Source organism: Nitratireductor sp. StC3 (genome assembly GCF_003015025.1).
Classification (GTDB): Bacteria; Pseudomonadota; Alphaproteobacteria; order Rhizobiales; family Rhizobiaceae; genus Mangrovimarina; species Mangrovimarina alexandrii.
Genome location: NZ_PYBP01000002.1, coordinates 1 through 57,671 on the forward strand (window position 1 = coordinate 1; position 57,671 = coordinate 57,671).

At 65.4% G+C, this 57,671-nt stretch carries 46 protein-coding genes, 1 tRNA gene and 3 pseudogenes; 28 read left to right on the top strand and 22 right to left on the bottom strand.

The genetic code is table 11. From position 1 onward, the window contains the following. Positions 1 to 190: 190 nt before the first annotated feature. The 6 genes and pseudogenes from C7T96_RS04430 to C7T96_RS04455 all read left to right on the top strand — a co-directional run. Positions 191 to 301: pseudogene (locus C7T96_RS04430) on the top strand (IS5/IS1182 family transposase); the annotation flags it as partial. Between the two features lie 226 nt (positions 302 to 527). After that, entirely contained in the window at positions 528 to 1,496 is a 969-nt protein-coding gene (locus C7T96_RS04435) for a LysR family transcriptional regulator (protein ID WP_106570007.1), read from the top strand. A gap of 144 nt (positions 1,497 to 1,640) precedes the next feature. Next, positions 1,641 to 3,158: an amidase gene (locus C7T96_RS04440; protein WP_106570008.1), complete on the top strand. Its 1,518-nt coding sequence runs from the start codon at positions 1,641 to 1,643 to the stop codon at positions 3,156 to 3,158. Between the two features lie 8 nt (positions 3,159 to 3,166). Continuing rightward, complete coding sequence (locus tag C7T96_RS04445; RefSeq protein WP_106570009.1) at positions 3,167 to 4,450, top strand: TRAP transporter large permease; 1,284 nt, start codon at positions 3,167 to 3,169, stop codon at positions 4,448 to 4,450. A 21-nt stretch (positions 4,451 to 4,471) separates the two neighbouring features. Further along, the gene (locus C7T96_RS04450) at positions 4,472 to 5,467 is read left to right on the top strand and encodes a TRAP transporter substrate-binding protein (RefSeq protein WP_245414062.1); all 996 of its coding nucleotides are present in this window, start codon (positions 4,472 to 4,474) and stop codon (positions 5,465 to 5,467) included. Between the two features lie 22 nt (positions 5,468 to 5,489). Next, the gene (locus tag C7T96_RS04455) at positions 5,490 to 6,008 is read left to right on the top strand and encodes a TRAP transporter small permease subunit (protein WP_106570010.1); all 519 of its coding nucleotides are present in this window, start codon (positions 5,490 to 5,492) and stop codon (positions 6,006 to 6,008) included. 188 nt (positions 6,009 to 6,196) lie between these two features. Here the strand turns inward: C7T96_RS04455 and C7T96_RS04460 are convergent. Beyond that, a pseudogene (locus tag C7T96_RS04460) lies at positions 6,197 to 6,649 on the bottom strand (ATP-binding protein); the annotation flags it as partial. Positions 6,650 to 6,837: 188 nt separating this feature from the next. Here C7T96_RS04460 and C7T96_RS04465 point away from each other — a divergent pair. Then, positions 6,838 to 7,411, top strand: a pseudogene (locus C7T96_RS04465) (integrase core domain-containing protein); the annotation flags it as partial. 43 nt (positions 7,412 to 7,454) lie between these two features. Here C7T96_RS04465 and C7T96_RS04470 read toward each other — a convergent pair. Continuing rightward, positions 7,455 to 7,544, bottom strand: a tRNA-Ser gene (locus tag C7T96_RS04470). 249 nt (positions 7,545 to 7,793) lie between these two features. On the opposite strand from C7T96_RS04470, the gene C7T96_RS04475 reads away from it, so the two are divergent. From C7T96_RS04475 to C7T96_RS04485, 3 genes are all read left to right on the top strand, one after another. Next, on the top strand, positions 7,794 to 8,456 hold the full coding sequence (locus tag C7T96_RS04475) for a 50S ribosomal protein L21 (protein WP_106570011.1): 663 nt from the start codon (positions 7,794 to 7,796) through the stop codon (positions 8,454 to 8,456). A gap of 74 nt (positions 8,457 to 8,530) precedes the next feature. Next, entirely contained in the window at positions 8,531 to 8,800 is a 270-nt protein-coding gene (gene rpmA, locus C7T96_RS04480; protein ID WP_106570012.1) for a 50S ribosomal protein L27, read from the top strand. A gap of 117 nt (positions 8,801 to 8,917) precedes the next feature. Then, the gene (locus C7T96_RS04485) at positions 8,918 to 9,505 is read left to right on the top strand and encodes a GNAT family N-acetyltransferase (RefSeq protein WP_106570476.1); all 588 of its coding nucleotides are present in this window, start codon (positions 8,918 to 8,920) and stop codon (positions 9,503 to 9,505) included. A gap of 57 nt (positions 9,506 to 9,562) precedes the next feature. Here the strand turns inward: C7T96_RS04485 and C7T96_RS04490 are convergent, their stop codons facing one another. Next, positions 9,563 to 10,432 (bottom strand): endonuclease/exonuclease/phosphatase family protein, encoded by an 870-nt coding sequence (locus C7T96_RS04490; protein WP_106570013.1) that lies wholly within the window; start codon positions 10,430 to 10,432, stop codon positions 9,563 to 9,565. Positions 10,433 to 10,566: 134 nt separating this feature from the next. On the opposite strand from C7T96_RS04490, the gene obgE reads away from it, so the two are divergent. From obgE to C7T96_RS04545, 11 genes are all read left to right on the top strand, one after another. Next, positions 10,567 to 11,616, top strand: coding sequence for a GTPase ObgE (gene obgE / locus C7T96_RS04495; protein ID WP_106570014.1), 1,050 nt, complete (start codon positions 10,567 to 10,569; stop codon positions 11,614 to 11,616). Continuing rightward, complete coding sequence (proB, locus tag C7T96_RS04500; RefSeq protein WP_106570015.1) at positions 11,616 to 12,764, top strand: glutamate 5-kinase; 1,149 nt, start codon at positions 11,616 to 11,618, stop codon at positions 12,762 to 12,764. The genes obgE and proB overlap by 1 nt, the downstream gene beginning before the upstream one ends. A gap of 16 nt (positions 12,765 to 12,780) precedes the next feature. Next, positions 12,781 to 14,067, top strand: coding sequence for a glutamate-5-semialdehyde dehydrogenase (locus tag C7T96_RS04505; protein WP_106570016.1), 1,287 nt, complete (start codon positions 12,781 to 12,783; stop codon positions 14,065 to 14,067). A 47-nt stretch (positions 14,068 to 14,114) separates the two neighbouring features. After that, a complete protein-coding gene (locus C7T96_RS04510) occupies positions 14,115 to 14,696 on the top strand; it encodes a nicotinate-nucleotide adenylyltransferase (protein ID WP_106570477.1) in 582 nt (193 codons plus the stop codon). Positions 14,697 to 14,823: 127 nt separating this feature from the next. After that, positions 14,824 to 16,143: an MFS transporter gene (locus tag C7T96_RS04515; RefSeq protein WP_106570478.1), complete on the top strand. Its 1,320-nt coding sequence runs from the start codon at positions 14,824 to 14,826 to the stop codon at positions 16,141 to 16,143. A gap of 116 nt (positions 16,144 to 16,259) precedes the next feature. After that, positions 16,260 to 16,634, top strand: coding sequence for a ribosome silencing factor (rsfS, locus tag C7T96_RS04520; protein WP_106570017.1), 375 nt, complete (start codon positions 16,260 to 16,262; stop codon positions 16,632 to 16,634). Between the two features lie 10 nt (positions 16,635 to 16,644). Then, entirely contained in the window at positions 16,645 to 17,127 is a 483-nt protein-coding gene (gene rlmH, locus C7T96_RS04525) for a 23S rRNA (pseudouridine(1915)-N(3))-methyltransferase RlmH (protein WP_106570018.1), read from the top strand. A 161-nt stretch (positions 17,128 to 17,288) separates the two neighbouring features. Next, entirely contained in the window at positions 17,289 to 18,623 is a 1,335-nt protein-coding gene (locus C7T96_RS04530; RefSeq protein WP_106570019.1) for a murein hydrolase activator EnvC, read from the top strand. Further along, positions 18,613 to 19,938, top strand: coding sequence for a S41 family peptidase (locus tag C7T96_RS04535; protein WP_106570020.1), 1,326 nt, complete (start codon positions 18,613 to 18,615; stop codon positions 19,936 to 19,938). The genes C7T96_RS04530 and C7T96_RS04535 overlap by 11 nt, the downstream gene beginning before the upstream one ends. Before the next feature lie 169 nt (positions 19,939 to 20,107). After that, the gene (locus tag C7T96_RS04540; RefSeq protein ID WP_245414063.1) at positions 20,108 to 21,190 is read left to right on the top strand and encodes a divergent polysaccharide deacetylase family protein; all 1,083 of its coding nucleotides are present in this window, start codon (positions 20,108 to 20,110) and stop codon (positions 21,188 to 21,190) included. A gap of 9 nt (positions 21,191 to 21,199) precedes the next feature. Further along, positions 21,200 to 21,724 carry an RNA pyrophosphohydrolase gene (locus C7T96_RS04545; protein WP_106570021.1) on the top strand — a complete coding sequence of 175 codons (525 nt, stop codon included), beginning with the start codon at positions 21,200 to 21,202 and terminating at the stop codon, positions 21,722 to 21,724. Positions 21,725 to 21,754: 30 nt separating this feature from the next. On the opposite strand, the gene C7T96_RS04550 is transcribed toward C7T96_RS04545, so the two are convergent. The 11 genes from C7T96_RS04550 to C7T96_RS04600 form a co-directional block, all read right to left on the bottom strand. Continuing rightward, the gene (locus C7T96_RS04550; protein WP_106570022.1) at positions 21,755 to 22,558 is read right to left on the bottom strand and encodes a formyl transferase; all 804 of its coding nucleotides are present in this window, start codon (positions 22,556 to 22,558) and stop codon (positions 21,755 to 21,757) included. A gap of 75 nt (positions 22,559 to 22,633) precedes the next feature. Beyond that, entirely contained in the window at positions 22,634 to 23,032 is a 399-nt protein-coding gene (gene cueR, locus C7T96_RS04555; protein WP_106570023.1) for a Cu(I)-responsive transcriptional regulator, read from the bottom strand. A 73-nt stretch (positions 23,033 to 23,105) separates the two neighbouring features. Next, on the bottom strand, positions 23,106 to 25,622 hold the full coding sequence (locus C7T96_RS04560) for a heavy metal translocating P-type ATPase (RefSeq protein WP_106570024.1): 2,517 nt from the start codon (positions 25,620 to 25,622) through the stop codon (positions 23,106 to 23,108). Positions 25,623 to 25,954: 332 nt separating this feature from the next. After that, a complete protein-coding gene (locus tag C7T96_RS04565; RefSeq protein ID WP_106570025.1) occupies positions 25,955 to 26,362 on the bottom strand; it encodes a F0F1 ATP synthase subunit epsilon in 408 nt (135 codons plus the stop codon). 75 nt (positions 26,363 to 26,437) lie between these two features. Beyond that, positions 26,438 to 28,003 carry a F0F1 ATP synthase subunit beta gene (gene atpD / locus C7T96_RS04570; RefSeq protein WP_106570026.1) on the bottom strand — a complete coding sequence of 522 codons (1,566 nt, stop codon included), beginning with the start codon at positions 28,001 to 28,003 and terminating at the stop codon, positions 26,438 to 26,440. A gap of 67 nt (positions 28,004 to 28,070) precedes the next feature. Further along, positions 28,071 to 28,955, bottom strand: coding sequence for a F0F1 ATP synthase subunit gamma (locus C7T96_RS04575; RefSeq protein ID WP_106570027.1), 885 nt, complete (start codon positions 28,953 to 28,955; stop codon positions 28,071 to 28,073). 19 nt (positions 28,956 to 28,974) lie between these two features. Beyond that, a complete protein-coding gene (atpA, locus tag C7T96_RS04580) occupies positions 28,975 to 30,504 on the bottom strand; it encodes a F0F1 ATP synthase subunit alpha (protein ID WP_106570028.1) in 1,530 nt (509 codons plus the stop codon). Next, on the bottom strand, positions 30,504 to 31,064 hold the full coding sequence (locus C7T96_RS04585; protein WP_106570029.1) for a F0F1 ATP synthase subunit delta: 561 nt from the start codon (positions 31,062 to 31,064) through the stop codon (positions 30,504 to 30,506). Before C7T96_RS04585 ends, atpA begins: the two co-directional genes overlap by 1 nt. A 232-nt stretch (positions 31,065 to 31,296) precedes the next feature. After that, positions 31,297 to 31,692, bottom strand: coding sequence for a DUF4345 family protein (locus tag C7T96_RS04590; protein ID WP_106570030.1), 396 nt, complete (start codon positions 31,690 to 31,692; stop codon positions 31,297 to 31,299). A gap of 64 nt (positions 31,693 to 31,756) precedes the next feature. After that, positions 31,757 to 32,209, bottom strand: coding sequence for a hypothetical protein (locus C7T96_RS04595; RefSeq protein ID WP_106570031.1), 453 nt, complete (start codon positions 32,207 to 32,209; stop codon positions 31,757 to 31,759). Between the two features lie 210 nt (positions 32,210 to 32,419). Beyond that, the gene (locus C7T96_RS04600; protein WP_106570032.1) at positions 32,420 to 34,603 is read right to left on the bottom strand and encodes a primosomal protein N'; all 2,184 of its coding nucleotides are present in this window, start codon (positions 34,601 to 34,603) and stop codon (positions 32,420 to 32,422) included. 93 nt (positions 34,604 to 34,696) lie between these two features. Between C7T96_RS04600 and fsa the strand changes: the two genes are divergently transcribed. Next, on the top strand, positions 34,697 to 35,350 hold the full coding sequence (gene fsa / locus C7T96_RS04605) for a fructose-6-phosphate aldolase (protein ID WP_106570033.1): 654 nt from the start codon (positions 34,697 to 34,699) through the stop codon (positions 35,348 to 35,350). 112 nt (positions 35,351 to 35,462) lie between these two features. Here fsa and C7T96_RS04610 read toward each other — a convergent pair whose 3' ends face one another. The 3 genes from C7T96_RS04610 to leuS form a co-directional block, all read right to left on the bottom strand. After that, a complete protein-coding gene (locus C7T96_RS04610) occupies positions 35,463 to 36,380 on the bottom strand; it encodes a 1-acyl-sn-glycerol-3-phosphate acyltransferase (RefSeq protein ID WP_106570480.1) in 918 nt (305 codons plus the stop codon). Between the two features lie 90 nt (positions 36,381 to 36,470). Then, positions 36,471 to 37,034 carry an LPS assembly lipoprotein LptE gene (gene lptE, locus C7T96_RS04615; RefSeq protein WP_106570034.1) on the bottom strand — a complete coding sequence of 188 codons (564 nt, stop codon included), beginning with the start codon at positions 37,032 to 37,034 and terminating at the stop codon, positions 36,471 to 36,473. Then, the gene (gene leuS, locus C7T96_RS04620) at positions 37,021 to 39,660 is read right to left on the bottom strand and encodes a leucine--tRNA ligase (protein WP_106570035.1); all 2,640 of its coding nucleotides are present in this window, start codon (positions 39,658 to 39,660) and stop codon (positions 37,021 to 37,023) included. Before leuS ends, lptE begins: the two co-directional genes overlap by 14 nt. Before the next feature lie 138 nt (positions 39,661 to 39,798). On the opposite strand from leuS, the gene C7T96_RS04625 reads away from it, so the two are divergent. Then, the gene (locus C7T96_RS04625; RefSeq protein ID WP_106570036.1) at positions 39,799 to 40,464 is read left to right on the top strand and encodes a YggS family pyridoxal phosphate-dependent enzyme; all 666 of its coding nucleotides are present in this window, start codon (positions 39,799 to 39,801) and stop codon (positions 40,462 to 40,464) included. 51 nt (positions 40,465 to 40,515) lie between these two features. Here the strand turns inward: C7T96_RS04625 and C7T96_RS04630 are convergent, their stop codons facing one another. Further along, complete coding sequence (locus tag C7T96_RS04630; RefSeq protein ID WP_106570037.1) at positions 40,516 to 40,788, bottom strand: usg protein; 273 nt, start codon at positions 40,786 to 40,788, stop codon at positions 40,516 to 40,518. A gap of 309 nt (positions 40,789 to 41,097) precedes the next feature. Between C7T96_RS04630 and acs the strand changes: the two genes are divergently transcribed. Next, entirely contained in the window at positions 41,098 to 43,050 is a 1,953-nt protein-coding gene (gene acs, locus C7T96_RS04635; protein WP_106570038.1) for an acetate--CoA ligase, read from the top strand. A 286-nt stretch (positions 43,051 to 43,336) separates the two neighbouring features. Here acs and C7T96_RS04640 read toward each other — a convergent pair whose 3' ends face one another. Together C7T96_RS04640 and C7T96_RS04645 are read right to left on the bottom strand one after the other, a co-directional pair. Continuing rightward, the gene (locus tag C7T96_RS04640) at positions 43,337 to 44,695 is read right to left on the bottom strand and encodes a pilus assembly protein (protein WP_106570039.1); all 1,359 of its coding nucleotides are present in this window, start codon (positions 44,693 to 44,695) and stop codon (positions 43,337 to 43,339) included. 348 nt (positions 44,696 to 45,043) lie between these two features. Further along, positions 45,044 to 45,274 (bottom strand): DUF1674 domain-containing protein, encoded by a 231-nt coding sequence (locus C7T96_RS04645; RefSeq protein ID WP_106570040.1) that lies wholly within the window; start codon positions 45,272 to 45,274, stop codon positions 45,044 to 45,046. A gap of 109 nt (positions 45,275 to 45,383) precedes the next feature. Here C7T96_RS04645 and htpX point away from each other — a divergent pair, with 109 nt between their 5' ends. From htpX to purH, 4 genes are all read left to right on the top strand, one after another. Then, on the top strand, positions 45,384 to 46,421 hold the full coding sequence (gene htpX / locus C7T96_RS04650; RefSeq protein WP_106570041.1) for a zinc metalloprotease HtpX: 1,038 nt from the start codon (positions 45,384 to 45,386) through the stop codon (positions 46,419 to 46,421). After that, positions 46,412 to 47,818: an RsmB/NOP family class I SAM-dependent RNA methyltransferase gene (locus C7T96_RS04655; protein ID WP_245414064.1), complete on the top strand. Its 1,407-nt coding sequence runs from the start codon at positions 46,412 to 46,414 to the stop codon at positions 47,816 to 47,818. Before htpX ends, C7T96_RS04655 begins: the two co-directional genes overlap by 10 nt. A gap of 81 nt (positions 47,819 to 47,899) precedes the next feature. Next, a complete protein-coding gene (locus tag C7T96_RS04660) occupies positions 47,900 to 49,606 on the top strand; it encodes a heparinase II/III family protein (RefSeq protein ID WP_106570042.1) in 1,707 nt (568 codons plus the stop codon). Positions 49,607 to 49,709: 103 nt separating this feature from the next. Continuing rightward, positions 49,710 to 51,326 carry a bifunctional phosphoribosylaminoimidazolecarboxamide formyltransferase/IMP cyclohydrolase gene (purH, locus tag C7T96_RS04665; RefSeq protein ID WP_106570043.1) on the top strand — a complete coding sequence of 539 codons (1,617 nt, stop codon included), beginning with the start codon at positions 49,710 to 49,712 and terminating at the stop codon, positions 51,324 to 51,326. 24 nt (positions 51,327 to 51,350) lie between these two features. On the opposite strand, the gene C7T96_RS04670 is transcribed toward purH, so the two are convergent. Further along, entirely contained in the window at positions 51,351 to 52,748 is a 1,398-nt protein-coding gene (locus C7T96_RS04670; protein ID WP_106570044.1) for an MFS transporter, read from the bottom strand. Between the two features lie 34 nt (positions 52,749 to 52,782). Next, the gene (locus C7T96_RS04675; RefSeq protein ID WP_106570045.1) at positions 52,783 to 57,567 is read right to left on the bottom strand and encodes an NAD-glutamate dehydrogenase; all 4,785 of its coding nucleotides are present in this window, start codon (positions 57,565 to 57,567) and stop codon (positions 52,783 to 52,785) included. Positions 57,568 to 57,671 lie beyond the last annotated feature (104 nt).

A 57,671-nucleotide genomic window follows, 5' to 3' on the forward strand; every position in this document is an offset into this window, starting at 1 on the left:
GGTGTGCCCACACCTTCTTCTCCGCCATCTGCATCGCAGCCACCGTCATCTTCTGGCTTTGATCAATGAGTCCTGAGCCTAGGTCCAATCGACATTCAGGATTCAGTTTGCCGTTGATGTGTGCTTCATGGGGTTCCAGATACGCCGATCTGGAGCCTGATGATGTCGAGACCGAAGCGCTGCGAACTGCCGCAACCGCAGGCTATGGAAGGATGCAGAGGCCACCATCGAATCCGCCACCGCATTCCTCTACGCTGCAGCAATCATGATCCTCGTCAGGCGCATCGCACGAAACTTATGAGCGGTTTGGGTACGGACTCTAAGAACCGTTCAGGACGACGAAATACCCAAGTATACGCAAGGCACGAGACCGGGGAACAGCCGGCTTCCGCTGGTTCCGCAAGCGCTTTATTTGAAGAATTTCACTACCAAGAAAATCCTCCGGAACCGGGAGTATTCGTAAAAAAAGGGGGAAAATATTGGAAATCGAAGATAACTTAATTTGAGAAAGATGAGATCGCCTGCTGATGAGCGAAAATTATAATCTCTATTCTTCTGCCGCCCGGGAGGAGGGCTTCTTCGGGCAGAGGTTGAAGGTACAGCATCTGAGAATCCTGGCGGCTTTGGCGCGGCTAAAGTTGGTAACCAAAGTAGCAGACGCGCTGGCGATCACGCAGCCCGCGGTTTCCAAACAGCTCGCAGAGATGGAGCATTCTCTTGGAATTGCCATTATCGTGCGTGAGCGCAACCGTCTGTTTCTAACCCCCGCGGGAAAACGACTGGCCCAACACGCACAAGCGGTTCTGGATCAGTTGAAGCGCGCCGAATTGGAATTAGACGCGGTCCGCTTCGGCGTTTCTGGCGATCTTCGGATCGGAACCGTCGCTTCTCTCGCGGCTGTGATGCTTCCGCAGGCCATCGCCACGTTGAAACAGAATGCCCCGGACGTTTCGGTAAGCGTCACCGAGGGACATTTTCGCGAACTATTACCCAAGCTTCTCAACGGGGCCATCGACATCGCGATCGCGCGGACCTGGCACGAGCAGGAGATCGCCGGCGTCGCGCAGCGCCCGCTGGCGAGCGAGCCGCTTTGCGTGGTGGCGGACCCGGGGCATCCCCTGGCCCGGCGGGACCATCTGGAATGGGATGAAGTCACGCAATGGCCCTGGATACTGCCGGATCAAGATTCGATCGCGCGCCAGGAACTCGATGCCTTCTTCACACGCAACGGAACGCGCAGCCCTCGCAACGTGATCACGTCGCTTTCCCTGCAACTGAACCTCGCGCTGTTGCGCGAGATGCCGGTCATCACCCTGTTTCCCCGCTCGATGACTCGTCCCCATATTGCACGCGGTGAAATGGTCGAGCTTCCCATCCGCGTCGATGCACTCCTGTTCGAAACGCGCTGCTTCTGGCGCATCGGGCAGGACAAGAGCAATGCCACGCTCAACCTGCTCTTGCGTAACCTTGATGAACTCGGGGCGAATGGCGGCTAGGGCGAAGCGAGAGGGCGGGTAGCGACCAAACTATAACCCCCGGCAATGGTCTGGTCTTTCCTATTCATTATTCATCGGCATTTCCAACCTGTAAGGCTTGCGCGGGAACCGTGACGATTACGCGCCCGGTGGAGGGGCGAAGCAATGGTCGATCTGACGTCCCGCATGGCGACCGAGTTGATCCGCATGTTCAAGGCGCGCGAAACCACGCCCTCCGAGGTGCTGGAGGCATGTATTGCCCGGATTTCCGCCCTGAACCCGCTGGTCAACGCCATCACCGCCACGGATTTCGCACGTGCGCGCATCGCGGCCGAAGCAGCCACGGCGCGCTACGCCGCCGGTGCGCTGGTCGGCCCGCTTGACGGGATCCCGATCGGAGTGAAGGATCTGCAGGACACGGCCGGGTTGCTCACGACCTACGGCGCGCGCCACCTTCGGGGAAACGTGCCCGGCGCCGATAGCCCGTGGATCGCCCGGCTTCGGCGCGCGGGCGCCATCGTGGTGGCAAAGACGAACGTGCCGGAAATGGGCGCGGGCGGGAACACCCGCAATCCCGTCTGGGGCGCGACCGGCAACCCTTTCGATCCCAATCTGACCGCAGGCGGGTCTTCGGGCGGGTCCGCGGCCGCGCTGGCGCTAGACCTGCTGCCGCTCTGTACCGGCTCGGACACCGGCGGGTCGCTTCGCCTGCCTGCCGCCTTCTGCGGGGTAATCGGCTTTCGCCCCACGGCAAACCTGGTGGCCAATGGCGCCCGCACACTAGGCTGGTCGAACCTGTCGGTGCTCGGCCCCATGGCCCGGAGCATGGACGACCTTGCGCTTTTCCTTCGCGCCTCGCTTGGCCCGGACCCGGATGACCCGCTTTCCCTTGCGGTTGACGCGTCAAGTTTCGATGCCGGCCCCTTGCCCCCGCTGGGCGCGTTGCGAGTGGGCCATAGCGAGGATTTCGGCGGGCTTGCCATCGCCCCCGAGGTGCGCGCGGCATTTCGGGATCGCATCGCCTCGCTTGCCCCGCTGGTCGCCAGTTGCGAGGCGGTCGACCTGGCCCTGGGCGAGATGGACAGCTGCTTCGACACCGGCCGCGCTGAGGCCTTCGTTGCCGTTTTCGAAGGCGAGATGGAGGTGGACGAGGATCAGCTTTCTCCCGCGGTGGCCGCCAATCTCGAGATGGCGCGCGGGATGACCCTGCAGATGCGCGCCCGTGCGCATCTGGAACAGACACGGCTCTTGCGGCGCTACAATGCCCTGATGCGCGATTTCGACATCATTCTGACTCCGACGGCGCCCGTGGCGCCCTTTGCCTGGTCCGAGCCGGCTGTCATGGAAATCGACGGGGTCGCGCAGGACAACTACTATCGCTGGCTGGCCTTGACCTACCGGGCGACGCTGCTGAACTGCCCGGCGCTGACGCTGCCCACAGGCAAGGCGCGCGGGGGCATGCCCTTCGGGTTGCAGATGCTGGGCAAGCCTGCACGCGATGCCGACCTTATCGCCGCCGGCCGCGCGATCGAGCATCACTGGAGCGATGATCCCTTGCGTTGTCGCCCCCTGCCCGATCCCGACGCGCTGCGTCCCGGCACGCCCGCGCTGACCTCGATCGTGACTCATCCGCCGATCTTCTCGGACGCGCCCGTTGCGGGGCCGACCCTGAACGTGGTCTGAGCCCGGCTATGTGGAGCCTCATCCCGATATTCGCGTTGCTGCTGATCAGCGGAACCGCCTTCGCCTATATCATCGGCGCGGTTTCCGTGGTCTCGTTCGTCGCGATGGGGTACGCGCCCTACCTGTCGATCCTGCCGCAGCGGGTATTTTCGCAGCTCGACGTCTTTGCCTACATGTCGCTTCCACTTTTCATCCTCACGGCGGAATTGATGTCCCGCACCGGGGTGACGCGCGCGCTCATCGATTTCGCGATGGCCATCGTCGGGCGTCTGCGTGGCGGCCTGGGACATGTCAACATCCTGACCAGCCTTTTCTTCGCGGGCATCTCGGGGTCGGCCGTGGCCGATTCGGCGGCGCTGTCGCGCGCTTTCGTCCCCGAGATGGTGGCGCGCGGCTACCCGCCCGCCTATGCCGGGGCGATCACGGTCGCCTCGTCCATGATCGGCCCCATCGTGCCGCCCTCGATCATCATGATCATCTATGGTGGGCTGGTGGAAACATCCGTGGCCGCACTGTTCGTCGCCGGGGTGCTGCCGGGGCTTCTGCTGACCTTCGCTCTGCTTGGCTACAACGCCTACGCGGCAAGGCGCGCCGGCCATCCGGGAGGGCAGAATAATGAGATACCCGCCTTCTGGCCCAGCCTGCGCGCGGCGGCGCCGGCGCTGCTGTTGCCCGCGGTGATCATCGGAAGCCTGGTTTTCGGCCTTGCCACGCCCACCGAAGGCGCTGCGATCGCGGTTCTGATGGCGCTTCTGATGGGGTTTTACTATCGCGAGCTGACCCTCGCGGTGCTGACTGAGGCGATGGAGGCGAGCGCGAAGCTCACGGGGATGATCTTCATCATCTTCTGCGCAATCTCCGTTCTGGGGTACCTGTCGGGCCTTGCCGGCTGGCCCACGCTTCTCGGGGCCTGGGTGGAGCGGCTTGGCTTGACGGGAACCGGGTACCTGCTGTTCCTGGTCGTGCTGTTCCTCATCTCGGGTATGTTCATGGACACGCCCGTTGCGCTCACGCTTCTGGTTCCTCTGATGGTGCCCGTGGCGCTGGCCCAGGGCGTCAGCTCGGTCCATCTCGGCGTCGTGCTGTGCTTCAACCTTTGTATCGGCCTCGTTACGCCACCCCTGGGCAAAGGGCTGGTGGTCGTGTCGGCCATCACCGGGATCGGGTACTGGAAGCTGGCCCGAGCCGTTCTGCCATTCATCGTAGTGCAGATTGTCGTTCTGCTGCTGCTCGTCATCCAGCCCGAAATAAGCCTGTTTCTGCCACGGCTTGTCGGTCTGAGCGTCAACTGACCCATGAACAGGAGGATTCAAATGTCGGTTCTGAAGAATATCGCATATATGGGCGCCGCCGCCGTGACGGCGCTGTCGCTTGCCACGGGGGCACAGGCCGCCGACGTGCAGATCGCGCTCGACGGGCCCGCGGACCTGGAGCGCTCGGGCTCCTACGTCTGGGCGCATGCCTTCGCCGAACGCCTCAAGCAGGATGGCATGGACGTGCGCGAACTGCCGCGCGGTGCCGTCGGCGGAGAGGCGGAAGTGCTCGACCAGGTGTCGACCGGTTTGATCCAGGTCTCCCTTTCTAACGTGAAATCCGTTGGCAGCATCGACCCCCTGATCTACGGGGTCCGGCTACCCTTCATCTTCGATGACCTCGGCCACATGGACCGCACCCTCGAAGCCGGGGACGTTCTGAGCAAAGTCAACGAACGCGTTGCCAAGGCTGACATCATGCTTGCCGCGCTGGTGCCCCTCGGGCGCGCGATGGGAATTTTCAACACGCGCCATGTCGTGGAAAAGCCCGCCGACCTGTCCGACCTGCGCATGCGCGCCCTCGATGAAAGCCATGTCAAGATTTTCGAAGCTTGGGGAACCTCTGCGACCGTCGTTTCCTGGGGCGAGGTGCCGACCGCCCTGCAAACCGGGATCGTGGATGGCTACCTGCAGACACCGCTGGTGCCGATCGTCTTCGGACATACCGATTTCGTGAAATACTTCAGTGATGTGCGCGTCACCCTGCCGCTGCGGGCGGTGATCATCTCGCGCAGCTGGTATCAAGGCCTGAGCGATGCCGAACAGGCCACGGTGGACGCCGCGATCAAGGCCGGAACCGTCGCCACGCGCGCGTGGCAGGTCACCGCGCGCGACGCGTCGATGAAGGCGCTCGAGAAGGCGGGCGTGACGATAACGGCGATCTCGGACGAGAATCGCGACCTGTTCCGCGAAATGTCGCGCCCGGTCTGGTCCTCTGGTCTGTTGGACCAGGAAGCCGCCGATTTCTGGGTTGAAACCTCGAAAGCGGCACGCTGAGGCGGCCGTCGAGGAGTAAACAATGGCGCGCGTCCTTCTTCTGCTCAGTGACGGCCTGCACAGGGTTGTCCGCATGGCTGTCATCCTCTGCCTTTCCGTGATGTTCCTGGTCGTGATGTTCCAGGTTGTCAGCCGCTATGCCCTGAACTCGCCGCCCGCCTGGGCGGAAGAAGTCGCGCGCTACACGATGATCTGGTTGGGCCTTCTCGGAGCCACCATGTCATTCAAGACCCGGATGGACGCGGTCCTGATGAAAAGCGTGTTTCCGGAGCGCCCGCATCCGCTCGGCTGGCTTGGCGAGGCGCTCCGCGCCATTGCGGTCGTAACCTTCCTGGGGCCGGTGATCTACTATTCCTTTATCGGCGTAAGCGGGTCGGCCGCGCGCGGTTTTTTAGCAAGACAATACCTCGTTCAGACCGACACATTGGGTATTCCCATCGTTTGGGTTGCGGTATCGGTTCCGCTTTGCGCCATCATCATCCTGATTCATCTGGCAGCGCGCGCGTTCGGAACGCCCTACTGCCATTTGAATGAGACATGACAGATTTTTAACCGCGCTGGCCATGACGAGTTTCAGCAGAATCGTCTGACCACCCGGTATTCTTCTGTCAACGGCGGAGTAAAAGTCGGCCATTGGGCGGCGAAAAAGTAGGCCACCTGGCGCTGCGAGTGGGGAACGTCGGGAGGGCATAGCCCGACCAGAGTTTCCCGGTTGCAGCTTCGGCGATCTTATTGGTGAGGGGTGGTGCTTTTTCGCGCTTGGTTTTGCGCCAGTCGGTAGCTGTCGCCATTCATCTCAAGGATGCTGACCTGATGGGTCAGCCGGTCGAGGAGCGCGCGGGTGAGACGCTCGGAACCGAAGGTTTCGGTCCATTCGTCGAAGGGCAGATTGCTGGTGATCAGGGTGGAACCACGCTCGTAACGCTGCGAGATCAGCTCGAACAACAGCTCCGCTCCGGTCTTGGAGAGCGGCACGAAGCCCAGTTCGTCGATGATGAGCAGCTTGTAGCCCGCCATCTGCTTCTGGAAGCGCAGAAGGCGGCGGTCGTCTCGCGCCTCCATCATCTCGCTGACGAGCGCGGCAGCCGTGGTGAAGCCGACGGACAATCCCTTCTGGCAGGCTGCCAGGCCGAGGCCGATCGCAACATGGGTCTTGTCTGTGCCGCTGGGTCCGAGCGCGATGACAGATCTCCGCGACGGGGATCCCGTCGGCTCCTTGCTTCAAAATGAACGCCTTTTGTGCGTCCGAGAACTTCGATGCCTTCATCGTCTTCCGCTCCTCCCAGCCAAGGAACATTACAGCGGAAAACTCCAGTTTCGAACGATCCAGTTTTCAGGGGTCAGAGCAGGTCAGAGCAGTCAGAGCAGCCGCCATCCGCAGCGACAACGGCCTGCCGTTTGCGTCGCCCAACGGGCTCTACAATCTGTCGAAACTGTCGGTGTGGTGGCTGAGGCTCGGCATCGCGATCGAGCGCATCAGGCCCGGCCACCCGCAACAGAATGGCCGTCACGAGCGCATGCACCGGACCCTCAAGGCCGAGACGGCGCGCCCGCCGGGCATGAACGTGCTCCAGCAGCAGGACCGCTTCGATCGATTCGTCAGCGAGTTCAACGAAGAGCGCCCCCACGAGGCGCTCGCCATGAAGACGCCGGCCGAACGCTACACGCCCGCTTCAAGAGCCTATTGTGGCCTGCCGGACGTGGACTACCCCTTCCACGATAGGGACATCCTCGTCACCGCCTGCGGCCGCATCTGCATGGCAAGAAAGAAGATCAACGTCTCGACCGTGCTCGCCGGCCAGAGGCTCGGCATCAAAGAAGTCGACGACGGCATTTGGCTCGTCAGCTTCATGCACTATGATGTGGGATATATCGACCTGGAACAGAGGACCCTGCAGACCCATCGACAACCCGTTCGGCACGAGGTTGTCACCCATGTCTTAGGGACATTCTGTTACCTATGTCTCCGGGTCGTACAGTCAGATAATGGCGGAGAGGGGGGGATTCGAACCCCCGATACCCTTGCGAGTATGCCGCATTTCGAGTGCGGTGCATTCGACCACTCTGCCACCTCTCCGCGGATCATGGTCAGCCGTTGCCGGCGCGGCGCACAGATAGCGAAGGTCGCGCGCCGAAACAAGGCCCGTCGCGCCGAAAAACGCCGCCCTTGCTTGACTTGACGCACCCGTTCGGCTAACGACGCGAGGCTTCCGGCGTGGAAACCCTCCGCGCCGTTTGTCATTTGAACCCGAAACAGACTGAAAAGAAGACGGCCGGGCGGCACATGTCCGCTCAACGAGCCGGTCCGAACAGCGAAAGGCAAGAAATGTTCGCAGTCATCAAAACCGGCGGCAAGCAGTACCGCGTTGCCGCGGACGACCTTCTGCAGGTCGAAAAGGTCGCGGGCGAAGCCGGCGACATCATCGAATTTCCGCACGTGCTCGTCGTCGGCGAGGGCGAGGACGTGACGCTCGGCGCGCCCTTCATCGACGGCGCCTCGGTGGCGGCCGAAGTGGTCGAGCAGGGCCGCGGCAAGAAGGTGATCGCCTTCAAGAAGCGCCGTCGCCAGAATTCGCGCCGCACGCGCGGCCACCGGCAGCTTCTGACCACGGTGCGCATCTCCGAGATCCTGACCGCAGGCGCCAAGCCGTCGAAGAAGCCGGCAGCCAAGAAGGACGCCGCGCCGAAGAAGGCCGAAGACAAGCCCGCCGCCAAGAAAGAGGCGGCGCCGAAAAAGACGGACGCCAAGGCCGACGCCGCAGCCGCTCCGCTTTTCACCGCCCCGGCGGGCGACAAGGACGATCTGACCACGATCAAGGGCATCGGCCCGGTCGCGGCCGGTCAGTTGAACGAGCAGGGCATCACCACCTTCGCGCAGATCGCCGCGCTGTCCGACAAGGACGTGGCGCGCATCGACGAGGCGATGCCGTTCAGCGCCGACCAGATCAAGGACTGGCGCGACCAGGCCAAGGAACTGGCTAAGGGCTGAGCCGAAGGTTTGAAAAGCGGCGCGAACGCGCCCATAAAGGTTGAAGGCGCCCCTGCGGCGCGAAGGAGCAGAAAATGGCACACAAGAAAGCTGGCGGTTCGTCGCGCAACGGTCGCGATTCGGAATCCAAGCGCCTTGGCGTGAAGAAGTTCGGCGGCGAGAAGGTTCTCGCCGGCAACATCATCGTGCGTCAGCGCGGCACCAAATGGCACCCGGGCGAGCGTGTGGGCATGGGCAAGGACCATACTCTTTTTGCGCTCGAGGCCGGTGCGGTGTCTTTCCGCAAGAAAGCCAATGGCCGCACCTACGTATCGGTCAATCCGATTATGGAAGCCGCGGAATAGCCGGATCCGCTTCACGATACCGGCGCCCCTCTCGGGAACCGGTGTCTGGACACTCCAGCGATAGGATCAGGGGAGATGGGGCGCCATCTCCCCTTTTTCATTGCCGGAGGACAGGACATGGTTGCCGAAAAGGAAGACGTCGAGGACGAAAGTCTGCGGATTGATTGCCCGGTGCTGGTCACCGGCAGGCTGGTGCTGCGGCCGCCGCACCGCGACGACCTGCCGGAGCTGATCGAGCTGGCCGACAATCGCCGCATCGCCGAGATGCTCGGACGCATGCCGCACCCTTATGGCGAACTGGAGGCGATGGCCTTCATCGCCACGGCCGACGATCGCGGTCCCGGCTGCACCTACGCCATCACCAACTCCGAAAACGGCGCCTTCATCGGCTGCGCGGGCTTGAACGTCACGCCGCGCGGCCTGGAGGTCGGCTACTGGATCGGCGAGCCCTATTGGGGGCGCGGCTACGCCACCGAGGCCGCGCACGCGCTGGTGGACCTCGCCTTCCGCGCGACCGCGATCGACACGCTGCACGCCTCCTGCCGCGTCATCAACGACGGCTCGCGCCGCGTGATCCACAAATGCGGGTTTCAGTATGCCGGCCAGGGCATGTTGAACTCGCTTACCGCCGGACAGGTGCCGGTGGAGCGTTACCGACTCGACCGCAGGACCTGGGTAAGCCTGCGCACCTGGGCGCAGAGCTGAGACGTCCGCTCCGACCGCCGCCCCGTCGCCCGTCGCCTGGACGGGCGGCGTCGCCCCTCAACCCAGCTCCATCCAGACCGGGCGGTGGTCGGAGCCGAGCGCCTGGCTGTCGACCCAGCAACGCTTCACCCTGGCCGCCAGCCCGGCATAGACGAAACAATAGTCGAGGCAGCGTTGCGCATTCGCGTCGTCGAGCCGTTTCGGATCGAGCCAGGTCACGCGCGCCGCGTGGTCGGGATCGGCCAACACCGCGGCGTCGACCGGCAGCCGGCTGCGCCGCGTCACCCCGAACTCGACGTCGGGATGGCCGGTCATGGCGATATATTCGGGCGAGCCGGGCACGAGGTTGAAATCGCCCATCAGCGCGAAGGCCTCGGGATGCGGCGGCTCGGGAAAACCGCGTTCGGACGTGCCGGTCAGCGCGCCGCCCTCGATGCCATAGGCCAGGGCCTTGTCGACCAGATAGCCGATCTGGTCGATGCGTTCGGCCGGGCTGGTATGATCGAGATGGACCGAATAGAAGCGCACCGGCCCGAACGGCGTTTCGACCATCGCCTCCAGCGCGCCGCGCTGCAGGTTGAGCCGATCGAAAGTGCGCTGACGCGGCAACAAAAGATTGCGCGACGACAGGATCGGCTTTTTCGACAGAACCATATTGCCGAACTCGAACATGCGGGTGACCGCGCGCCCGCTTTCCACGGCCGAGCCCATATCGGCCTGGTAGGGCGCGCCGAAGACGGAAAAATAATCGGGCAGTAGTTCGCCCAGTTCGGCCACCATGTCGCGGCCGGTATTGTCGGGATTGTTGCGCGAGACTTCCTGCAGCGCGATCAGATCGGCCCCGCGCACGGCATCCGCGATGCGGGCCAGGTCGTAACGACCGTCGAGGCCGATCCCGTACTGGATATTATAGGTGACGCATTTCATGGTCTCGAGCCCGCCCCTGCCGTAGCGCCTACCGCCGCAAAGATTGCGGTAAACCCTCATTTCCGTTATCGCTCTCGCGCCCGCTCGCGCGGACGAAGCGCCTGAAGCAGATAGAACGGCAAGTTGTCAATCCGATGAAATTCCTCGACCAGACCAAGGTCTATATTCGTTCGGGCGACGGCGGGGCCGGGTCGGTTTCCTTCCGGCGCGAGAAATATCTCGAATTCGGCGGACCGGACGGCGGCGACGGCGGCCGTGGCGGCGATGTGTGGGTCGAGGCGGTCGACGGGCTCAACACGCTGATCGACTACCGCTACCAGCAGCATTTCAAGGCCAAGACCGGCACGCACGGCATGGGCCGCAACCGCACCGGCGGCAAGGGCGCGGACGCCGTGTTGAAGGTGCCGGTCGGCACCCAGGTCTTCGAGGAAGACAACGAGACCTTGATCTGCGACCTGACCGAGGTCGGTCAGCGCGTGCGGCTCGCCGCCGGCGGCAATGGCGGTTTCGGCAACACCCATTTCAAGAGCTCCACCAACCAGGCGCCGCGCCGGGCCAATCCCGGCCTGCCGGGCCAGGAACGGACGATCTGGCTGCGACTGAAACTGATCGCCGACGCCGGACTGGTCGGCCTGCCCAATGCCGGCAAGTCGACCTTCCTGTCGACCGTTACGGCCGCCAAGCCGAAGATCGCCGACTATCCCTTCACCACGCTTCACCCGGGCCTCGGCGTGGCACGGGTCGACGCCCGCGAATTTGTCATCGCCGATATTCCCGGCCTGATCGAGGGCGCGCATCAGGGGGCGGGGATCGGCGACCGTTTCCTCGGTCATGTCGAGCGCACCCGCGTCATCCTGCATCTGGTTTCCGCGCGGGAAAACGATCCCGCCGCCGCCTACCGCACCGTGCGCGGCGAGCTCGAGGCCTACGGCCACGGCCTCGGCGAAAAACCCGAGATCGTCGCGCTGGCGCAGGTCGACACGCTCGACGCGGACGAACGCGCCGAAAAGGCCGCCGCCCTTGAGGCGGCCGCCGGACGCGCGCCGCTGCTTTTGTCTTCGGCCACGCGCGAAGGCGTCGAGCCGGTGCTGCGGGCGCTGATCGCCGTGATCGAAGACGCTCGCGCGAGCGAGGCGCAAACCGATGCCGCCCCCGATCCGCGCTGGCAGCGCCCGGAGGGATGATGGCTGCGAACGCGCTTTCGGCCTATCGCCGCGTCACCGTCAAGGTCGGCTCCGCCCTGCTCGTCGACCGCGAACGGGGCCTCAAGCGCGACTGGCTCGCCTCGCTGTGCGCGGATGTCGCCGGCCTGTCCGCCGCCGGGGCCGAGATCTGCGTCGTCTCCTCCGGCGCCATCGCGCTCGGCCGAAACCTGCTCGGCCTCGGCCGCCGGACGCTGAAGCTTGAAGAAAGCCAGGCCGCCGCCGCCGTCGGTCAGATCGCGCTCGCCGGCGCCTGGTCGGAGGAGCTCGACCGTCTGGGACTGGTCTCCGGACAGGTGCTGGTGACCCTCGGCGACACCGAGGAACGCCGCCGCTACCTCAACGCCCGGGCGACCATCTCGACCCTGTTCAAGCTCGGGGCGGTGCCGGTCATCAATGAAAACGACACCGTCGCCACCACCGAGATCCGCTATGGCGACAACGACCGGCTGGCCGCGCGCGTGGCGACCATGATGCAGTCGGATCTTTTGGTCTTGCTGTCGGACATTGACGGTCTCTACACCGCCCCGCCGGCGCGCGATCCCGCCGCCCGTTTCGTGCCCGTGGTCGACGCAATCACGCCGCAGATCGAGGCGATGGCCGGCGAGGCCGCCTCCGAGCTCTCGCGCGGCGGCATGCGCACCAAGCTCGACGCCGGCAAGATCGCCACCCGGGCCGGCACCGCCATGATCATCGCCTCCGGCACCAGGTTATCGCCTCTGGCCGCGATCGACCGCGGCGAGCCCTCGACCTTCTTCGCGCCCAGCCCGACGCCGGTCCGCGGCTACAAGACATGGATCGCCGGTCAGCTCGAACCGGCAGGCCGGCTGGTGATCGACGACGGCGCGGTCGGCGCGCTGCGCTCCGGCAAATCGCTGCTGCCGGCCGGCGTGCGTGCGGTCGAAGGCGGCTTTGCGCGCGGCGACACGGTAGCCGTGCTCGCGCCGGACGGCAGCGAGATCGCGCGCGGCCTGGTTGCCTACGATGCCGCCGATGCCGTAAGGATTGCGGGGCTGAAGAGCGCCGACATCGCCAGGGAGCTGGGCTATGAGGCGCGCGCCGCCATGATCCACCGCGACGATCTCGTGGTGACGCCGGCTCTGTCGGCCAGGACACAGGCCAGCGACTGAGCGCTGGGAGGACGACATGCTCAAGACGAACGACGACACCCGGATCGACGTCACAGCGCTCATGAACGAGATGGGCCGCTCCGCCCACGCCGCGGCGCGACCGTTGGCGACCGCGTCGGAAGCCGTCAAGAACGCCGCCCTCCACGCCATGGCCGATGCGCTTGAAGCCAACGAGCGCCAGATTCTGGCCGCCAACGCCATCGATGTCGCCAACGGCGCCGAAAACGGCCTTTCGGCCGCCTTGATGGATCGCCTCGCCCTGCCCCCCGAACGTATCGGCGCCATGGCCCAGGGCGTGCGCGCCATCGCCGCGCTGAAAGACCCGGTCGGCGACGTCATCGCCGCGTGGGAACGACCGAATGGGCTCAAGATCGAGCGCGTGCGCACGCCGCTCGGTGTCATCGGGGTGATTTTCGAAAGCCGCCCCAACGTTACCGCGGACGCCGGGGCCTTGTGCCTGAAGGCCGGCAACGCCGTCATTCTGCGCGGCGGGTCGGACTCGGCCAATTCCTCGGCCGCGATCCACGCCTGCCTGATTGAAGGGCTTAGAGCGGCCGGCTTGCCCGAAACCGCCATTCAGCTCGTTCCGATCACCGACCGCGCCGCCGTCGGCGCGATGCTGAGAGGTCTCTCCGGCACGATCAACGTCATCGTGCCGCGCGGCGGCAAGAGCCTTGTCGCCCGGGTGCAGGAGGAGGCCAGGGTGCCGGTCTTCGCCCATCTCGAGGGCCTGTGCCATCTTTACGTGGACGCCTCGGCCGATCCCGACATGGCGCGCGAGATCGCCGTCAACGCCAAGATGCGCCGCCCCGGCATTTGCGGCGCCACGGAGACCCTGCTCGTCGACCGCGCCGCGGCCGACACCCATCTCGTGCCGATCCTGACCGCGCTGAGCGAGGCGGGCTGCGAAATCCGTGCCGACAGCGCGGTGCGCAGCTATTATCCCACGGCGGCTCCGGCAAGCGACGACGACTGGACGACCGAATATCTGGACGCCATCATCTCGGCCAAGCTGGTGGACGGCATCCAGGGGGCGATCGACCATATCGAGACCCATTCGTCGCATCACACCGAGGCGATCGTGGCGGAGGATCCGCTGGCGGTCGAGCGTTTCTTCAACGAGATCGATTCGGCCATCTTGCTCCACAACGCCTCGACCCAGTTCGCCGATGGCGGCGAGTTCGGTATGGGCGCGGAGATCGGTATCGCGACCGGCAAGATGCATGCGCGCGGGCCGGTCGGCGTCGAGCAGTTGACATCGTTCAAGTACCGCGTCCGCGGTTCCGGCCAGCTCCGGCCTTGACCGGCGCCAGCCAGCGCCTTGCGGGCATTCCGGCCCACTACCTGCGCATGCCCCATGTCGAGCATGGCATGGCGGTCGGCATTTTCGGCGGCTCCTTCAACCCGCCGCATGCCGGCCACGCCTTGGTTGCCGAGATTTCGCTGCGCCGCCTGCGCCTCGACCAGCTCTGGTGGCTGGTCACGCCCGGCAACCCCCTCAAGGACGTCAACGAGCTCGCGCCGCTGGCCCGGCGTCTGGCACAATCTGAGGTGATCACGCCGGATCCGCGCATCAAGGTGACCGCCTTCGAGGCCGCTCACCGTATCCGCTACACCGCCGACACGCTGGAACTGGTCAGGCGCCGCAATCCCGGCGTCGATTTTGTCTGGATCATGGGCGCCGACAGCCTGGCCAGCTTTCACCGCTGGCAGCGCTGGCGCGACATCATGGCGATTATGCCGATCGCCGTCATCGACCGGCCGGGCGCGACATTGTCTTTCCTGTCGTCGGTGACGGCCAAGGCATTCAGCCGCGCGCGCATCGACGAGGACGAGGCCTCGCGGCTTGCCCGCACGCCGGCGCCGGCGTGGACGTTCATCCACGGGCCGCGCTCCTCCCTGTCCTCGACCGCGATCCGAAACGCCGGCTAAAGCCGCCTCCCGCAGACCGATCCTCTCTTCGCCATCGGCGCGCCGCGGCCGCCGCCCGTCCAGTTCAAGACAGTTCGTGCCGCTTTCGTCGTGTTCCGCCGCGCGCGAAAGGAACATCATCGGCGCGATGAGCCTCGTTTCGAGCACAGATGCGGCCACTGCGCCGCCGACCGACCCGGCCCAGTCCGCGCCGGCGATCGCGATCGCCAGCGTGGTCCTGTCGACGGCGCTGGTGGCGATAGGCAACGGGCTGATGTTCGCCTTCGTGCCGGTCCGTCTGGCCGCGGAAGGTCTCCCGCCCACCTGGGCGGGCCTGATCCTGACCGGCATGTCGGCCGGCGGCATGGCTGGCTGCTTCCTGACCGGGCGCATGGTCAATCGCGTCGGCCACGCCCGCGCCTTCATGATCTTTTCGGCGCTGATCATCCTGTCGAGCGTGGCGGTCAGCGTAAAGGTCGACCCGACGCTTTGGGTTCCGGCACGCGCGCTCTACGGCTTTTCCATAGCCGGGCTCTTCATCGTCACCCAAAGCTGGCTCAACGACGTCGTCGAAAATCAGGTGCGCGGCCGCGTGATCGCGTTTTTCTATGTCAGCTACATCGTTGGGCTGGGCATCGGCTCCTACCTGTTGACCTTTGTCGACATCATGACCAACACCGCGCCGGTGGTGGCGATCGCGTTTGGCGCGCTGTCGATAATCCCTGTCGGCCTGACGCGGCTGCGCACGCCGCCGCCCCCGCCGATCGCCTCGATCGCGCTGAGACGCGCCTGGCAGATCTCGCCCGTCGGGCTGGCCGGCATGCTCGCCGTGGGCGGGCTCTCGATGATGGTTGCCGGCTTCGCCCCCATCCACGCCACCGCGACCGGTTTTTCCAAGGATCAGGTCGCCCTGCTGCTGCTGGCGATGCCGCTCGGCACCATGCTGGTTCAGCTGCCCTTCGGCTGGCTGTCAGACCGCACCGACCGACGCTATGTCCTCGTCGCCGCCTCCGTGATCGTGGTCGGCGCCGGCGCGCTGGCAACCGGCGCCGACCGGTCGGAGCTGGCATGGATGATCCTGATCTACATGGTATGGAGCGGCGCGATCGAATCGATCTATTCGATCTCCTCGGCGCATTCCAACGACCGCGCGGAAAAAGGCGACCTCGTGCTGCTGTCGAGCACCATGCTGTTCGCTTGGTCGCTGTCGGGTTTCGTGATGCCGGGAATTGCCACCGCCCTGACCGCCTTTGCCGGCACCGGCGCCTTCATTGTCATGGCGATCGCGATCGCCGCCGTGTTCTGCGCCTTCGTGATCTGGCGCCTGACGCAGGCCGAAGCCGTGCCGCCTGCCGAAAGCGTGGACTTCGCACCCCTGTCGGCACAGGCGCCGCCAGCCGCGGAATTCGCTTATGCCAGCGACGAGTCCGGTTCGGATGCGGCCGACGAAGCGCCCGCCCAGTCTTGAAACTGTTAAGGGTCCGTGCCTATGTTTTGCATGTCACGTGAATCACGCGTGGCGGAGTTGTTCTTGTCGTGAAAGGAAAGACACTGAGAACAGCACTGGGCAAGAAGGCTGAGATCATGCCTTCTGCGGCCGGGATGACCCGCCAGGGTGAGTCCCAGGCCTTGAAGATCGTCCTTGAATCTCTGGAAGACTCAAAGGCGGAAAACATTGTCTCCATCGACATCCGGGGAAAATCCAGCCTTGGCGACCATATGGTGATCGCCTCGGGCCGGTCGAACCGCCATGTCGGTGCGGTGTCGGACCATCTGATCAAGGCGCTCAAGGAGGCCGGACTGGGCAACGCCCGGGTCGAAGGCCTGTCGAGCGCCGATTGGGTTTTGATCGACGCCGGCGATATCATCGTCCATGTTTTCCGGCCCGAGGTCCGCGAGTTCTACAACATCGAAAAGATGTGGCAGGCTCCCGATCTCGAGGACGAAACGGTTCACTGAACCGAAGGCGATGCGGATTGCCGTTCATGCCGTGGGCCGGATGAAGGCCGGCCCCGAGGCGGAGCTTGCCGACCGTTTTTTCGATCGCCTGGCCAAGACCGGCCCGTCCGTCGGCCTGGAATGGGCGGGGCTTTGCGAAACCGCCGAAAGCCGGGCTGGCACGGCAAGCGCGAGAAAGCGCGAGGAAGCCGCACGCCTGACCGCGCTGCTCGAGCCCGGATCGGCGTTGCTGCTTCTCGACGAGCGCGGCAAGGCGCAGGGATCGCAAGACCTGGCGCGCTGGGTCGCAACGACCCGCGACGACGGCTGCCGCCGGCTCGTGGTGGCGATCGGCGGCCCCGACGGCCACGATGCGGCGTTGCGCGACGCCGCCGACCTCGTCCTGTGCATGGGCAAGCTCACCTGGCCGCATCAACTGGCGCGCGTCATGATCGCCGAACAGCTCTATCGTTGCGCGACCATCCTGGCCGGCCACCCCTATCATCGCGCCTGACGGCGTGATGGCACGGGCTTGGCCGCCCGCCGCCACAATTTCCGACAAAAGCGAGCCGACCTTGCGCGCGCGTCCACGCGATGCGGTATGGTTGATGCTTCCTTAACCGGCCGCTCCTAGGGTCGCGACCCGAGAAGCGCCGGCAGGATCAGGGCGAGGTCATGACGAAAAACCGCAGCGACACAAACGGCAGGCGCGGGCTTGTCCTGCTTGCCGCTCTCGCCGTTGCGGTTGCCGGCGCCGCCCCGCTCTTTGCCCAGGACATGGCGACCCTGGAGGAAAAGCGGACCGATACCGCCTCCGAATACGAGACCGTCTTGCGTCAGATGTCGCTGTCGAAAGAGCGTCTCGATTCGCTTGCGGGCGAGGTCGCAGCGATGCGCAAGGACAATACCGCGATCACCAGCGCTCTGATCCAGGCGGCGAAGACCGAAAAGAAGCTCTCCAACGACATCGCCGCCATCGAGGTGCGTCTGGAGACGCTGAAGCAGCAGGAAGACGCGCTGAAAGCCTCGCTTCATGCCCGCCGCGGTGTCCTGGCCGAGGTTTTGGGCGCGCTCCAGCGCATGGGGCTCAATCCGCCGCCCGCCATTCTGGTCAGGCCCGAGGACGCGCTGTCGTCGGTACGCAGCGCGATCATCCTGGGCGCGGTGGTGCCCGAGTTGAGGGCCGAAACGGAGATCCTGCTCGGCGACCTCAAGGAACTGGCCGCGCTGCGCAGCGCGATTGCAGGCGAACGCGAGACGCTTTTTGCCACCGTCCAGGATCAGGCTGCGGAGAAAAAGCGGCTGGCGCTTCTTTTGGAGGAAAAGAGCCGGCTCTTGCGGGCCAGCGAATCAACCCTCGACGAAGAGCGCGAAAAGGCGGCCGCCCTTGCCGCCAAGGCCGGCACTCTCAAAGAATTGATCGCCTCGATCGAGGCCGAAATCACCGGTGTCCAGGAAGCCGCGCGGGCGGCCCGTCTGGCGGAGGAGGAGCGCAAGCGCCGCGAGGCGGAGGCTGCGGGCCGCCCAGTGCCCGAGGCCAACCGGCTGGTGACGGGTCTACCCTTTGAGAGTCTTGAGGGAACGGTCGCGCTGCCGGTGTCGGGCACCTTCGTGCGGCGCTTCGGCGAGAGCGACGGTCTTGGCGGCCATATGGCCGGCGACACGCTTCAAACACAATCCGGCTCTATCGTCACCGCACCTGCCGATGGCAGTATTTTGTATGCGGGCCCGTTTCGTTCATACGGCCAACTCTTGATAGTCGATGTCGGCGACGGTTATCATGTCGTGCTGGCGGGTATGGCGACCACGAACGTTTCCCTGGGCCAGACGGTGTTGTCGGGAGAACCGATCGGCGCCATGGGTGAAGCAAGGGTCGCCAGCGCGGTGACACTGGGAAGTGCGAATAGCAGTCCGGAACTTTATGTGGAGTTCCGCAAGGATGGCAAACCCGTCGACCCGGCCCCATGGTGGGCCGACCGGGATTCTGGAAGGACGAAAGATGATTCGTAAGTTGTCGCTTCTTCTTGCCGGCGCCTTGATGGGCGCCTCCGCGATGAGCGTCGTTTACGGCCCAACGGGCTCTTCCGCGATCGCGGCCAGTTCGGAAACCTATCGCCATCTTGCGGTTTTCGGCGACATTTTCGAGCGCGTGCGCGCCCAATACGTGACGCCGCCTGAGGACAAGAATCTGGTCGAGAGCGCCATCAACGGCATGCTCACCTCGCTCGATCCGCATTCTTCCTATCTCAATCCGGACGCCGCCAAGGACATGCGGGTCCAGACCAAGGGCGAGTTCGGCGGCCTCGGCATCGAGGTCACCATGGAAAACGAACTGGTCAAGGTGATCACGCCGATCGACGACACCCCGGCGGCCCGCGCTGGCGTGCTTGCCGGCGACCTGATCGCCGAGATCGATGGCGAGGACGTGCGCGGCCTCAACCTGTCGGACGCTGTCGAGCGCATGCGCGGCGCCGTCGACACGCCGATCGAGCTGACGATCCTGCGCGAGGGCGCGGTCGAGCCGATCAAGATCACGATCGTGCGTGCCATCATCAAGGTCAGGGCCGTCAAATACCGCGTCGAGGGCGACGTCGGCTATGTGAAGATCGCCTCCTTCACCGAAAAGACCTTCGACGATCTGCAGGCGGCCATCGCCGACATCGAAAGCGAGGTCCCGGCCGACAAGCTGAAAGGGTTCGTGCTCGACCTGCGGCTCAATCCGGGTGGTCTGCTCGACCAGGCGGTGAGCGTCTCGGACGCGTTCCTCGATCGCGGCGAGATCGTCTCCACCCGCGGCCGCGATCCCAAGGACGTTGTTCGCTTCGATGCGCGTGCCGGCGATCTGACCGGCGGCAAGCCGCTGATCGTGATGGTCAATGGCGGCTCGGCGAGCGCCTCGGAGATTGTCGCCGGCGCCCTTCAGGACCATCGCCGTGCAACCGTGCTCGGCACGCGCTCCTTCGGCAAAGGATCGGTTCAGACCATCATCCCGCTGGCCGAGAATGGCGCCCTGCGCTTGACCACCGCGCTCTATTACACGCCGGCCGGCAAATCGATCCAGGGCAAGGGCATCACCCCCGACATCCGTGTCGAACAACCGCTTCCGGACGAATTGCTCGGACGTGACGTGACCCGCGGCGAATCGGATCTGCGCGGCCATATCAAGGGCGACGAGGAAAACGAGGAAGGCTCGGGCTCGGCAGCCTATGTGCCGCCGGAAGCCAAGGACGACGTCCAGCTTACCCACGCGCTCGAGCTGTTGCGCGGCGAGAAGACCGATCCGGCCTTTCCGCCCAATCCGGACCAGGCGGTCCTCAACCAGTAACCATCCGGCGCCGGCGGCTCGACCCTCCGGCGCCGTTCGCCCGATATCTCGACACCTGCGGATCATTCCCGCCTGAAAGGCTCCCGGCTTGCCGCTCGACAAGCAGATCGAACGCCCTCTCGGTCAGCACGGCGCGCGACCGGCCAGGCGGCCGTGGTCGGCGCCCAGCGTGGCCCAGATCGCCGGCGCTGCGAGCCTGTGTCTCGTCGCGGCGGCCGGGTTATGGGTTGCCTTGCTGCCCGATCCATGGCGCCAGCCCGCCGAGATCGTGTCGATGGAGACCGCGCAGCAATCCGCTCCGCAACCACCCGCCGAAACGACCGTCGCGCCGGCCAAGGAAACGACCGCGCCATCCCCCTCCATCATACGCGCCCCCGAACGACCGGCAGACACGTCCGGCCCGAACGTGATCGTCATCCGCGACCCCTCGGCTATCGGCCAGGATCTGCGGGTCGCCCACCTGCCCGACCGGGCTCTCCTGGAACAGTCAGAACATGGACCGCTGCCGGTCCGGGCCGATGACGGGCGCCGCCCGTTCGACGTCTATGCGCGACCGTGGTCGGGCGCGCGCGGCGCGCGCGTGGCGATCGTGATCGGCGGCATGGCCCTGTCGCAGACCGGCACCCAGGCCGCGATCGCCAAGCTGCCGCCCGAAATCACCCTCGCCTTCGCCCCGCAGGGCAACTCGATCGGCCGCTGGATGCAGGCCGCGCGGCGCGAGGGGCACGAGATCCTGATGCAATTGCCACTCGAGCCGTTCGATTATCCGCGCGTCAATCCCGGCCGCGACACACTGACGACCGAGGCCTCGACCGAGCAGAACATCGACACCCTGCACAATGTTCTGGGCCGCACGACGAACTATGTCGGTGTGATGAACTATATGGGCGCGCGCTTCACGGCCGAGGAAACAGCCTTCGCACCCGTCATGCGCGATCTCGGCGCCCGCGGGCTGCTTTATCTCGACGACGGCTCGTCCGCGCGCAGCCTTGCCGGTGAGCTGGCGGCCAAGAACCGGGTTCCTTATGCCGAGGGCGACACGACGATCGACCAGCGCCGCGATCGGGCCGCCATCCTGGAAAAGCTCGACGAACTGGAACGGACCGCCCGCGCCCGCGGCTTCGCGCTCGGCACCGGTTCGGCCTTCGACGTCACGGTCGAAACCGTGGCCTCGTGGGTGGCGGAGGCTAGGAAACGCGGCATCGAGATCGTGCCGGTCTCCGCGCTCGCCGCCGATCCGGAAAAAAGGTAATACCGCAGAATGGCAAAAGACAAGACCGCGGCGCGCCCTGAAGCGCTGCCCTACCGGCGCTGTGTCGGCATCGTGGTGTTGAACCGGGACGGCCATGCATGGGTGGGCCGGCGCATCCATGTTGCCGATGGCGAGATGACCGGCGCGGACAAGCTCTGGCAAATGCCGCAAGGCGGGATCGACAAGGGCGAGGAGCCGCTTTTGGCCGCGCGGCGCGAACTGTTCGAGGAGACCGGCATGAAGACGGTCAGCCTGCTCGCCGAGGCGCCGCAATGGATCGACTACGATCTGCCCGATCATCTCGTCGGCGTCGCGTTGAAGGGCAAGTATCGCGGCCAGACCCAAAAATGGTTCGCCTTCCGTTTCGAGGGCGCCGACAGCGAAATCCGCATCAACCCGCCGCCCGGCGGACACGAGGCTGAATTCGACGCCTGGGCCTGGAAACCGCTTAGCGACCTGCCCGACCTGATCGTGCCGTTCAAGCGCGGGGTCTACGACGCGGTGATCGCCGCTTTCCGGCACCTCGCGGCCTGAACGGCGATCGCGGCCGACGGCCGGGAGCGGCTACCACACACCGCGTGTCAGCCCCGTCCACAGATAGGACCAGATGGTGGGATGATACCATTGTCGCGACGGGCCCTCGGGCGCGCGCGGCGCGAGCCTTCCCGCGAGCGCATCCGCCACCGCATCCGCGCACATCTCGCGCGACAGCGCCGCCAACCGGTGCGCATAGGTCATGATCGTGTCGCCCGGTTCGGGCGATCCGCGCACCTGGCGCACGATCATGCCGGTGTCGACGCCGGCATCGACCAGATGCACGGTGGCGCCGAAATTCTCCCGGTCGCCCTCGGCCAGCGCCCAATAGCCGCCATTCATGCCGCGATAGGCCGGCGTGATGCCGGCATGATAGTTGAGCACCGGACAGGACAGCCGCGCCAGCACCCACGGCCTGACGATGCGGCAGCCGGCCAGAAGCACGACACGCGGCTCCAGCCGGTCGATTTCCCGCACGAATGCATCGCTGTTGACCGACTCGACTTTTATGATCCTTTGTTCGGATGCCGGCTCGGGCTCGAGTTTCGCCGCCGCCACGATTCCGGCGATCCGACGCGCCGACAGGCGTTTGCCGAGCCGGATCAAAACCATCGTGCCGAATTGGCCGGCGAGCGAGATCCAGCCGGTCATCCGCGCCCGACGGCGCAGAAAGGCAAGCTGCGGCTCGCCTTCCTCCTCGATCACATCGATCGCTCCGAACCGCCGTGCGAGCGCATTGACGATGATCCAGGGATAGGGCCCGCCAGCCGTCACCACGCAAACGCCGGAGCGCGCGTGGTCGTCGGGGCTCGTGGGATCGCTTCCCTCAGGCACGCAGGCGGGCCGTGTCGACGGGCCTTCTCCACGCCGCGTGGCGGTGACGGGCGAGCAAGCGGGCCACGGTGTTCGTCATGAGCCCGGCTGCGCTCCGGCCAGTTCGTCGATGATCGGGCAATCCGGCCGGTGATCGCCGTGGCAATGCGCCACCAGGTGGCTGAGTACGTCGCGCAAGCCTTTGAGTTCTGCGATCTTGCGGTCGATCTCGACCAGTTTCGCCGTCGCGATCGACTTGACGTCGGCACTCTCGCGGCCGGTATCGTCGTACAACGACAGCAATTGCCGACATTCCGAAACGGTGAAACCCAATCCCCGCGCGCGCTGCACGAAACGCAGCCGGTGCACGTCGGATGTCGAATAATCGCGATAGCCATTGTCGCCGCGGTCCGGCTTCAAGAGCCCGATATCCTCGTAGTAGCGGATTGTCTTGGCCGGCAGGCCGGACCGTTCGGAAGCGATGCCGATATTCATCTCATCAGTTCCCGTTCAACAGCACAAACCTTCCCAAAACAGGAAGCCTCATCAATCTGGCCCATCGACGGTCCTATTTCAAGTCGAGACTGCGCAACCGCAGCGCGTTGCCGATGACGGAAACCGATGACAGGCTCATCGCCGCCGCCGCGATCATCGGCGACAACAACATGCCGAACAGCGGATAAAGGATGCCGGCGGCCACCGGAACGCCGAGCGTATTATAGACGAAGGCGAAGAACAGGTTCTCGCGAATATTGCGGATTGTCGCCCTGGCCAGCGTGCGGGCGCGCACAATGCCGTTGAGGTCGCCCTTGACCAGCGTGATGCCGGCGCTTTCCACCGCAACGTCGGCGCCGGTGCCCATGGCGATGCCGACGTCGGCGGCGGCCAGCGCCGGCGCATCGTTGACGCCGTCGCCGGCCATGGCGACCTTTGCGCCACCGGCGCGCAGCTCCTCGATCAGCGCCTGCTTCTGCTCCGGCAGCAATCCGGCACGGATATCGTCGATGCCCAACGTCCTGGCGACGGCGCTGGCGGTTCGCTCATTGTCGCCCGTCGCCATGATCACGGTGAGGCCACTTTCGTGCAGTGCCCGGATCGCGGCGGGCGTGGTTTCCTTGATCGGGTCGGCCACCGCCACGATCCCGCCAAGACGCTCGTCCACGGCGACGAACATCGCCGTCTTGCCGGCAGCGCGCAGGTCGTCGGCCCTGGCCTCGAGCGCCGCGGTGTCGATTCCCAGATCCTCCATCATCGCCCGGTTGCCGAGCGCCACATTGCAACCCTTTACCTGGCCGTGCACGCCCTTGCCTGTCACGGCATCGAAATCCTCGGCATCGGCAAGGGAAAGGTCGCGCTGGCGCGCGCCCTCAACGATCGCCTCGGCGAGCGGATGCTCGGAACCTTTTTCCACGCTCGCGGCCAGACCCAATATGTCGTCCTCGTCGAAGCCGTCGGCCGCGATCACGTCGGTGAGTTTCGGCCGGCCCTCGGTCAGCGTGCCGGTCTTGTCGACGATCAGCGTATCGACGGCGGCGAACCGTTCCAGCGCCTCGGCATCCTTGATCAGCACGCCGGCCTGCGCGCCGCGCCCGGTCGCCGTCATGATCGACATCGGCGTGGCCAGCCCGAGCGCGCACGGACAGGCGATGATCAGCACCGACACGGCGGCGAGAATGGCGTAGACCATGCTGGGCGCTGGACCGAACAGCGCCCACACCCCAAACGCCATCACCGCGACCAGCACCACGGCGGGAACGAAGTAGAAGGACACCCGGTCGGCCAGGCCCTGGATCGGCGCGCGTGAGCGTTGCGCCTTGGCGACCATGTCCACGATCTGCGACAACACCGTGTCGGCGCCGACCCTGTGCGCCTCGATCACCAGCGTGCCGCTGCGGTTGAGTGTGCCGGCAGTGACCTGATCGCCCTCGACCTTTTCGACCGGCACGGCTTCGCCGGTGATCATCGATTCGTCGATCGACGAGCGCCCTTCCAGCACCGCGCCGTCGACGGGTACGCTGCCGCCGGGCCGCACCCGGAGCCTGTCGCCCTCCACGATCGATTCGAGCGGCACGTCTTCCTCATTGCCGTCGGCGTCGATCCGGCGCGCCGTCTTCGGCGCCAGATCAAGCAAAGCGCGGATCGCCGAGCCGGTGCGCTCGCGCGCCCTCAATTCCAGAACCTGGCCGACGAAGATCAAGGCGACGATCACTGCGGCCGCCTCGAAATAGACCGGCACGGCGCCGCCATGGCTGCGGAACTGCTGCGGAAACAGCTCCGGAAACAGCGTCGCCACGACGCTGTAGAGATAGGCCGTGCCGACGCCGATCGAAATCAGGGTCCACATATTCGGGCTGCGGTTGACGATCGACTGATAGCCGCGCACGAAGAACGGCGCCGCCGCCCACAGCACGACCGGGGTCGCCAGAACCAGCTCGATCCACACCGCAAGGCGGTTTCCGAGCCAGTCTCGAACCGGCAGGCCGACCATCGGCCCCATGGCGATGATCAAAAGCGGCACCGAAAGCACGCCGCTCACCCAAAGCCGGCGGGTGAAGTCGACCAGTTCGGGATTGGGACCCTCCTCGCCCGACGGCACACCCATCGGCTCGAGCGCCATGCCGCATTTCGGGCACGCGCCCGGCCCCTCGCGCACGATTTCGGGATGCATCGGGCAGGTATAGAGCGTGCCCTTGGGCATCGGCTCGGGTTCGGCGCGCCCGTCGAGATAGGTTTGCGGCTCAGCCCGGAATTTTTCCAGACAGCGGGCCGAGCAGAAATAATATCCCGTGCCGTCGTGGCGGTAAAAATGCGCCGCGCTGGCACGATCCACATCCATGCCGCAGACCGGATCGGTCGCGCCGATATGATCCGCCGGCGCGCCCTTGAAAGCGTCTCGACAGCTTTGCGAACAGAAATAATAGACGTGACCGGCATGCTCGAGACTTCGCGTCTCGTTGCCCGGATCGACCAGCATGCCGCACACAGGGTCGCGCACGACGCCGTCGTCCGCGTCCGAAACCCCTTTATGGCCACCGCAACATGCGGCCGGCTTCGCGCCTGGGGAATTTTTCTCCTGTCGGCTCATGATGATGGCTCCCGGTCTGCTGACTGTTCCGCCAGCCGCTTCTGAAGCTTCCAGAGACAGGAAGGTCAAGCGGCAATTTGCGGACGACGAGCCCCGCGCCGGCAAGTCCGGCCGAACCCGCAGCCAAGACGAAAACCAACGCCGGCGGCCGGCAAAGGTTCCCGCGGACCGTCCTGCCCGGTCTTCGCCGGAGGCCGAACGCCGCGCCGTCGCCCGCACTCGGTCGCGAGACCCGGCGGCCATCCGTCACGCACGTGGAAAGCAAAACGGCCGCCGGAGAACCGACGGCCGTTCACATGTCTTTATATCGCGCCCGGCGCGTTCCGTGCCGCTTAAGCCGGCAGGATGGCACGCTCCAGCGTGGTGAGCTGGGCCAGATAGGCCTCGGCCTTGGTGCGAGCTTCCTCGTCCTTGGCGTCGGACACGTCCTCGCGCGCATTCTGGATGCGGCGGGCGAGCCCGTCGCGGTCGATATCGTCGACATGGGTCGCCGATTCGGCCAGCAAGGTGCAGCCTTCCGGGAGGATATCGGCAAACCCGCCGAATACGACGTAGCGGTCGGCCTTGCCGGCCGCCGTCTTGACCGTCACCACGCCTGGCTGGACGGTTGTCATGACCGGCGCATGTTTGGCCATCACCGTCATTTCGCCTTCGGCGCCTGGAACGACGACGGATTCGACGTCCTCCGACACCAGAAGCCGCTCGGGAGAGACGAGTTCGAACTTGAAGCTCTCGGCCATTAGTGACCTGCCTGTTTCATCGTGCCTTTAGGGCTCCGCGGCGCGGGGCCGCGAAGCAGTCTGGTCGAGAGGGGCTCAGGCCGCTTCCGCAGCGAGCTTCTTGCCCTGTTCGACCGCCTCTTCGATCGTGCCGACCATGTAGAAGGCCGCCTCGGGAAGGTGATCGTACTCGCCTTCGCACAGTCCCTTGAAGCTCTTGATCGTATCCGCCAGGTCGACGAACTTGCCCGACTTGCCGGTGAAGACCTCGGCGACGAAGAACGGCTGCGACAGGAAGCGCTCGATCTTACGTGCGCGCGCAACCGTCAGCTTGTCCTCTTCCGACAGCTCGTCCATGCCCAGAATGGCGATGATGTCCTGCAGCGACTTGTAGCGCTGAAGGATTTCCTGCACCTGACGGGCGACCTCGTAGTGCTCGTCGCCGACGATGCGCGGGTCGAGCATACGCGAGGTCGAATCGAGCGGATCGACGGCCGGGTAGATGCCCTTTTCCGAGATCGAACGCGAAAGAACGGTCGTGGCGTCCAGGTGCGCGAACGAGGTCGCCGGCGCCGGGTCGGTCAGGTCGTCGGCCGGCACGTAGATTGCCTGAACCGAGGTGATCGAGCCCTTCTGGGTGGTGGTGATGCGCTCCTGCAGGGCACCCATGTCGGTGGCCAGCGTCGGCTGATAGCCCACCGCCGAGGGGATGCGGCCGAGAAGCGCCGACACTTCCGAACCCGCCTGGGTGAAACGGAAGATATTGTCGACGAAGAACAGCACGTCCTGACCCTGGTCTCGGAAATGCTCGGCGACCGTCAGACCGGTCAGGCCGACGCGCGCGCGCGCGCCGGGCGGCTCGTTCATCTGGCCGAACACCAGGGCGCATTTGGAGCCCTCGGTCGAGCCGTTATTCTTGTGCGGGTCCTTGTTGACGCCCGATTCGATCATCTCGTGATAGAGATCGTTGCCCTCGCGGGTGCGCTCGCCGACGCCGGCGAAGACCGAATAACCGCCATGCGCCTTGGCGACGTTGTTGATCAGTTCCTGGATCAGAACCGTCTTGCCGACGCCGGCACCGCCGAACAGGCCGATCTTGCCGCCCTTGGCGTAGGGCGCGAGCAGGTCGACGACCTTGATGCCGGTGATCAGGATCTCGGCTTCCGTTGACTGGTCGATATATTCGGGCGCCGGCTGGTGGATGGCGCGCGTGCCGTCACCCTTGACCGGGCCGGCCTCGTCGATCGCCTCGCCGACCACGTTCATGATGCGGCCGAGCGTCGCGTCGCCCACCGGAACCGCGATCGGAATGCCGGTATCCTGCACCGCCTGCCCGCGTACCAGACCCTCGGTGGAGTCCATGGCGATGCAGCGCACGGTGTTTTCACCCAGGTGCTGCGCCACTTCCAGCACGATCCGGTTGCCCTGGTTGTCGGCCTCGAGCGCGTTGAGGATCGCCGGCAGGTCGCCGTCGAAGGACACGTCGACAACCGCGCCGATGACCTGGTGGATACGGCCGGTCGCGCCGGATGCGGCCTTCTTGGTGGCAGCCGCCTTGGTGCTGGCCGACTTGGCCGCCGGCTTCCGTGCCGCGGCAGGCTTCGCCGCAGCCTTGGAGGCGGATGCGGCCGTCGTCTTCTTGGGGGTCGCTGCTTTCGCCATCTTCTGTGCCTCTTCGGTCCTTAATGTTCGAGACGCCGCGCCGCCGCGATCGGGCGGCGCTCCGCGTCTAGAGCGCTTCCGCGCCCGAAATGATCTCGATCAGTTCCTTGGTGATCTGCGCCTGGCGCTGACGGTTGTAGGTGATCGTCAGCTTGTTGATCATGTCGCCGGCATTGCGCGTGGCATTGTCCATCGCGCTCATCTTGGCGCCCATTTCGCCGGCAGCGTTCTCCAACAGAGCGGAAAAGACCTGGACGGCGATGTTGCGCGGAATGAGATCGCTGAGCAGCTCTCCCGCATCCGGCTCATAGTCGTAGACCCCGCCGCCATTGGACACCGTCTCGGCCTCTGCATCGGTCGCGGGCTTGGCGGGAATGAGCTGCTGCGCAGTCGGGATCTGGCTGATCACCGACTTGAACTGCGAATAAAACAGCGTGCAGACGTCGAATTCGCCCGCGTCGAACAGCCCGATCACCTTCTTGGCGATGCCGTCGGCATGGGTGAAGCCGATCTGCTTGGCCTCGCGCAGATCGACGCGCTCGACGATCAGATTGGCGTAGTCGCGGCGAAGGATGTCATAGCCCTTCTTGCCCACGCAGATGATCTTGACGGTCTTGCCCGCGCTCAACAGCTTGCGCGTGTGATCCCGCGCCAACCGTGCGATCTGCGAGTTGAAGGAGCCGCACAGGCCGCGTTCGGCCGTGCACACGACGAGCAGGTGCACGTCGTCCTTGCCGGTTCCCGTCATCAGCGGCGGAGCGTCGGTGCCGGACACCGCATCGGCGATGTTGGCAAGCACGACGGCCATGCGCTCGGAATAGGGGCGGGCGGCTTCCGCCGCCTCCTGGGCACGCCGCAGCTTCGCCGCGGCGACCATCTGCATCGCCTTGGTGATTTTCTGCGTCGCCTTCACGGAGGCGATGCGGTTGCGGAGGTCCTTGAGTGACGCCATAACGCGGGTTCCGTCAGCCTCAGGCGAAGTTTTTCGCGAAGGCGTCGATCTGCGCCTTGAGCTTGTCGCGCAGATCGTCCGAAAGCGCCTTTTCCTTACGGATGGCGTCCAGAACGCTCTTGCCCTCGGTGCGCAGATGGGTCAGCAGCCCCTGCTCGAACCGACCGACATCGGCAATGGCGAGCTTGTCGAGATAGCCCTGCGTACCGGCGAAGATCACCGCAACCTGCTCTTCGGTCTTGAGCGGCGAGAACTGCGGCTGCTTCAAGAGCTCGGTCAGGCGTGCGCCGCGGTTGAGAAGGCGCTGCGTCGCGGCGTCGAGGTCGGAGCCGAACTGGGCGAACGCGGCCATCTCGCGATACTGGGCGAGTTCGCCCTTGATCGAGCCGGCAACCTGCTTCATCGCCTTGATTTGCGCCGAGGAGCCCACGCGCGACACCGAGAGACCGACGTTCACGGCCGGACGCACGCCCTGGAAGAACAGATTGGTCTCCAAGAAGATCTGGCCGTCGGTGATCGAGATCACGTTGGTCGGGATGTAGGCCGAAACGTCGTTGGCCTGGGTTTCGATGATCGGCAGCGCGGTCAGCGAACCGGCGCCGTTGTCGTCGTTCATCTTCGCCGCACGCTCGAGCAGGCGCGAATGCAGGTAGAAGACATCGCCCGGATAGGCTTCGCGGCCGGGCGGACGGCGCAGCAGCAGCGACATCTGACGGTAGGCGACTGCCTGCTTGGACAGATCATCATAGGCGATCACGGCGTGCTTGCCGTTGTCGCGGAAATACTCGCCCATCGCGCAGCCGGAGAACGGCGCCAGGAACTGCATCGGCGCGGGATCGGAGGCGGTGGCCGCGATCACGATCGAATATTCGAGCGCCCCGCGCTCTTCCAGAACCTTGACGAACTGGGCGACGGTCGACCGCTTCTGACCGACGGCGACATAAACGCAATAGAGCTTCTGGCTCTCGTCGTCGCCGTCATTGAGCGGCTTCTGGTTCAAGAACGTGTCGAGGACGATGGCGGTCTTGCCGGTCTGGCGGTCGCCGATGATCAGCTCGCGCTGGCCGCGGCCGACCGGGATCAGCGCGTCGATGGCCTTCAGGCCGGTCGACATCGGCTCGTGCACCGACTTGCGCGGGATGATGCCGGGCGCCTTGACGTCGACGCGGCGACGTTCGGCCGCCTTGATCGGGCCCTTGCCGTCGATCGGATTGCCGAGCGCGTCGACCACGCGTCCGAGCAGACCCGGCCCCACCGGAACGTCGACGATGGCGCCGGTCCGCTTGACGGTGTCGCCTTCCTTGATGTCGCGGTCGGCACCGAAGATGACGACGCCGACATTATCGCTTTCAAGATTCAGCGCCATGCCGCGGATGCCGCCCGGGAACTCGACCATCTCGCCGGCCTGCACATTGTCGAGACCGTAGACGCGAGCGATACCGTCACCAACGGACAGAACCTGACCGACCTCCGATACTTCGGCTTCCTTGCCGAAATTCTTGATCTGGTCCTTGAGAATTGCGGAGATTTCCGCGGCCCGGATATCCATCAGCCGACCTCTTTCAGTGCAAGCTTGAGCGAATTGAGTTTGGTTTTGAGCGACGTGTCGATCTGCCGCGAGCCGATCCTCACGACAAGTCCGCCGAGCAGCGAGGGATCGACGGTCAGGTTGACCGCCACATCCTTGCCGGCAACGCCTTTCAGCGTCGTTTCCAGCTCCTTGCGCTGCGCGGCCGTCAAATCGTGCGCCGAGGTGACATCGGCGGCCACCTCGCCACGATTCTCGGCGGCGATGCGCCGGAACGCCTCGATCATGCCGGGAACGGCAAAAAGCCGGCGATTCCTGGCGACGACCCGAAGGAAATTGGCGAAAAGTCCGCTGATTTTGGCCTTTTCGACCAGGGCGGACACCGCTTTGAACTGATCATCGGCCGAAAATACCGGGCTTGTGATCAGGCGCCGCAGGTCCGCGCTGCCGGCAAGAAGCGCCTCGAATTCGCCCAACTCCTTTTCGACGAGCGAAACTGAATCGGCCTCGAGCGCCAGATCGAAAAGCGAGCCCGCATAGCGCTCGGCGACGTTGGAAACGGGTGAGTTAGACTGTGCCACGAACGGTCTTCTCTTCCTGGGAAGGCCGCAAGTTTTCTGCGCAAGCGTGAGAAGCCGGCTAAACCTTTGACCTTATTGATAAATCTCAACCGTCACGGCATCCGTGCCGTATCCCCCGGTCGAAAGTCGCTTGCCGTCTAGCACACGCTTCCATGACTCGCAACAACCCGAAACATCGCCGTTCCGGCACTATTGTCGCATCCGCGCGCGCGGCCACGGCATCGGTGCGCAGTCAAGGCACGAAACCGAAGACGAAAGCGAGCGGCAGCGCCGCCAGCGCGCACGCCACCAAAAGGCTCGCCCAATTGTAGATCGTGCCGCCCCTGTCCGACAGCATCGAGATGATACGGCCGAAGGCGGTCAGCAGCCAGCACACACCCAGTGTCATATAGATGAAGGGCTGGGCCAGCAGAATCGCGCACAGCCCGACCCCGAGATAGAAGCCGGCGATGGTGGCACGGGCCTCCGAGACGGCCTCGGGGTGGCCGGCGGCGGTTTCGAGTCGCAGCACCCGAAACGACAGCCGCGGCGCGAACAAGAGCACCAGGCCGAAAAAAACCGTGATCGCCGCGGCACTCCAGGCAAGCCACTCGCCGTCGCTGGTCGGCATCGGAAAAGCGAAATCCATCAAGTCCCTCCGTGCTGTCGCGGCAGGGCATATCCCGCCGCCCGCATCGTTGCCCGCCGTGGGCTCATACCCCGCAATCGCCCTGGAAGGCGACCGTTTCGGACCCGTACGGCCCCTCGACGGCGATCGTGCCGCTATAGCCGGTCGATTCGACCCCCGCCTCGCCGGCGGTCATGGTGACGACAACATCGTGTGGCGATGGCCCAAGGCTGCGATAACGCCTTTCCTCGCCAGTCTCCAGCTCCGCGGCCGACACCAGTTCGAGCTGCCGCAACTGATGGCCGAGCGCGATAAAACCCGTTTCCGGATAAGGCTCGTGCAGACTGTCCTTCTGGGTGAAGAAGACGAAGCGCCAGCTTTCGGGGTCGTTGAAATTGAAACTGTGGTCCTTGCGCCAAAACGTGCAATAGCTGTCGATGTATGGCCAATGGATATCGGTCACGACCAGCTGGTTCGCGGCTGCCGGCGCGACGGCCAGCAAGGCAGCCCCCGCGATCGCCCGTGTTAGAAACTTCATCGTTTTCCCCTCCCCGTTTCCGGCGCGACTTTGACAGAAGCGGTCGCGGATGCAAGCCGTCGCGGAAGGCTTGCGACACCCGCTCACCGGCACGGCGCCGCGTGCCCCACCCGCCCGGGCGCGGCGACGGCAGATGCTCGATCACTCCATCCCGGATCGGAAGAATGAGGCCCGTCGGCGACATTTCGCAGGCCCAATGGCCGGCCGTCACTACAAAAAACTCTGCGGGTCGATGTCGATCTGCACCCGGATCGACCCGCGCAGCGACGGCGCCGATTTGACCATCGCCCGCAGGAAGGCCTGCAGATCGGCACGCAAACCGCCTTGCACCATGAGCCGGAACCGATAGCGCCCCGCCACGAGCGACAGCGGCGCCTCGGCCGGACCAAGCACGACGATCCCCGCATCGCCGGGCGCGGCGCGGCGCAGCGCGCGCGCGTGTCCTTCGGCTTCCGCGCGCGTCGCCGCGCTGACGATAATGCCGGCCAGCCGGCCGAACGGGGGCAGGCCGGCGCGCTCGCGCTCAGCCGTCTCGCGTTCATAAAAAGCCTCCCAGTCCCCCGACACGATCGCCCGCATCACCGGATGGTCGGGCTGGTAGGTCTGCAAGAGGCCGCGGCTCTTCTTGCCGGTGCGCCCGGCCCGGCCGGTGACTTGGGACAGGAGCTGGAACGTGCGCTCGGCCGCGCGCGGGTCGCCGTTGGCCAGGCCCAGATCGGCGTCGACGACGCCGACCAGCGTCAAATTCGGGAAATTGTGCCCCTTGGCAACGAGTTGGGTGCCGATCACGATATCGGCCTCTCCCTTTTCGATCGCCTCCAGTTCCAGCCTCAGCCGCCGCACACCGCCGGCCATGTCGGACGACAGCACGATCGAACGCGCCTCGGGAAAATGCGACACCACCTCCTCCGCGATCCGTTCCACCCCCGGTCCGCAGGCGACCAGATGGTCGAGCGCGCCACAGGAGGGGCAGGCTTCCGGGCGCGGCTCGGCATAGCCGCACTGGTGGCACAAAAGCTGGCCGCGAAACCGGTGCTCGACCAGCCAGCTCGAACAATCCGGGCACTGGAAGCGGTGGCCGCACACCCGGCACAGCGTCAGCGGTGCATAACCGCGCCGATTGAGGAACAGCAGCGATTGTTCGCCGCGCCGCCAGGTCTTGGCGATCTCGTCGATCAGCACCGGCGACAGGAAGCCGCCGCGCGCCGGCGGTTTGCGACGCAGGTCGACCGTATCGAGCACGGGAAGCGCGGCCTCGGCGAAGCGGGCCGAAAGCGCCACGCGCCGGTATCGGCCCTGCTGGGCGTTGTAGCGGCTTTCGATCGACGGCGTGGCGGAGGCCAGCACCACCGGGTGCCCACCGAGATGGCCGCGCACCACCGCCATGTCGCGGGCACTATAGAAGACCCGGTCCTCCTGCTTGTAGGACGGGTCGTGCTCCTCGTCGACGACGATCAGGCCGAGATCGCGGAAGGGCAGAAAAAGCGCCGAGCGCGCGCCGGCCACCACGCGGACCTGGTTTTCGGCCACCTGCCGCCAAACCCGTTCGCGCATGCGCGGCGGCAGATCGGAATGCCATTCGGCCGGCTTGGCGCCGAAGCGATCCTGGAACCGCTCCAGGAAGGCGTGGGTAAGCGCGATCTCCGGCAACAGGATCAACACCTGACGGCCTTGTCGAATAGCCGCCGCGACCGCCTCGAAATAGACCTCTGTCTTGCCCGATCCCGTCACGCCGTCGAGCAGGCAGACACCGAAACCGCCCTGCTCTGCCATGCAGCGCAGGACCCGACCGGCCTCGACCTGATCGCCGGTCAGGTCCGGCTGCGTGAAGGCGGGATCCGGGTCGGCCACCACCGGCCGCGGCGGCAAGACGATATCCTCGAAAACGCCCTGGGCCCGGAGCCCGTCGATCACGCTTGAAGACACACCCGCGGCCCGCGCCAGTCCGGGCCGGGTCCACCCGGCACCCGTCTCGGCGATCTCCAGCACGCGGCCGCGCGCCGCGGTCATGCGATCGGGCATACATTCGGTGCGCGCGATGCCGTCGACCGGCGGCTCCGGATCGAGGGCTGCGGGCGCGCGCAAAAACATGCGTGCCACCATGCCGGGCGGCGTCATCGTGTAATTCGCGATCCAGGCGATGAACCGCAGGCTTTCGCCGGAGAGCGGCGGACAGTCGAACACCGCCGAGATCGGCCGCAGCTTCCTGGCGTCCACTTTGCCGGCCGGCTGATCCGAGACGATCGCCGCGATCTCGCGCGGCCCGAGCGGCACGCGAACGATCGAGCCCGCAACGATGCTCATGTCGTCGGGCACCGCATAGGAATAGGGCGTCTCAGTCGGGACCGGGACAAGCACCGGCACGACCGCCTGGTGGGGCGAATCTTGTTTCATGGCGCGTGACCTTGCCCCGACTTTCGTCTAGATCAAAGCCCGACACGACGGACGGCGCCAAGCCGCCGCAGAAAATTCGCCAAGGAGACGGTTATGAAGTTTTTTGTCGACACCGCCGACGTGAAGGACATCCGCGAGCTGAACGAGCTGGGTCTCCTCGACGGCGTCACCACCAACCCCTCGCTGATCATGAAGGCCGGCCGCGACATCAAGGAAGTCACCAAGGAAATCTGCGACATCGTCGACGGCCCGGTGTCGGCCGAGGTCACCGCGACGGAATTCGCCGCGATGATGAAGGAAGCCGACATTCTGTCGAAGATCGCCGACAATATCTGCATCAAGGTACCGCTCACCTTCGACGGGCTGAAGGCCTGCAAGGCGATCACCTCCGACGGCCGCAAGGTCAATGTCACCTTGTGTTTTTCGGCCAATCAGGCGCTGCTGGCCGCCAAGGCCGGTGCGACCTTCATCTCGCCCTTCATCGGCCGCATCGACGATATCGGCATCGACGGAATGGAGCTGATTTCGGAAATCCGCACCATCTACGACAATTACGATTTCAAGACCGAAATCCTTGCCGCCTCGGTGCGCACCGTCAACCATGTCAAGCAGGCCGCCCTGATCGGGGCGGACGTCGCCACGGTGCCGCCGGCGACGCTGCGCGCCCTGGTCAAGCACCCGCTGACCGACAAGGGCCTGGAGGCCTTTCTGGCCGACTGGGCCAAGACCGGCCAGAAGATCGGATAATCCGGCGCCGGCACCGCCGGTCCGCCATCGCCTCAAGCGACAGCGGGCAAACGGTGCCGGCCACCATGATTTCGCGTGAATTGGCGCGGCTTTCCGGCCGACCCGAAACGGCTTATGCGGAAACCGGGGCCTCGAAGGCTGCGTGGGGATCGACCGCGAGCCGGTGCACCGCATGCGCCTGGAGACCGACTGTCAGCGCGGTCTGATCGCCATCGAGCACGTCTGCCGGAACCGGTTTTCCGAAGGTGATCGAGAAGTGAAACCGCTTCTTGTTCAACAGCTCGTGGAACAGCGTCATGTCGCGCAGTTCCGTCGAATATTTGCCGAGAAAATAAAACAGTCCCGAATTGCGCGCGGTGATGTGGACCGGCACGATCGGCGTGTCGAAACGGCGCGCCAAGGCGACCGCCGAGGTCTGCCAGGGGCGTTCGGTGAGATGGCCCTCGTGCCAATAGGCGATGCGACCGGCGGGAAACAGCACCACCGCCCTTTCGGCCGCGAAGGCACGCGCCGTCATTTCCAGCGTGTCCCGGCTCTTTGCGTGCGATTTTTCGCCAGCACGCCATTCGACCGGAATGATCATGTCGCGAAAGCCCTGGGCGACACGCAAGGCATCCCGGTTGGCAAAGAAGACGAGATCGCCACGAAGGCGCTTCAGCGCGTCGTACATGGCGACGCCGTCGGCGATGCCGGTCGGATGATTCGGCGCGATGATGACGGAGCCTTCACGCGGCAGGTTCTCGAGGCCGGCGACGTCGATCTCCAGCGACAGCAATCCGCTGATATGTTCGAACGCCTCACGGCCGCCCATCGCCGCGATCCGGTCGGCCATGCGCACGGCCTCGCGATAGTGAAACGCGCGATACAGAAACGGCTTGAACACCGGCCACAGCGGATTGCGCGACAGGTTGACCGTGCGCTCCTCGATCAGTTGGTCGATAATATGGGCGTCGCCGTCAGACATGGAACCGTAGAGGGCCCGCCCTCCGATGAGCTTGGCGATAGAGGACGGCGACGTCGGCATATCCATGGTCATCCACTCCGGTCGACCTTGTTTGGCCAAACTCTGTGACGCAAGAATGACGCCCGCCCGCACCGGGCGCCTGAACGCGCTTAACGCTCAATTCGCCGGAAGGTTCTCCAAATCCTGAGCGAGCGCGACCCGCAGCATTTCCGCAAGTTCCCGCGCGGCGCGGTTTTCGGCGTCGCGCTCGGCGCGTACCACGGCAAACTCCTGCCGCGGCTTGTCGAAGGAAGCATTGACCGAGCGTTTTCCGTTGGCGACGGCCTTGCCGGTCTCCGCGTCGACCAGCCGGTAGCGCGACGACATCACCACCGCGCCGGCCGTCGGTTCGTTTTCCCGCGCCACCTGGACGGAGGCCGCGCTCCGGAAGGTCGAGGTGACGTTGAGATCGAGCAGATAGCGCGGGTTCGCCGGCTGGCCGGCGCCGCCGTTGAGGCCGAAAATCAGATGATTGCGAACCTCCTGCGCATAACGGCTTTTGACCGGGTTGACCGCGATCGTCCCGAGGCCACCGGCGCCGCCGATCGATCCGGACGCTTCGCCGTGAAGCGGTCGCACGGTGCAGGCCGACGCGACCACAAGCAGCACCAGCAGCGGCACCAGGAACAGAAGCCGCAGCACGGACCTGTCACGGGAAGCCATGGGCTCAAACGACGACATTGACGATTCTCCGCAGCACCACAATCACCTTGCGCGGCGCCTTGCCGTCAAGCGCCTTCTTCACGACGTCCAGATCGAGGACCGCCCGCTCGACGGCAGCTTGATCCGCGTCGCGTGCAATTGTCAAATCGCCGCGCTTCTTGCCGTTGATCTGCACGGGATAGGTGAACTGGTCGTCGACGACCAGTGCCGGGTCATAGGCCGGCCAGGCGCGTTCGCCGACCAGTCCGGCCTCGGACCCGGCGAGCGCGGCCCAACACTCCTCGGCCAGATGCGGCATCATCGGCGCGATCATGACGATCAGGAAGTCCAAAGCCTCTCGGACGGCGCCGGCGAGCGCCGGCTCGGCCTTGCCCCCGCCAAGCGCCGACAGCGGCGCCTGCAGGGCATTGGTCAGTTCGTAGAGACGGGCAACCGCCTTGTTGAAGGCGAGCTTTTCGATGTCCTCGCCGACCGCCTTGACCGTCTTGTGCGCCGTTTTGGACACTGCGGCCGCCTCACCCGCACTCGCCGTCGCCGGCCGCACATCGCCAAGCAGTGGCGCGGCACCCGACACCAGCCGCCACAGGCGCTGCACGAAGCGGTGCGCGCCCTCCACGCCGGCCTCCGTCCAGATCACGTCGCGGTCGGGCGGCGAGTCGGACAGCATGAACCAGCGTGCCGTGTCGGCGCCATAGCTGGCGATGATGTCGTCGGGATCGACGACATTCTTCTTCGACTTCGACATTTTCTCGATCGGGCCGATGACCAGCTTCTCGCCGGTGGCGATCAGCGTCGCCTGGCGTATGCCGCCATGGTCGTCGATCCTGGTTTCGGCCGGGGTCACGAAGCCGCTCGGCCCCTTGTAGGTCTCGTGGACCACCATGCCTTGCGTGAACAGGCCCTCGAACGGCTCCTCGACCGCATTCAGATGGCCGGTCGCCTTCATCGCGCGAGCGAAGAAGCGCGAATAAAGCAAATGCAGGATCGCGTGCTCGACGCCGCCAATATACTGGTTGACCGGCAGCCAGCCGTCCTTGCCGTCGACATAGGCCAGCGTCGTTGGCCGCTCCGTGTTCCACGGATCGGTGAAACGGGCGAAATACCAGGACGAATCGACAAACGTGTCCATCGTGTCGGTGTCGCGCTCGGCCGCACCGCCGCACTGCGGACAGGCGACATGTTTCCAGTCCGGATGATGGTCGAGCGGATTGCCGGGCTTGTCGAAACTGACGTCGGTCGGCAATTCGATCGGCAGCTGCGCGTCCGAAACCGGCAGCGAACCGCAGGCGGCGCAGTGGATGACCGGGATCGGGCAGCCCCAGTAGCGCTGGCGCGAGATCAGCCAGTCGCGCAGCCGGAACTGTACCTTGCGCTCCGCCATCGGCCGGTTGCCCGACGGAACCTTTTCCAGCCGTTGCGCGACCGCGTCGAAAGCGGCCTCGGGCTTCATACCGTCGAGGAAGCGCGAATTGATCATTACCCCGTCGTCGACATAGGCCTCGTCGATGATCTGGAAGGTCGCGGCGTCCTCACCCTCGGGCATCACCACCGGCACCACCGGCAATCCGTATTTGTTGGCGAAGTCGAGATCGCGCTGGTCGCCCGACGGACAGCCGAAAATAGCGCCCGTGCCGTAATCCATCAAAACGAAATTGGCGACATAGACCGGCAGCGTCCAGCTCGCGTCGAAAGGGTGGACGACGCGAATGCCGGTGTCGAAGCCCTTTTTCTCGGCGGTCTCCAGGGTGGCGACCGACGTGCCCATGCGCCGGCACTCCTCGCAGAACGCGTCCAGCTCGGAATTCTGTGCCGCCGCCTTTCTGGCCAGCGGGTGGTCGGCCGCGATCGCCATGAAAGAGGCGCCGAAAATCGTGTCCGGCCGCGTCGTGTAGACCTCAAGCTCGCTTTCGCCTTCCGGCGCGGTTTCCGCCACAAGCTGCCAGCGGATCAGCAGGCCTTCCGATCGGCCGATCCAGTTCTGCTGCATCAGCCGGACCTTGTCGGGCCAGCGTTCGAGCGTGTCGAGCCCATCGAGCAGGTCCTGGCTCATCGACGAGATCTTGAAGAACCATTGCGTCAGGTCGCGCTGCTCGACCGGCGCGCCGGAGCGCCAGCCGCGCCCCTCGATCACCTGCTCGTTGGCCAGCACCGTCATGTCGACCGGATCCCAGTTGACCTTGGCCGACTTGCGCTCGACGAGACCCGCCCTCCAGAAGTCGAGGAACATCTTTTGCTGATGCTTGTAGTAGGACGGGTCGCAGGTGGCGAACTCGCGCGCCCAGTCGAGCGACAGACCCATCGTCTTCAACTGGCCCTTCATCGTCTCGATATTGGCGTGGGTCCAGTCGCGCGGATTGATCTTGTTGTCGCGCGCCGCGTTCTCGGCCGGCAGGCCGAATGCGTCCCAGCCCATGGGATGCAGCACGTTGTGGCCGGTCGCCCGCTTGTAGCGTGCCACCACGTCGCCCATCGTGTAGTTGCGCACATGCCCCATATGGATGCGCCCCGACGGATAGGGAAACATCTCCAGCACGTAATATTTCGGGCGTGGATCGTCGTTTTTCGTCTCGAACAGCTTTCGCTCGGACCAGACCTTCTGCCAGCGTGGTTCTGAGACGCGGGGATTGTATCGCTCGGTTGCCATGACCGGTATTTCACTTAAGAGAGGATGCTGGAATATGTCGGGGCGGACCTTCACCACGGTTTGGTGAAGGCGTCAACTCCGGCGCGGCGTTGCATGCTGCAACGCCGAGGGTCGCGACCACGAATTCAAGGGCATGTCATGGACAACGTCATCACCCGGCTTACCGCCGTCAGGGCCGAAATCGCCAGCGCGGAAGAGGAAAACCAGCGCCCGGCCGGCTCGGTGACGCTGGTGGCGGTTTCAAAGACCTTCGATGCAGACGCGATCCGCCCGGCCATCGACGCCGGACAGCGTGTGTTCGGCGAAAACCGGGTCCAGGAGGCGCAGGCCAAATGGCCGGCGCTGAAGGCCGAGTTCGCCGATATCGAGTTGCGCCTGATCGGCCCGCTGCAATCCAACAAGGCCCGGGACGCGGTCGCCCTGTTCGACGTGATCGAGACCGTCGACCGCGACAAGATCGCCGCCGAACTGGCCAAGGAAAGCGCCAAGCAGGACCGGCGGCCACGGTTCTACGTTCAGGTCAATACCGGGTCCGAGCCGCAAAAGGCCGGCCTCGACCCACGCGAGACCGTCGCTTTCGTGCGCCGCTGTCAAGACACGCACGGGCTCGCTATCGAAGGCCTGATGTGCATCCCGCCGGCCGAAGACAATCCCGGTCCGCATTTCGCGCTTTTGCACAAGCTTGCCGGCGAGGCCGGGCTCGATCGCCTGTCGATGGGCATGTCGGCCGATTTCCGGCTGGCGATCGCCTTCGGCGCCACCAGCGTGCGCGTCGGGTCCGCGATCTTCGGCACGCGCGGCTAAAGGCCGAGGCCAAGGCGGGGGCCGTCGATCCGGCACCCGCGCCGCACGGCATCAGTGCAGCACGAATTCGCCCTCGACGCTGCGCCACTCGCTTGGTGCGATCAAACGCTTGTGCGTATAGGCGACCGAATGCAGCGGTCCCTCGAGCTTTTGCGCCCAGAAATCGAGAAACGCCCCGAGCACGGGAAAGCGCGGCGCGAGGTCGTAGTCCTGCCAGACATAGGTCTGCAGAAGATGCGGATGGTCGGGCATGTGATAAAGGATGCGGGCGGTGGTCAGTCCATATCCGTCCAGCATCAGTTTCAGGTCGGTTCTGTCATCCATGGTGCGTCCCCGGTGTACCGGTTCTCCTCCGCCAGGATATCGTGCGCCGCGTTGGTTAATGATTTCTCTACATCCCGACCGGGTCAAGTTTTATATTAATAAAAATCAGGACTTTAGCAGCGGATTTGACCGAGTGCTGACGATCGCGGGTGTCTCGGCCAGACGTGGACGCATATGTTTGGCGAAACGAATCCAATGTCTAATGTTGTGCCCGACGGACGAATGGTAATAATGCCGCCAACGCGCCCGCACGGCACGATCGCGGCAACCGATGCGTTGCCGGTTCCGGTTTGGAGGAATGAGGAAATAATGTCCGAGGCTCATGTTCACCGCGTTCAGCCCGCATGGAAGAAAAACGCGCTTATCGACAACGACACCTATCTCAAATGGTACCGCGACTCGATCAAGAATCCGGACAAATTCTGGGCCAAGCACGGCAAGCGCATCGATTGGATGAAGCCCTACACCAAGGTCAAGAACACCTCGTTTTCCGGCAAGGTCGCCATCAAATGGTTCGAAGACGGCCGGCTTAATGTCTCGGCCAATTGCATCGACCGCCATCTGAAAAAGCGCGGTGACCAGGTCGCCATCATCTGGGAAGGCGACAATCCTTACGACGACCGGAAAATCACCTATCGCGAGCTCTATGGGCACGTATGCCGGCTCGCCAACGTGATGAAGAAGCACGGCGTCAAGAAGGGCGACCGCGTCACCATCTATATGCCGATGATTCCCGAGGCCGCCTATGCGATGCTGGCCTGCACCCGCATCGGCGCGGTTCATTCCGTGGTTTTCGGCGGCTTTTCGCCTGACGCGCTTGCCGGACGCATCGTCGATTGCGAATCCACCTTCGTCATCACCGCAGACGAGGGGCTGCGCGGCGGCCGCACGATTCCTCTGAAGGAAAACACCGACAAGGCGATCGCGATCGCGGCCAAGAAGAATGTCGACGTCGAGACCGTGCTGGTGGTGCGCCGCACCGGCGGCAAGACCGGCTGGCAGGACGGCCGCGACCTCTGGTATCATGACGAAGTCCGCACCGTGAAGGCCGAGTGCAAGCCGGAGAAGATGAAGGCGGAGGATCCGCTGTTCATCCTCTACACTTCCGGCTCGACCGGCCAGCCCAAGGGCGTGCTACACACGTCGGGCGGCTATCTCGTCTATGCCGCCATGACGCATGAATATGTCTTCGACTATCAGGATGGCGACATCTACTGGTGCACGGCCGATGTCGGCTGGGTAACCGGTCATTCCTACATCGTCTACGGACCGCTCGCCAACGGTGCCACCACGCTGATGTTCGAGGGCGTGCCGAACTACCCCAGCGCCTCGCGTTTCTGGGAGGTGGTCGACAAGCACCAGGTCAACATCTTCTATACCGCCCCCACGGCGATCCGTGCCCTGATGGGCGCCGGCGACGACTTAGTCGAAAAGACCTCGCGCAAATCGCTGCGCGTGCTGGGGTCCGTCGGCGAACCGATCAACCCGGAAGCCTGGGAGTGGTATTACAAGGTCGTCGGCGAGGAAAAATGTCCGATCGTCGACACCTGGTGGCAGACCGAGACCGGCGGCATCATGATCACGCCGCTGCCCGGCGCGACCGAACTCAAGGCCGGCTCGGCAACCCGGCCGTTCTTCGGCGTCCAGCCGCAGCTCGTCGACAATGACGGCAACGTGCTGGAGGGCGCGGCTGACGGCAATCTGTGCATCGTCGATTCCTGGCCGGGCCAGATGCGCACGGTCTATGGCGACCACGAGCGTTTCGTGCAGACCTATTTCTCCAGCTACAAGGGAAAATATTTCACCGGCGACGGCTGCCGCCGCGACGCGGACGGTTATTACTGGATCACCGGGCGCGTCGACGACGTCATCAACGTGTCGGGCCATCGCATGGGCACGGCCGAGGTGGAGTCGGCGCTGGTCGCGCACGACAAGGTGTCGGAAGCCGCCGTGGTCGGCTATCCGCACGACGTCAAGGGTCAGGGCATCTACTGCTACGTGACGCTGATGTCGGGCGAGGCACCGGACGACGCGTTGAAAAAGGAGCTGCGCGACTGGGTCCGCTCGGAGATCGGCCCGATCGCCTCGCCCGACTTGATCCAGTTCGCGCCCGGCCTGCCGAAGACGCGCTCGGGCAAGATCATGCGCCGCATCCTGCGCAAGATCGCCGAGGACGATTTCGGCGCGCTGGGCGACACCTCGACGCTGGCCGATCCGGCGGTCGTCGACGATCTGGTCGAGAACCGGCAAAACCGCAAGTGACATGCCGCGTGCACGGCCGGTTTGCCGGCCGTCTGCACGGGGTGCTTGAAACGTGGCGTCGAATCTCCCACCTTGGGGTCGTGTGCAACGAAACGAAAGGAGGTGATCCGATGTCGAGTGATTTCGTTTTCCGTAGTGTGGTCTCGGCGGATTGCCGTGTCGGGGAGCAGCCTTCCTGAACAGGGCATGACGCGCGGCCGGTGATTGCGATCACCTCCAGCGGCCGCGCTACGAACGGAAACACGTTGGGCCGCCTTTCGGGGCGGCCCTTTCCGTTTCAAACGCGCTATTTGATGATCGCCAGCCGCTCGATATTGCCGGCGATCTCCTGAAAGGCGGCGTCGAGTTCCTCGCCGCTCGCCGCCTCGAAATAATGCCGGATCGAGCCACGGTCGGGCGAGGCACAGGCCTGCATGACCTGCTTTGCGTTGCGTTCGCGCAGTTGAAAGCCGACGGTGAAGATCTCGATGCCCGCCTTTTTCATTTCCTGGCAGAGCCGTTCGGCCTGGTTGCGGGAACGGCCGGCCTGACCGCCTTTTGTCGTTGCGCGACGGGGCACGCCGGCAAAGGCGGTGTTGAACTCGCCATCGGTCATCAGGATCGCGAATTTGCCGACCTTCTTGGTGTTGGGCGCCAGCGGCTGCGAGCCGGCAGGCAGCACCTCCGCCCATTTGCGCGACAGCAGGTACCAGCTCCACTGAATGCCGATATGGCCGGCGGTATGTCCGTTCGCACGGAACGCGCCGATGGTCGCCTTCAACCGCGAGACGTCGTCGGTCAGCGGTTGCAGCGCCGCGGAGGGGCAGAAGGCCAGCCGATAGTCACGGTTGACCATGGCCGTGCGCGGCGAGGCATCGCTGAATTGCTGCATGCCCTTGCGCTCGGTGGCACAGGAATCGGGACGGCGCGAACCGTCCGGCAGGCGGGGGGAACTGCGCAGGCCGGCCGAGACCGGCCTCAGATCCTCCAGTGCCGGTGGCTCGCCTGTGGCGAACTCCGTTTCCACATGCACCATCGGCGCCAGCACGCCGGTGTTGACGGCGTCGGCGTAAGGCACGATGGCAAGGCGCACACGCGGGTCGGTTGCGTTCTGTCCGGCCAGGAAGGTGTCGACGACATTGCCGGCGGCGGCCTGCAGATCGCGCAGTTTTCTGCCGCGCATCGAACCGGTAATGTCGAGCATCATCGCCACTTCGATCTTGCGGTCCGAATAAAGCGCTTGCGATTCGACCCGGATCATGCGCGATGCCGCCGCGTTGAAGACCGGAAAGGCGAGATCGATCTCGGCGCTGGCCACCGCCGAAACGGTGCGCGCCTGCCTGTCGATAGTCACCCGATCCAGCGTGACACGGTCCTTGCTGGCAAAGCCGGTCGACCCGTTCGCTTTCAGGAAGGCCGAGACAAGCGCATCGACATCGTCGGGCGCGATCTTGCCGGTCGTCAGGTCGCGCGCAGTGGACGTCACCGCCGCGTCGAGCGCATTCGACAGGTTCGAGCGCGTCAGCGTCACCTGGGCAAGGTTGAGCGCGAACCCGCCGCCCGCGACCAGAGCGGACATCACCGCGGCCGTCGCCAGGGCGAAATTGCCCGCACGGTCGGAGCCGAATGTCCGCAACCGGCTGCGAAGTCTCGTTTTGGCGCGCATGCTTGTCTTCCTCTTCGACGATAGGGGCGTCGTGAGGAGCGATGCAACTTTCCTGCCAGGGCCAGACCAAAACCGGGACGGCACCGGATAGAGGCTGGCAAGTTTTTGATTTTATTGAGGACGGGTGAAAGCCAAGGTTACCGTGAGGTTAACGCAGACGCCCGCTCGAGACCGGGCGGCACGCCGCGTTGCCTCGACTGCCGGTCAAGGCGGACCGGGCCGTGCGGCTGTCCCCAAAAGACACAAACGGCCTCTCGCGTTCAGCACCATGTGTCCCGCCATCTGCCGCGGTGAGGCGACACGACAGCAAGCGCGAGCGGGGCCGGACTTGACCGCAGGTCCGTCAGCTCAGAAATCCGTGGCGATGCCCTTGACCTCCCAGTCGCCGTAGCGGCCGGGTTCGAGCCCGCCGCGCCCGCCGAGCTCTGACGGACGCTCGGCTTCGCGCTTCCGATATTCGGCGCGTCGCGCCTCCGCCTCGGCCAGCGCGCGACGGGCCTGCGGCGGCAGCGGCCTGGAAGCGTCTTCCGCCTCCATCCGGCGCTGCTGCGCGTCGTCTCGCCCGGTGCTGTCCGTCATGCGCGCCTCCGCGGAAAATATTGAAGTTGGCCGGCGACCCACCCATCATATAGATCGGTTCGAATCCGTTTTCGAGTATCGGGAACGGCTTGTCAGTCAGGAGCGTCCGATGAACATGATCCGCACGGCGATGCTGCTTGCCGCGATGACGGCGCTCTTCATGGGCGTAGGTTATCTGATCGGCGGCTCGGGCGGCATGATGATCGCCTTCGTTTTGGCCGCCGGCATGAACCTGTTCAGCTATTGGAACGCCGACAAGATGGTGCTGCGCATGCACCACGCCGTCGAGGTCGACGAGGCCGGCGCGCCCGAATTTTACGAGATCGTGCGCGGGCTGTCGCACAATGCCGACCTGCCGATGCCGAAGGTCTATCTGATCAAGAGCGATCAGCCCAACGCCTTCGCCACCGGCCGCAATCCACAAAACGCGGCAGTGGCCGCGACCACCGGCCTGCTGGAGCGGCTGTCCTACGAGGAGGTCGCCGGCGTGATGGCGCACGAACTCGCCCATGTGAAGAATCGCGACACGCTGATCATGACGATTACCGCCACGCTCGCCGGCGCGATATCGATGCTGGGCAACTTCGCTTTCTTTTTCGGCGGCAATCGCGACAACAACAATCCGCTCGGTTTCGTCGGCGTGCTGGCAGCAATGATCGTGGCGCCGCTGGCGGCCATGCTGGTGCAGATGGCGATCAGCCGCACCCGCGAATATTCCGCCGACCGGCTCGGCGCCGAGATCTGCGGCGCGCCGCTTTGGCTTGCCTCGGCCCTCGACAAGATCGCCCGCGCCGCCGGCCGCATTCCCAATCAGGACGCCGAGCGCAACCCGGCAACCGCGCATATGTTCATCATCAACCCGCTGTCGGGCGAACGCATGGACAATCTGTTTTCAACCCACCCCGACACCGCGAATCGTATCGCGGCGCTGCAAGCGATGGCCGACGAGTTCGCCGCCGATCCGGACCCGCGCGCGGCTTCGCAAGGGCAATCGGCGCCAAGGCAGGCGCCACCGGCACCCGAGACGTCTGCCGGGCCCTGGGATCGCGCCGGCGAAAAAGCGCCGTCGCCCAAGGTCGACAAACCAAAGAGCCGACCCAACCCCTGGGGCCGCAACCCGACCGGCCCCAAGGGGCCGTGGTCGTGACCGAACGCGTGGCGACCGAGCGGCGGCGCAAGACCAGACCGAAGGCGAAACCGGGCACGGGAGCGGAGCCGGCGGCGGAGATGCCGGGCCTTGCCGCACGGCGCGCGGCGGCACGCCTGCTGGCCGCCGTGGTCGATGCCAGGACCCCACTCGACGGTCTGACCGATTCCGAGCATGGCAACCCGCAATTTACCGCACTCGATCCGCGCGACCGCGCGCTCGTGCGCGCGATTTTGGCCGCCGCGCTGCGACACAGGCTGTCGATCGGCGCCCTGATCGACAGCCGCCTCGACCGCCCGCTGCCCGCCAGGGCCGGCACGCTGCTCCACATCCTGCACGTGGCGGCGGCGCAGTTCCTGTTTCTGGACGTGCCCGACAGCGCCGCCGTCAATCTCGCCGTCGCCCATGCCAGCGCCGACCCGCGCACCCGCCGCTTTACCGGACTGGTCAACGCGGTGCTGCGGGCGTTGGCCACGCGCAAGGAGCGGGCACTGCCGAAAGTGCTGGCCACGACCCGCGACGCGCCGGACTGGTTTGCCGAACGCCTGATTGCCGCCTACGGCCCCGAAACCGCCGACGCGATCATGGCCGCCCACCGGATCGAGGCGCCGCTCGACCTCACCGTGCGCACCGACCCCGGCGGCTGGGCGCAAAGACTGGGCGGCCGCCTGATGCCCAACGGCACCGTGCGCCTTGTGCAGCCGGGCACGCCGGTGCCCGAGCTTGCCGGCTATGCCGAGGGCGCGTGGTGGGTGCAGGACGCCGCCGCCAGCCTCCCGGCGCGGCTGCTGGGCGCGGTCGACGGCTGCGACGTCGCCGATCTCTGCGCCGCTCCCGGCGGCAAGACCGCGCAACTTGCCAATGCCGGCGCACGCGTGACCGCCGTCGACGGCTCTGCCAACCGGTTGCGACGGCTCGCCGTAAACCTCGAACGACTCGGCCTGAGCGCCGAGATCGTGCGTGCCGATCTGGCAAGCTGGCGGCCCGGGCGTCTGTTCGACGCCGTGCTGCTCGACGCCCCCTGTTCGGCGACCGGTACGCTGCGGCGCCACCCGGACGTCGCCTGGACCAAGTCGCCCGCAGACATCGCCAAACTCGCCGCCGCGCAACGCCGCCTGCTCGACGCGGCCTCGGGCCTGGTCCGGCCCGGCGGACGTCTGGTCTTTTCCAATTGCTCTTTGGACCCCGAAGAAGGCGAACGACTGGTCGCCGGTTTTCTCGACGAGCGGCCCGATTTTTGCCGCGACCCGATCGCACCGACGGAATTCGACGGCCTGGACGGCCTCGTCGATGCTTGTGGCGACCTGCGCACCACGCCGGCGGACTGGCCCGTCGACGACCCGCGATGGTCGGGCATGGACGGTTTTTTCGCCGCCCGGCTGCGAAGGACCGGTTGACAGCCGGATTTTAGCTGTCGCACGGGTTTTTGAATCGGATACACTCGCAAAGGGGTGGAAACGTCGAGGGATAGGGATTCGTTGGTGACGGCGGCAGGTCAATCACCGCGCCTGTGGGGGCTTGTTGCGCAGGAGGTCTGGCGTCGAACGCGCCAGCGGCTGCGCACGGCGCCAACCTATCGCTGGCGTTATGCCGGGCGCACGCCCGAGCGGGTTCTGATCGCTCCGCCCGACCTGCGACTGGCCGATCCCCAGATCGCCTCGGAAATCTATCACGGGCGTTTCGCCCTCGGCGGCAAGGTCGTGGAGACCGGCGGCCGCTCGCCGTTCGCCATCGACAATGCCAGCCCGATATGGCGCGAGGCGCTGCACGAATTTCGCTGGCTGCGCCATCTGCGCGAGGCCGGCACCGACCTGGCCGCAGCGAACGGGCGCGCGCTGGTCTCCGACTGGATAGACACGCACGGCGCCCATATCGCCGGCACCGCCTGGGAGCCGGCCATCACCGCCAAGCGGGTGATCGCCTGGCTGCAGCATTCCACCGTCGTGCTGCAGGGCGCGGAGTTCCAATTCTACCGCAACTTCCTCAAATCGCTGACCACCCAGATCCGCTATCTGCGCGCCATCGCGCCTTATATGCGCGGCGGCGAGGACCGGCTGCGCGCGCGCATCGCCCTGGCCTTTGCCGCCTTGTCGCTGCCGACCTCGCCGGCCACGCTGCGCGTCGCCACCCGCAATCTGGCCCGCGAACTCGACCGGCAGATCCTGCCCGACGGCGGACATATCTCCCGCCAGCCGGCCGCGGTGATGGAACTGCTCGCCGACCTTCTGCCGCTGCGCCAGACCTATGCCAACCAAGCCGAGGCGCCTCCGCAGGCGCTGATGGGCGCTGTCGACCGCATGCTGCCGGCCTTGCGCTTCTTCCGCCACCGCGACGGCAGCCTTGCGCGCTTCAACGGCATGGGCGCGACGATCCCCGACCGGATCGCCGCTATCCTGCGCCATGACGACACTGCCGGGCAGCCGCTGCTGCATGCGCCGCATTCGGGCTTCGAGCGGCTGTCGATGAACGAGACGACGGTGATCGCCGACACCGGCAAGCCGGACGCGCCCGAAGCCGCCATTCCCGCCCATGCCGGCTGCCTGTCCTTCGAACTGTCTTCGGGCCGGCGCATGTTCATCGTCAATGCAGGCGTCGACCGGCACGGGCCCGACGCGTTTCGGCCGCTGTCGCGCGCCACCGCCGCCCATTCGACCGCGACGCTCAACGACACCTCCTCGTGCCGCTTCACCACCTCACCGCGGCTGACCCGGTTGATCGGCGCCTCCGTGATCAGCGGTCCGAGCAGCGTCACCTCCAAGCGCACGGATGCGACGGGACGGCAGGGTTTCGTCGCCGTGCATGACGGTTACGTGCCCACATTCGGGCTTCTTCACGAGCGTGCGCTCGAACTTACCCAGGACGGCGACGTGCTCGACGGCACCGACCGGTTCTACCGCCCCGACGGAGCCGCGCCGGGCGAGGGCGACACCGTGGCGATCCGCTTTCACGTCCATCCCGACATCGATCTATTGCGCGACGAGGCCGGGCGGCTGGTGCTTGCGGCTCGCGACGGCCTGTCCTGGGTGTTTTCGTGCGACGGCGTCGAACCGGTCGTGGAGGAATCGATCTTCTTTGCCGGCATCAGCGGCCCGCGCCGCAACCTCCAGATCGTGCTTGCCTTCCAGGCCGGCGCACTTCCGGAAGTCGCTTGGCGGCTGACCCGCACCACGCTCGAGCGCCTGTAACGATTTTACGCGTCCTGGCCATGCGTCAGGCGCATTTGTTTTGCGCCCCGCTTGTGATAGGTCGCGCACGCCCCTTCCCTTAGACACAGGAGACCGCCGGTCGATGGCCGTGACGTCGAAGAACATTCCCGCTCCCGATCTGGTGCCGGTGCGCCGGGCGCTGATCTCGGTCTCCGACAAGACCGGACTGGCCGAATTCGCGGCCAGGCTGGCCGCGGGCGGTATCGAGCTGGTCTCCACCGGCGGCACGGCGGCCGCGATCGCCGCGGCCGGGCTCGCCGTCACCGACATCTCCGACGTCACCGGCTTCCCCGAGATCATGGATGGGCGGGTGAAGACGCTACACCCGCTCGTCCATGGCGGACTGCTCGCCATACGCGACGACCCGCAGCACACTGCCGCGATGGAAGCTCACGACATCCGTCCCTTCGACCTCGTGGTGATCAATCTTTATCCGTTCGAAGAGGTCCGCAACGCCGGCAGCGACTATGCCACCACGGTGGAAAACGTCGATATTGGCGGGCCCGCGATGGTGCGTGCGGCAGCCAAGAATCACGCCTATGTCGCAGTTCTGACCGAGCCTGCCGATTACGGCCGGGTTGCCGATGCGCTGGCCGGAAACGACAACTGCCTGCCCTATCGCCTCCGTCAGGAACTCGCCGCCAAGGCATTCGCGCGCACTGCCGCCTACGACGCCGCGATCTCGGGCTGGTTCGCCGAAACGCTCGAACTCGACGACCCGGACTGGCGTGCCTTCGGCGGCCGGCTCGGCGAGGCGATGCGTTATGGCGAAAACCCGCATCAAAAGGCCGGCTTCTACCGCACCGGCGAAAAGCGCGCCGGCGTTGCCACCGCCCGCCAGGTCCAGGGCAAGCAATTGTCCTACAACAATCTCAACGACACCGACGCCGCTTTCGAACTGGTTGGCGAATTCGACCCGGCCGAAAGCGCGGCCGTGGCAATCATCAAGCACGCCAACCCGTGCGGCGTGGCCCGGGCGGCAACGCTCAGCCAGGCCTACGGCAAGGCTCTGGCCTGCGATCCGGTCTCCGCCTTCGGCGGCATCGTCGCGCTCAACCGCATCCTCGATGCCGAGGCGGCGGCCGAGATCGTCAAGACCTTCACCGAAGTCATCATCGCGCCCGGCGCCGACGCCGACGCATGCGCCCTGATCGCGGAGAAGAAGAATTTGCGGCTGCTCCTGACGGACGGACTGCCCGACCCGCGTGCTGCCGGTTTGATGGTGAAATCGGTCGCCGGCGGCCTGCTCGTCCAGTCGCGCGACGATGCGGTGGTCGAGGATCTCGACCTGAAAGCCGTGACAAAGCGGGCGCCCGACGCGCGCGAGCTCGCCGACCTGAAATTCGCCTTCAAGGTGGCCAAGCACGTCAAGTCGAATGCGATCGTCTATGCCCGCGACGGCGCCACGGTCGGCATCGGCGCCGGACAGATGAGCCGGGTCGATTCGGCCCGCATCGCCGCACGCAAGGCCGAGGACGCTGCGGCGGCGGCCGGCGCGGCCGAACCGCTCACCCGTGGCGCGGTGGTCGCCTCGGATGCCTTCTTTCCCTTCGCCGACGGCTTGCTGACGGCAGTCGAGGCCGGTGCGACGGCAGTGATCCAGCCGGGCGGCTCGATGCGCGACGAGGAGGTGATCGCCGCCGCCGACGCGCATGGCATTGCTATGGTGTTCACCGGCACGCGCCACTTCCGCCACTGAAGCAGCAAGGCGGCGAGCGCCGCCTCACGCCTCGGCGGCTTCGGCCTGGTGCCGGCTCTTGACCATCGGCAGGAGAAACAGCCCGAGCAGGAACAGAGCGATCACAGGCGTGACGCCGAGCCGCTGCGCATCCTGGCTCGACAGGCCGAGCGCTTCGGACGCGAAGAAGCCGGTTGCCAGTGCGATGGTCAGCGGGCCGATAAAGGTCGTCGCCTTGCCAGACAGCGCGTAAAGCCCGAACGCCTCCGTCACCCGCTCGCGCTCGACCTGGTCGACCAGCAAAGTGCGCGAGGCGGCCTGGATGGCGCCGCCCGCGGCCCCGATCAGCCCGCCGGCGCAGTAGAAGATGATGTCGGGCAGAGAGCTGCCGCCATCGGCCGCCACGGTGACGAACAACACCTCGGTCTGTGTCGTGGAGATCACCAGGATGCAGCACGCCGTCAGGATCACCGCCGCGATCGCGACCACGAAGCGCGGACCGAAACGCTGGTCGAGGCGGCCACCGAACCAGGCGCCCACCGCTCCGGTCAGATTGGCGAGAATACCGAATATGCCGATCTGGATGATCGACCAGCCGAGCACGCCGGCCGCATAGATGCCGCCGAAGGTATAAAGCGCATTGAGCGCGTCGCGATAAAACATGCTCGACAGGAGAAAGCTGAAATAGCTGCGTTGCGAGGGCAGGCTGCGCAGCGTGCGCCCGAGCTGCGACAGGCCGCGCCGCACCGCGCCGCGCGCCGAGGTACGTCGCGCGATGTCGGGCGTGAACAGGAACATCGGCAGGACGAAGACCATGTACCACAGCGCGGTGAAGGGGCCGGCCGCGCGATCGCCCTCGCGCATCGCCGGGTCGAGGCCGAAAAGCGGCTCGAGCCCGAGCAAGGTGCGCCCGCTCTCCGGCGAGGCCGACATGAAACCGAGCACCAGCACCAGCGTGATCAAGCCGCCGAGGTACCCGAGGCCCCAGGCCGAGCCGGACAGGCGCCCCAGCTCCGCGCGCGGCACGAGGTCGGGCATCATCGCATTGTTGAACACGGCAGCAAATTCCATGCCGAACACGGCCAGCGCGACAAAGAACAGGATCGGCCCGATGGCCTCCATGCCCGGCACGGCCCGCCACAGCATGAAACAGCCGATCACACCCACGACGGAAAAAAACAGGATCCACGGCTTGCGCGGGCCGGTCGCATCCGCGATCGCGCCCAGGATCGGCGACGACAGCGCGATCAGCAGCCCGCCGATGCCGGTCGCGTAGCCCCAAAGCTCTTGTCCGCGTGCCGCGTCACTGGCCACGCTCGAGGCGAAATAAGGTGCGAAGACGAAGGTGATGATCAGCGTATGGAACGGTTGCTGCGCCCAGTCGAACAGCATCCAGCCCCATATGCCGCGGCGCGGCGCGCGGCGCTCCTGTGTGTCGGCCATGTCCCCTCCGTCGCCCCCTCGGCGACATGTTGCCTCAAAGCCCGGATAGATCGGCCATCATACCGGCCGCGACCGTCAGTCGCGACAAGGAGATGTCGCCGGCTTCCGTCAATGCCTGCAGCCTCTCGCGGGCGCGCGCGACCCGCGGACCGCCCGCTTCGATCCAGGCCGCCACTGGATCCACAGCCGACCCGTGCCCGGCGAGCACGGCGACGGCCATGCCCCGGCGCGCCGCGCCGATCATGTCGGTGGCGCGCGACAGGGCGAGCCCGTCATAATAGTCGACTGGTGCCACGGCGCGCGCCGCATCCTCGATCCGCGCGATACGGAACGTCTCGGTGAGCCCCAGATAGGCGCGCGCGGCCATATCGAAATCGGCGCCCGCCCTTTGGGCGACCAGATCGATGTCGGGGACGATCTCGGCGATGCCGAAATAGGCCAGACGTTCGGCCAGCGCGTCGGGCGCGCCGGCGATGCGGAAATCGTGGCACCGCTCCTCGAGCCGGTTTCGCATGAAATCGGGCAGCAGGCCGGCCAGTCTCGGCTCCAGCGTCTGGCGCGCCTTTTTCAGTTCGGCGATGCGCGCGCCCACGCTCTGGCTGCCGTCGCCGTTTTTCAGCATCCACGCAGTCGCGGTGTGGATCAGCCGGCCGACGGCCTGGTAGAAACGCAGTTGCTGCTGACCGTCCACCTTTGTGTCGAGCGCATCGATCTCGGCGAAGGTCGCGCCGAGGTCGAACCCGTCGCGGACGACGGCGAAGGCGCCGACGGCCTCGGCGGGCGAACAGGCCGTCACGTCCTGCAGCCGGCTGATAAAGGACGGACCGCCCCGGTTGATCGCGTCATTGGCCAGCTGCGTGGCCACGATCTCCCGCCGCAGTCGATGGGCCAGGATCTCGTCCTTGTATTTCTTGGCCATCCGCTCGGGAAAATAACCAAGCAGATCGGCCGCGAAATGCGGATCGTCGGGAAGACCGCTCTCCGTCAGGTCGGCAAACAGCACGATCTTGGCATAGGCAAGCAGAACGCCGAGCTCGGCCCGGGTCAGCGGCTCGCCACGCGCCGTGCGCTCGGCAAGCGCCTGTTCGCCCGGCAGGGTTTCCACCGCCCGGTCGAGCAGGCCGCGTGCCTCGAGCGCGGTCATGAACCGCGCCTGGTGGCCGAGATCGGAAATCCCGCGCCGCGCCGCCAGCGAAAGCGCCAGCGTCTGGTGGTAATTGTTGGTCAGAACCAGTTCGGCGACCTCGTCGGTCATGGCGGCGAGCAATGTGTTGCGCGTGTCGCGCGTCAGGCTGTCGGAGCGCATGGCCGCGGCCAGCGCGATCTTGATGTTGACCTCGACGTCGGACGAGTTGACGCCGGCCGAATTGTCGATCGCGTCGGAATTGCACCGCCCGCCGGCAAGCCCGTATTCGATGCGCGCGCGCTGGGTCATGCCGAGATTGGCGCCCTCGCCGACAACCTTGGCACCGACCTCGCGCCCGGTGACGCGAATGCCGTCATTCGCCCGGTCGCCCACATCCTGGTTCGATTCGTCGGCCGCCCGCACATAGGTGCCGATCCCGCCGAACCACAGCAGGTCGACGGGGGCCTTCAGGATCGCGGTCATGATTTCGGCCGGCGAGGCCTTGGTCTTGCCCAGGCCGATCGCGTCGGCGGCCGCCTGCGACAGCTTGATCGACTTTTGCGAGCGCGGGAAAACGCCGCCGTCCTTGGAAATCTTGCTCGCGTCGTAATCCTGCCAGCTCGACCGGCCGAGTTCGAAGACGCGCTTGCGCTCGGCAAACGAGGCCGCCGGATCCGGATCGGGATCGATGAAGATGTCGCGATGGTCGAAGGCTGCGACCAGCTTGATATGTTCCGACAACAACATGCCGTTGCCGAACACGTCGCCCGACATGTCGCCCACGCCCACGACGGTGAACGGCTCGGACTGGATGTCGCGATTCATTTCGCGGAAATGGCGTTTCACCGCCTCCCAGGCGCCGCGCGCGGTAATGCCCATCTTCTTGTGGTCGTACCCGGCCGAACCGCCCGAGGCGAAGGCGTCGTCCAGCCAGAAATCGTGCGCCTGGCTGATCGCGTTGGCGGTGTCGGAGAAAGTGGCTGTGCCCTTGTCGGCGGCGACGACGAAATAGGGGTCGTCGCCATCATGGCGCACGACATGTTGCGGCGGCACAACCGTGTCGCCGTCGAGATTGTCGGTGATCGACAGCAGGCTGGAGATGAAATTGACATAGGCGCGCTTGCCGGCCTCGAAGACCGCGTCGCGCGTGCCGCCCTGCGGCAGTTTCTTGGGATAAAACCCGCCCTTGGCGCCGACCGGTACGATGACCGCGTTCTTGACCTGCTGCGCCTTGACCAGCCCAAGCACCTCGGTGCGATAGTCCTGTGCCCGGTCCGACCAGCGCAGACCGCCGCGCGCCACCGGGCCGAAGCGCAGATGCACGCCCTCGACCTCGGGCCCGTAGACGAAGATCTCGCGCCAGGGGCGCGGTTCGGGCAGCCCCGTCAGCATGTGCGGATCAAGCTTGAAGGCCAGCGAGCGGGTTTCGCCGTCGGCTTCCGGCTTGAACTTGCTGGTCCGCAGGGTCGACTGGATCAGGTTCAGGAAGCGCCGCACGATCGTGTCGTCATCGAGCACCGGCACGTCTTCCAATGCCCGCATCACCGCCTCGACGCGTTCTTCCTGCAGCCGCGTCGCGTCTTGCGCGCCGAGACTGGGATCGAACCGGGCCAGGAACAGGCCGTAGAGATCGGCGGCAATCGTGGGATAGCGGTTCAGCACCGATGCGATGAAATCCTGGCTTTGCGGGATGCCGGCCTGTTGCAGGTAACGCCCGTAGGCGCGCAGGATGGTGATTTCGCTCGACGCCAGCCCCGCCGTCTGGACGAGGCCGTTATAGCCGTCATTGTCGGCCAGCCCGCGCCAGACCGAGAGGAAAACGGTCTCGAACCGGGCGGCGTCCTGTTCGAGCGCCGGCGCCTTGCCGAAGGCGCTTTCCAGTTCCATGTCGTGGACGAACACAGCCGCGCCATTGTCGAGATCGACCTCGAAGGTCCGTTCGGAAATGACCCGGAAGCCCATATTCTCCAGAAGCGGCACCCGCCGCGACAGGGCGACGGCCTCACCGTGATGATAGATCTTGAGCGCGACCTGCTGCGGCGTCTGATCGGCATGGCGGTAGAAATCGATCGCGATCGGATTGTCGACGTCCAGAGACGCGATGCGGCCCGCGTCGCGCAGCGCCTCGGCCGGCTTGAAGCTGGTGCGATAGGCTTCGGGAAAGCGGGTTGCGATCGCGGTATGGGCGCCTTCGATGCCTGCCTGCGCGGCCGCCTCGCGCAGGGCGTCGTCCCAGGTGCGCACGATGGCGCGGATTTCCGCTTCGATCGACTGGGCGTTCACCTTGGGTGTCTTGCCGCCCGAACGGCCGATGATGAAGTGGACCCGCGCCAGCCCGCCTTCCGGAAAGGCCGGGTAATAGGCCGACAGCCGGCCGTCGAACACGGTTTTCAGATAATCGCCGATGCGCACCCGGGCGCGCGAATCGTAGCGGTCGCGCGGAACGTAGACGAGCACGGAAACGAAGCGGTCGAACTGGTCGACGCGCACCAGCGCGCGCACCCGTGGCCGCTCGCCCAGTGCCAGCACCGCCATCGCGTGTTTGCGCAAGATGGTCGTGTCGATCTGGAACAGTTCGTCGCGCGGGTAGGATTCCAGCACGTTGATAAGCGCCTTGCCGGAATGGTCGCCCTTGTCGAAGCCGGATTTGGCCAGCACCCGGTCCGCCTTCGAGCGCAGATAGGGAATGCGGAACACCGAACGGGTATAGGCGGTCGAGGTGAACAGGCCGACCATGCGCAGTTCGCCGGTCAGCTTGCCGTCCGCGTCGAAGGTCTTGACCCCGATATAGTCGAGATAGGCGCGGCGATGGACGATCGAGCGCGCATTGGCCTTGGTGACGATGAGCGGTTCCGGCCCGAGCAGAAACTCGCGGATCTCCGGCGTGGTGATCGAGGTCGAACTGCTGCCGCGCAAAATCTTCAGATCGGGATCGGACAGGATGCCCAGCCCCCGATTGTCGGTGCGTTCCAGAATACCGGACTTGCCCTCTCCGGTGTAGCTATATTCGCGCATGCCCAGGAAGGTGAAATTGTCGTCGCGCAGCCATTCCAGGAAAGCGATCGCTTCGCCGACCGCACCCTTGTCGAGCGGGATCGGCATGTAGCGATAATCAGAGATCGTGTGCTCGAGCCGGGCAAGCATCGGCTTCCAGTCGACCACCGCCGCCCTGACCTGCTTCAGCACCTCCTTCAGCCGGGTTTCGAGCTGCTCGGCTTCCTGCTGCGGGATCGGCGGAACGTGAACGTGGATGACGCTGACGCGATCGCCCTCCGCCTTGCCGCCGGTATCGCCGCGGATCTCGCAGACGCCCTTGCCGTCGTGATCGACCAGGAAAACGGGATGGGCGACCAGCAGCGGCTCCACGCCGCCGGCGCCGATCTCGCCCATCACCGAATCGAACAGGAACGGCATGTTGTCGTTGATGACGGTGATTGCCGTCACCGGGCGACCGGCCCGCTCGATGCCGCTGTCGCGCGCGATCGCGATCACGCTCTCGCCCTTGCGATGCCGGGTGAGGGCCTGCCGCACGAGATCGGTCGCCTTCGACAGCATGGCCGGCTCGTAGGCCTCCACGTCCTCGGCTGGCGAGCGCGACAGCAACAATTGTTTGAAATCCGAAATCTGAGGCTCTTTCGGACGGGCGTCGCCCTTGCCGCTTGCGGGCTTGGCCTTGCCCTTGCTTGCCGTCATGCTTTCCTCCGGCGGGAATTTCCAGCTATCGTATCAGACGTTATCGCGAATGCGAGCCCGGCAGGACACCAACTCCCAGCAAGATGTTGAAAGGCGGTAAAAAG

Excerpts from the sequence above, each read along its gene's own strand:
- leuS (WP_106570035.1), bottom strand. The coding sequence starts at position 39,660 with ATGGCAACCGAGCGATACAATCCCCGCGTCTCAGAACCACGCTGGCAG.
- obgE (WP_106570014.1), top strand. The coding sequence starts at position 10,567 with ATGAAATTCCTCGACCAGACCAAGGTCTATATTCGTTCGGGCGACGGC.
- C7T96_RS04670 (WP_106570044.1), bottom strand. The coding sequence starts at position 52,748 with ATGGCCGACACACAGGAGCGCCGCGCGCCGCGCCGCGGCATATGGGGC.
- C7T96_RS04560 (WP_106570024.1), bottom strand. The coding sequence starts at position 25,622 with ATGAGCCGACAGGAGAAAAATTCCCCAGGCGCGAAGCCGGCCGCATGT.
- C7T96_RS04630 (WP_106570037.1), bottom strand. The coding sequence starts at position 40,788 with ATGGATGACAGAACCGACCTGAAACTGATGCTGGACGGATATGGACTG.
- C7T96_RS04515 (WP_106570478.1), top strand. The coding sequence starts at position 14,824 with ATGAGCCTCGTTTCGAGCACAGATGCGGCCACTGCGCCGCCGACCGAC.
- purH (WP_106570043.1), top strand. The coding sequence starts at position 49,710 with ATGGCCGTGACGTCGAAGAACATTCCCGCTCCCGATCTGGTGCCGGTG.
- htpX (WP_106570041.1), top strand. The coding sequence starts at position 45,384 with ATGAACATGATCCGCACGGCGATGCTGCTTGCCGCGATGACGGCGCTC.
- C7T96_RS04640 (WP_106570039.1), bottom strand. The coding sequence starts at position 44,695 with ATGCGCGCCAAAACGAGACTTCGCAGCCGGTTGCGGACATTCGGCTCC.
- C7T96_RS04610 (WP_106570480.1), bottom strand. The coding sequence starts at position 36,380 with ATGGATATGCCGACGTCGCCGTCCTCTATCGCCAAGCTCATCGGAGGG.
- C7T96_RS04645 (WP_106570040.1), bottom strand. The coding sequence starts at position 45,274 with ATGACGGACAGCACCGGGCGAGACGACGCGCAGCAGCGCCGGATGGAG.
- C7T96_RS04530 (WP_106570019.1), top strand. The coding sequence starts at position 17,289 with ATGACGAAAAACCGCAGCGACACAAACGGCAGGCGCGGGCTTGTCCTG.
- C7T96_RS04600 (WP_106570032.1), bottom strand. The coding sequence starts at position 34,603 with ATGAAACAAGATTCGCCCCACCAGGCGGTCGTGCCGGTGCTTGTCCCG.
- atpD (WP_106570026.1), bottom strand. The coding sequence starts at position 28,003 with ATGGCGAAAGCAGCGACCCCCAAGAAGACGACGGCCGCATCCGCCTCC.
- C7T96_RS04455 (WP_106570010.1), top strand. The coding sequence starts at position 5,490 with ATGGCGCGCGTCCTTCTTCTGCTCAGTGACGGCCTGCACAGGGTTGTC.
- rsfS (WP_106570017.1), top strand. The coding sequence starts at position 16,260 with ATGCCTTCTGCGGCCGGGATGACCCGCCAGGGTGAGTCCCAGGCCTTG.
- C7T96_RS04625 (WP_106570036.1), top strand. The coding sequence starts at position 39,799 with ATGGACAACGTCATCACCCGGCTTACCGCCGTCAGGGCCGAAATCGCC.
- C7T96_RS04575 (WP_106570027.1), bottom strand. The coding sequence starts at position 28,955 with ATGGCGTCACTCAAGGACCTCCGCAACCGCATCGCCTCCGTGAAGGCG.
- C7T96_RS04565 (WP_106570025.1), bottom strand. The coding sequence starts at position 26,362 with ATGGCCGAGAGCTTCAAGTTCGAACTCGTCTCTCCCGAGCGGCTTCTG.
- C7T96_RS04450 (WP_245414062.1), top strand. The coding sequence starts at position 4,472 with ATGTCGGTTCTGAAGAATATCGCATATATGGGCGCCGCCGCCGTGACG.
- C7T96_RS04440 (WP_106570008.1), top strand. The coding sequence starts at position 1,641 with ATGGTCGATCTGACGTCCCGCATGGCGACCGAGTTGATCCGCATGTTC.
- cueR (WP_106570023.1), bottom strand. The coding sequence starts at position 23,032 with ATGAATATCGGCATCGCTTCCGAACGGTCCGGCCTGCCGGCCAAGACA.
- lptE (WP_106570034.1), bottom strand. The coding sequence starts at position 37,034 with ATGTCGTCGTTTGAGCCCATGGCTTCCCGTGACAGGTCCGTGCTGCGG.
- C7T96_RS04475 (WP_106570011.1), top strand. The coding sequence starts at position 7,794 with ATGTTCGCAGTCATCAAAACCGGCGGCAAGCAGTACCGCGTTGCCGCG.
- C7T96_RS04485 (WP_106570476.1), top strand. The coding sequence starts at position 8,918 with ATGGTTGCCGAAAAGGAAGACGTCGAGGACGAAAGTCTGCGGATTGAT.
- C7T96_RS04595 (WP_106570031.1), bottom strand. The coding sequence starts at position 32,209 with ATGAAGTTTCTAACACGGGCGATCGCGGGGGCTGCCTTGCTGGCCGTC.
- C7T96_RS04590 (WP_106570030.1), bottom strand. The coding sequence starts at position 31,692 with ATGGATTTCGCTTTTCCGATGCCGACCAGCGACGGCGAGTGGCTTGCC.
- C7T96_RS04510 (WP_106570477.1), top strand. The coding sequence starts at position 14,115 with ATGCCCCATGTCGAGCATGGCATGGCGGTCGGCATTTTCGGCGGCTCC.
- C7T96_RS04675 (WP_106570045.1), bottom strand. The coding sequence starts at position 57,567 with ATGACGGCAAGCAAGGGCAAGGCCAAGCCCGCAAGCGGCAAGGGCGAC.
- C7T96_RS04505 (WP_106570016.1), top strand. The coding sequence starts at position 12,781 with ATGCTCAAGACGAACGACGACACCCGGATCGACGTCACAGCGCTCATG.
- C7T96_RS04445 (WP_106570009.1), top strand. The coding sequence starts at position 3,167 with ATGTGGAGCCTCATCCCGATATTCGCGTTGCTGCTGATCAGCGGAACC.
- atpA (WP_106570028.1), bottom strand. The coding sequence starts at position 30,504 with ATGGATATCCGGGCCGCGGAAATCTCCGCAATTCTCAAGGACCAGATC.
- C7T96_RS04535 (WP_106570020.1), top strand. The coding sequence starts at position 18,613 with ATGATTCGTAAGTTGTCGCTTCTTCTTGCCGGCGCCTTGATGGGCGCC.
- fsa (WP_106570033.1), top strand. The coding sequence starts at position 34,697 with ATGAAGTTTTTTGTCGACACCGCCGACGTGAAGGACATCCGCGAGCTG.
- C7T96_RS04435 (WP_106570007.1), top strand. The coding sequence starts at position 528 with ATGAGCGAAAATTATAATCTCTATTCTTCTGCCGCCCGGGAGGAGGGC.
- proB (WP_106570015.1), top strand. The coding sequence starts at position 11,616 with ATGGCTGCGAACGCGCTTTCGGCCTATCGCCGCGTCACCGTCAAGGTC.
- C7T96_RS04490 (WP_106570013.1), bottom strand. The coding sequence starts at position 10,432 with ATGAAATGCGTCACCTATAATATCCAGTACGGGATCGGCCTCGACGGT.
- rlmH (WP_106570018.1), top strand. The coding sequence starts at position 16,645 with ATGCGGATTGCCGTTCATGCCGTGGGCCGGATGAAGGCCGGCCCCGAG.
- acs (WP_106570038.1), top strand. The coding sequence starts at position 41,098 with ATGTCCGAGGCTCATGTTCACCGCGTTCAGCCCGCATGGAAGAAAAAC.
- C7T96_RS04545 (WP_106570021.1), top strand. The coding sequence starts at position 21,200 with ATGGCAAAAGACAAGACCGCGGCGCGCCCTGAAGCGCTGCCCTACCGG.
- rpmA (WP_106570012.1), top strand. The coding sequence starts at position 8,531 with ATGGCACACAAGAAAGCTGGCGGTTCGTCGCGCAACGGTCGCGATTCG.